Annotated in this window: 45 protein-coding genes (1 of these 45 running past the window's edge); 27 read left to right on the forward strand and 18 right to left on the reverse strand. The window is 67.9% G+C overall.

Annotated features, from left to right (window positions below):
• From EOJ32_RS16600 to EOJ32_RS16620, 5 genes are all read right to left on the reverse strand, one after another.
• Window positions 1-336, reverse strand: the beginning of a protein-coding gene (locus EOJ32_RS16600; RefSeq protein ID WP_127899502.1) for an oligosaccharide flippase family protein. 990 nt of this gene lie to the left of the window's left edge; the window shows 336 of its 1,326 coding nt (coding positions 1-336); its start codon is at window positions 334-336; its stop codon lies beyond the left edge, outside the window.
• 5 nt (window positions 337-341) lie between these two features.
• On the reverse strand, window positions 342-1,250 hold the full coding sequence (locus tag EOJ32_RS16605) for a T9SS C-terminal target domain-containing protein (RefSeq protein WP_127899503.1): 909 nt from the start codon (window positions 1,248-1,250) through the stop codon (window positions 342-344).
• Window positions 1,247-1,987 carry an SDR family NAD(P)-dependent oxidoreductase gene (locus tag EOJ32_RS16610; protein WP_127899504.1) on the reverse strand — a complete coding sequence of 247 codons (741 nt, stop codon included), beginning with the start codon at window positions 1,985-1,987 and terminating at the stop codon, window positions 1,247-1,249. The genes EOJ32_RS16605 and EOJ32_RS16610 overlap by 4 nt, the downstream gene beginning before the upstream one ends.
• Window positions 1,984-3,561, reverse strand: a complete 1,578-nt coding sequence (locus EOJ32_RS16615; RefSeq protein WP_127899505.1) for a GMC oxidoreductase — start codon at window positions 3,559-3,561, stop codon at window positions 1,984-1,986. The genes EOJ32_RS16610 and EOJ32_RS16615 overlap by 4 nt, the downstream gene beginning before the upstream one ends.
• Window positions 3,562-3,667: 106 nt before the next feature.
• Window positions 3,668-5,065, reverse strand: coding sequence for a hypothetical protein (locus tag EOJ32_RS16620; protein WP_127899506.1), 1,398 nt, complete (start codon window positions 5,063-5,065; stop codon window positions 3,668-3,670).
• Window positions 5,066-5,247: 182 nt separating this feature from the next.
• On the opposite strand from EOJ32_RS16620, the gene EOJ32_RS16625 reads away from it, so the two are divergent.
• Genes EOJ32_RS16625 through EOJ32_RS16635 form a run of 3 tightly spaced genes read left to right on the forward strand, consistent with a single transcriptional unit; the run spans window position 5,248 to window position 17,137 of the window.
• Window positions 5,248-11,574: an SDR family NAD(P)-dependent oxidoreductase gene (locus EOJ32_RS16625; RefSeq protein ID WP_371706176.1), complete on the forward strand. Its 6,327-nt coding sequence runs from the start codon at window positions 5,248-5,250 to the stop codon at window positions 11,572-11,574.
• Window positions 11,571-12,548 (forward strand): glycosyltransferase family 2 protein, encoded by a 978-nt coding sequence (locus EOJ32_RS16630; RefSeq protein WP_127899507.1) that lies wholly within the window; start codon window positions 11,571-11,573, stop codon window positions 12,546-12,548. Before EOJ32_RS16625 ends, EOJ32_RS16630 begins: the two co-directional genes overlap by 4 nt.
• Window positions 12,545-17,137 (forward strand): MupA/Atu3671 family FMN-dependent luciferase-like monooxygenase, encoded by a 4,593-nt coding sequence (locus EOJ32_RS16635; RefSeq protein ID WP_127899508.1) that lies wholly within the window; start codon window positions 12,545-12,547, stop codon window positions 17,135-17,137. Before EOJ32_RS16630 ends, EOJ32_RS16635 begins: the two co-directional genes overlap by 4 nt.
• 35 nt (window positions 17,138-17,172) lie before the next feature.
• Here EOJ32_RS16635 and EOJ32_RS16640 read toward each other — a convergent pair whose 3' ends face one another.
• On the reverse strand, window positions 17,173-18,168 hold the full coding sequence (locus EOJ32_RS16640; protein ID WP_127899509.1) for a glycosyltransferase family 2 protein: 996 nt from the start codon (window positions 18,166-18,168) through the stop codon (window positions 17,173-17,175).
• A 58-nt stretch (window positions 18,169-18,226) separates the two neighbouring features.
• On the opposite strand from EOJ32_RS16640, the gene EOJ32_RS16645 reads away from it, so the two are divergent.
• Window positions 18,227-18,910: a hypothetical protein gene (locus EOJ32_RS16645; protein WP_045983632.1), complete on the forward strand. Its 684-nt coding sequence runs from the start codon at window positions 18,227-18,229 to the stop codon at window positions 18,908-18,910.
• The gene (locus tag EOJ32_RS16650; protein WP_127899510.1) at window positions 18,911-20,350 is read left to right on the forward strand and encodes a hypothetical protein; all 1,440 of its coding nucleotides are present in this window, start codon (window positions 18,911-18,913) and stop codon (window positions 20,348-20,350) included. It abuts the gene before it with no gap.
• A 56-nt stretch (window positions 20,351-20,406) separates the two neighbouring features.
• On the opposite strand, the gene EOJ32_RS16655 is transcribed toward EOJ32_RS16650, so the two are convergent.
• On the reverse strand, window positions 20,407-21,603 hold the full coding sequence (locus tag EOJ32_RS16655) for a calcium-binding protein (RefSeq protein WP_164871483.1): 1,197 nt from the start codon (window positions 21,601-21,603) through the stop codon (window positions 20,407-20,409).
• Window positions 21,604-21,808: 205 nt separating this feature from the next.
• On the reverse strand, window positions 21,809-22,987 hold the full coding sequence (locus tag EOJ32_RS16660; RefSeq protein ID WP_127899512.1) for a glycosyltransferase family 4 protein: 1,179 nt from the start codon (window positions 22,985-22,987) through the stop codon (window positions 21,809-21,811).
• A gap of 177 nt (window positions 22,988-23,164) precedes the next feature.
• Here EOJ32_RS16660 and EOJ32_RS16665 point away from each other — a divergent pair, with 177 nt between their 5' ends.
• Complete coding sequence (locus EOJ32_RS16665; RefSeq protein WP_205963225.1) at window positions 23,165-24,433, forward strand: glycosyltransferase family 4 protein; 1,269 nt, start codon at window positions 23,165-23,167, stop codon at window positions 24,431-24,433.
• A gap of 57 nt (window positions 24,434-24,490) precedes the next feature.
• On the opposite strand, the gene EOJ32_RS16670 is transcribed toward EOJ32_RS16665, so the two are convergent.
• Window positions 24,491-25,171: a sugar transferase gene (locus tag EOJ32_RS16670; RefSeq protein WP_045983629.1), complete on the reverse strand. Its 681-nt coding sequence runs from the start codon at window positions 25,169-25,171 to the stop codon at window positions 24,491-24,493.
• Between the two features lie 409 nt (window positions 25,172-25,580).
• Entirely contained in the window at window positions 25,581-26,420 is an 840-nt protein-coding gene (locus tag EOJ32_RS16675; RefSeq protein ID WP_127899513.1) for a glycosyltransferase family 2 protein, read from the reverse strand.
• 122 nt (window positions 26,421-26,542) lie between these two features.
• On the opposite strand from EOJ32_RS16675, the gene EOJ32_RS16680 reads away from it, so the two are divergent.
• The 5 genes from EOJ32_RS16680 (at window position 26,543) to EOJ32_RS16700 (ending at window position 32,238) form a co-directional block, all read left to right on the forward strand.
• Window positions 26,543-27,226 (forward strand): 4'-phosphopantetheinyl transferase, encoded by a 684-nt coding sequence (locus tag EOJ32_RS16680; RefSeq protein WP_139085132.1) that lies wholly within the window; start codon window positions 26,543-26,545, stop codon window positions 27,224-27,226.
• A gap of 756 nt (window positions 27,227-27,982) precedes the next feature.
• On the forward strand, window positions 27,983-29,056 hold the full coding sequence (locus EOJ32_RS16685; protein ID WP_127899515.1) for a sensor histidine kinase: 1,074 nt from the start codon (window positions 27,983-27,985) through the stop codon (window positions 29,054-29,056).
• Between the two features lie 49 nt (window positions 29,057-29,105).
• Entirely contained in the window at window positions 29,106-30,692 is a 1,587-nt protein-coding gene (locus EOJ32_RS16690; protein WP_127899516.1) for an FAD-NAD(P)-binding protein, read from the forward strand.
• A 77-nt stretch (window positions 30,693-30,769) separates the two neighbouring features.
• Window positions 30,770-31,195 (forward strand): CopG family transcriptional regulator, encoded by a 426-nt coding sequence (locus EOJ32_RS16695; RefSeq protein ID WP_045999747.1) that lies wholly within the window; start codon window positions 30,770-30,772, stop codon window positions 31,193-31,195.
• The gene (locus tag EOJ32_RS16700; protein WP_127899517.1) at window positions 31,192-32,238 is read left to right on the forward strand and encodes a PHB depolymerase family esterase; all 1,047 of its coding nucleotides are present in this window, start codon (window positions 31,192-31,194) and stop codon (window positions 32,236-32,238) included. Before EOJ32_RS16695 ends, EOJ32_RS16700 begins: the two co-directional genes overlap by 4 nt.
• A gap of 40 nt (window positions 32,239-32,278) precedes the next feature.
• Here EOJ32_RS16700 and EOJ32_RS16705 read toward each other — a convergent pair whose 3' ends face one another.
• Together EOJ32_RS16705 and EOJ32_RS16710 are read right to left on the reverse strand one after the other, a co-directional pair.
• Window positions 32,279-32,944: a ferritin-like domain-containing protein gene (locus tag EOJ32_RS16705; protein WP_127899518.1), complete on the reverse strand. Its 666-nt coding sequence runs from the start codon at window positions 32,942-32,944 to the stop codon at window positions 32,279-32,281.
• 88 nt (window positions 32,945-33,032) lie between these two features.
• Complete coding sequence (locus EOJ32_RS16710) at window positions 33,033-33,623, reverse strand: phosphatase PAP2 family protein (RefSeq protein ID WP_127899519.1); 591 nt, start codon at window positions 33,621-33,623, stop codon at window positions 33,033-33,035.
• 207 nt (window positions 33,624-33,830) lie between these two features.
• On the opposite strand from EOJ32_RS16710, the gene EOJ32_RS16715 reads away from it, so the two are divergent.
• Entirely contained in the window at window positions 33,831-36,239 is a 2,409-nt protein-coding gene (locus EOJ32_RS16715; protein WP_127899520.1) for an AI-2E family transporter, read from the forward strand.
• On the opposite strand, the gene EOJ32_RS16720 is transcribed toward EOJ32_RS16715, so the two are convergent.
• Genes EOJ32_RS16720 through EOJ32_RS16735 form a run of 4 tightly spaced genes read right to left on the reverse strand, consistent with a single transcriptional unit; the run spans window position 36,221 to window position 41,511 of the window.
• Window positions 36,221-37,357 carry a glycosyltransferase gene (locus EOJ32_RS16720; RefSeq protein WP_240542560.1) on the reverse strand — a complete coding sequence of 379 codons (1,137 nt, stop codon included), beginning with the start codon at window positions 37,355-37,357 and terminating at the stop codon, window positions 36,221-36,223. The two genes, EOJ32_RS16715 and EOJ32_RS16720, sit on opposite strands and share 19 nt — an antisense overlap.
• Before the next feature lie 26 nt (window positions 37,358-37,383).
• Window positions 37,384-38,352 carry a glycosyltransferase family 2 protein gene (locus EOJ32_RS16725; RefSeq protein ID WP_127899521.1) on the reverse strand — a complete coding sequence of 323 codons (969 nt, stop codon included), beginning with the start codon at window positions 38,350-38,352 and terminating at the stop codon, window positions 37,384-37,386.
• A complete protein-coding gene (locus EOJ32_RS16730; protein WP_127899522.1) occupies window positions 38,349-39,509 on the reverse strand; it encodes a glycosyltransferase in 1,161 nt (386 codons plus the stop codon). The genes EOJ32_RS16725 and EOJ32_RS16730 overlap by 4 nt, the downstream gene beginning before the upstream one ends.
• Window positions 39,502-41,511, reverse strand: a complete 2,010-nt coding sequence (locus tag EOJ32_RS16735) for an HAD-IIB family hydrolase (RefSeq protein WP_127899523.1) — start codon at window positions 41,509-41,511, stop codon at window positions 39,502-39,504. Before EOJ32_RS16735 ends, EOJ32_RS16730 begins: the two co-directional genes overlap by 8 nt.
• Here EOJ32_RS16735 and EOJ32_RS16740 point away from each other — a divergent pair.
• The 14 genes from EOJ32_RS16740 to EOJ32_RS16800 all read left to right on the forward strand — a co-directional run bounded on the left by EOJ32_RS16740 (window position 41,510) and on the right by EOJ32_RS16800 (window position 54,133).
• Window positions 41,510-41,740: a hypothetical protein gene (locus EOJ32_RS16740; RefSeq protein WP_127899524.1), complete on the forward strand. Its 231-nt coding sequence runs from the start codon at window positions 41,510-41,512 to the stop codon at window positions 41,738-41,740. The genes EOJ32_RS16735 and EOJ32_RS16740 overlap by 2 nt on opposite strands.
• A 90-nt stretch (window positions 41,741-41,830) precedes the next feature.
• Window positions 41,831-42,076 carry a DUF2282 domain-containing protein gene (locus EOJ32_RS16745; protein ID WP_371706221.1) on the forward strand — a complete coding sequence of 82 codons (246 nt, stop codon included), beginning with the start codon at window positions 41,831-41,833 and terminating at the stop codon, window positions 42,074-42,076.
• 56 nt (window positions 42,077-42,132) lie between these two features.
• Entirely contained in the window at window positions 42,133-42,978 is an 846-nt protein-coding gene (locus EOJ32_RS16750) for a DUF692 domain-containing protein (RefSeq protein WP_127899526.1), read from the forward strand.
• Complete coding sequence (locus EOJ32_RS16755) at window positions 42,968-43,714, forward strand: DNA-binding domain-containing protein (protein ID WP_164871484.1); 747 nt, start codon at window positions 42,968-42,970, stop codon at window positions 43,712-43,714. The genes EOJ32_RS16750 and EOJ32_RS16755 overlap by 11 nt, the downstream gene beginning before the upstream one ends.
• On the forward strand, window positions 43,711-44,115 hold the full coding sequence (locus EOJ32_RS16760) for a DoxX family protein (RefSeq protein WP_127899528.1): 405 nt from the start codon (window positions 43,711-43,713) through the stop codon (window positions 44,113-44,115). The genes EOJ32_RS16755 and EOJ32_RS16760 overlap by 4 nt, the downstream gene beginning before the upstream one ends.
• A 77-nt stretch (window positions 44,116-44,192) precedes the next feature.
• Window positions 44,193-44,333 carry a hypothetical protein gene (locus EOJ32_RS20165; RefSeq protein WP_164871485.1) on the forward strand — a complete coding sequence of 47 codons (141 nt, stop codon included), beginning with the start codon at window positions 44,193-44,195 and terminating at the stop codon, window positions 44,331-44,333.
• A 25-nt stretch (window positions 44,334-44,358) separates the two neighbouring features.
• Complete coding sequence (locus EOJ32_RS16765) at window positions 44,359-44,736, forward strand: sigma factor-like helix-turn-helix DNA-binding protein (RefSeq protein WP_164871486.1); 378 nt, start codon at window positions 44,359-44,361, stop codon at window positions 44,734-44,736.
• Window positions 44,733-45,377 carry an NrsF family protein gene (locus EOJ32_RS16770; RefSeq protein WP_127899530.1) on the forward strand — a complete coding sequence of 215 codons (645 nt, stop codon included), beginning with the start codon at window positions 44,733-44,735 and terminating at the stop codon, window positions 45,375-45,377. The genes EOJ32_RS16765 and EOJ32_RS16770 overlap by 4 nt, the downstream gene beginning before the upstream one ends.
• Window positions 45,378-46,438: 1,061 nt before the next feature.
• Window positions 46,439-47,140, forward strand: a complete 702-nt coding sequence (locus EOJ32_RS16775; protein ID WP_198143093.1) for a FadR/GntR family transcriptional regulator — start codon at window positions 46,439-46,441, stop codon at window positions 47,138-47,140.
• A gap of 22 nt (window positions 47,141-47,162) precedes the next feature.
• On the forward strand, window positions 47,163-48,671 hold the full coding sequence (locus EOJ32_RS16780; protein WP_127899531.1) for an ABC transporter substrate-binding protein: 1,509 nt from the start codon (window positions 47,163-47,165) through the stop codon (window positions 48,669-48,671).
• 54 nt (window positions 48,672-48,725) lie between these two features.
• The gene (locus EOJ32_RS16785; RefSeq protein WP_045999735.1) at window positions 48,726-49,673 is read left to right on the forward strand and encodes an ABC transporter permease; all 948 of its coding nucleotides are present in this window, start codon (window positions 48,726-48,728) and stop codon (window positions 49,671-49,673) included.
• Window positions 49,670-50,530: an ABC transporter permease gene (locus EOJ32_RS16790; RefSeq protein ID WP_045999734.1), complete on the forward strand. Its 861-nt coding sequence runs from the start codon at window positions 49,670-49,672 to the stop codon at window positions 50,528-50,530. Before EOJ32_RS16785 ends, EOJ32_RS16790 begins: the two co-directional genes overlap by 4 nt.
• Before the next feature lie 17 nt (window positions 50,531-50,547).
• Complete coding sequence (locus EOJ32_RS16795; RefSeq protein WP_127899532.1) at window positions 50,548-52,329, forward strand: gamma-glutamyltransferase family protein; 1,782 nt, start codon at window positions 50,548-50,550, stop codon at window positions 52,327-52,329.
• Between the two features lies 1 nt (window position 52,330).
• A complete protein-coding gene (locus EOJ32_RS16800; RefSeq protein WP_208863732.1) occupies window positions 52,331-54,133 on the forward strand; it encodes an ABC transporter ATP-binding protein in 1,803 nt (600 codons plus the stop codon).
• Here the strand turns inward: EOJ32_RS16800 and EOJ32_RS16805 are convergent.
• Both EOJ32_RS16805 and EOJ32_RS16810 read right to left on the reverse strand, forming a co-directional pair.
• Complete coding sequence (locus EOJ32_RS16805; RefSeq protein WP_127899534.1) at window positions 54,130-54,696, reverse strand: pyridoxamine 5'-phosphate oxidase family protein; 567 nt, start codon at window positions 54,694-54,696, stop codon at window positions 54,130-54,132. The genes EOJ32_RS16800 and EOJ32_RS16805 overlap by 4 nt on opposite strands.
• Window positions 54,693-55,652, reverse strand: coding sequence for an acetamidase/formamidase family protein (locus EOJ32_RS16810; protein ID WP_127899535.1), 960 nt, complete (start codon window positions 55,650-55,652; stop codon window positions 54,693-54,695). The genes EOJ32_RS16805 and EOJ32_RS16810 overlap by 4 nt, the downstream gene beginning before the upstream one ends.
• A gap of 132 nt (window positions 55,653-55,784) precedes the next feature.
• Between EOJ32_RS16810 and EOJ32_RS16815 the strand changes: the two genes are divergently transcribed.
• Window positions 55,785-57,599 carry a methyl-accepting chemotaxis protein gene (locus tag EOJ32_RS16815; RefSeq protein ID WP_127899536.1) on the forward strand — a complete coding sequence of 605 codons (1,815 nt, stop codon included), beginning with the start codon at window positions 55,785-55,787 and terminating at the stop codon, window positions 57,597-57,599.
• The last annotated feature ends 72 nt before the right edge of the window (window positions 57,600-57,671 follow it).

Here is a 57,671-nt window from a genome sequence, read left to right on the forward strand (position 1 = left end):
CACCGCCAGGATGCAGCAGCCCAGCCACAGGATCACCCCACGGATGGCCTGCATTGTAAAGGCCGTGTCCAGAAAGGTTCGGTCGTCGCCCCGCCGGCTTTGCAGGATGGCCGGGGTGATCCCCACGTCCGAAAAGTTGTTCAGGCCCTGGATGATGACCATGATCAGGGTCATCAGGCCGAACACCTCGGGGAACAGGAGACGGGTCAGTACCAGGTTCGAGGCCAAGCGGATCGCCTGGATGCCCCCGAAGCTGATCATCGTCAGGGCCGAGCCGCGGAAGGCCCGTTGGGCAAGCCCCTGCCCCGTGAACAGCGATCCGATCATTGCGCGCATGGTCGTCAGTGCCGCCCGGTCTGCATGATGTCCCAGATTCTGTCGGCCGTATCCTCATACGCGGCGGCAAAGTCGGGATTAATCGTGTCGGGCAGCGCCAGTCCCGACGGCGGCCGTGCGCCATAGAGATCGGCGTAGGTGATCATCGCCGCCAGCAGATAGATCGTCTCGGTCCCGTGGGGGGACAGGTCGGAAAACAGCGCATCGGGCGCGATGGCCGACAGCGGCGCCTCGGACAGCAGGCGTGCCATCACGCGACCGACCGGCAGCAGGCTGATGTCGGCATCGGGACGCACCCCCGCAAGCCGCGCGACATAGTCGTCGTACCAGCGGGCATAGCCGTTCTGCGCGTGGCGGTAATACCGCTGCATCTCGGCCGGTTCGGGCGGGAAATCATCGGCAAAGGGATGCAGGTCGGCCCACCCTTCGTAGATCAGGATGCGCGGCGCATCGGTGTTCTGCACGACCCAGTCCAGGACGGTGACTGTTGCGCCATAAGGGGACTGGCGGTCGGGGTTGTCGCCCGGATAGCGCTTGTCCGCACGGCCGTATTGAATGAAATTCTCGGGGTTCAGGATGATCGTGTCGAACCGCGCCGAGGCAAAGGGCTGATCCGGATTCCAGGCGGGGGTGACCGCATCGAACGACCAGTTCGGAACCGGCGGCAGTTCCGCCGCGAATTCGCGCGGAAAGCCGAAGCGTCCGTCCAGCGCCAGATCGCGCCCGTCGTGCCGGGCCATCACGGCCAGCCAATGGGGGACGGTCGTCTCGTCCGTGTCGGTCAGGTGATGGATCAGGCTGTTGCCGAAGACGAACACACGGGCGCTGTCACGTTCGGGTACGGGTTCGGCTGTAACAGGCGCGGGCACGGACAGGCCAAGGGCGGCAAGGGCGGAATACAGGATGTGCTTCATGTCGTCTCTTTCAGGCTGGTCGGTTCCGGGGCCAGGACGATTGGTCTGGCGGCGGGTTTCAGCAACAGCAGGTCCAGGACACGGCGCCGCAGCGATCGGCCCGGCAGGATCTGGCGATCCCCCAGGACGGTCGCGCCGTGCAGGGCCGGATCATCGTTCAACGCCAACGCCGCGCCCAGTCCTGCGGCCTGATCGGGGCCATGTGCGGGATCAAGGTCTGGCACCCACTCGGTCGCGACGATGCCGGGCAGACGGCCGCCGACCTCGACCGACAGGGCCCGGGTCAGGATGTCTGCCCCGGCCTTTGCGACAGCGAACCCCAGGTTGCCGGGCAACGGGGGACGCGGCACCGGGCGGGCAATGTTGATGATGCGGCCGCGCCCCTGCGCGACCATGCCGGGCAGGAACGCGGCCGTCACGTTGATGCGCCCGCACAGGTTCACCTGCACCTGATGGCACACATCCTCGGCCCGGGCGGACAGGAAATCCTCGCGGCGATGGATCGCCGCGGCATGGATCAGAATGGTGACCGGACCAAGTTCGCCCTCGATCCTCTGCGCCAGGTCGCGCATGGCCTGGGCGTCGGTGACGTCGCCCTGCATCGTCTGGAACAGCCCCTCGGCCGGGCGCGGGTGGCGGGATACGCCCCGCACCGTCATCCCATGCGCCGCCAGGTGACGCGCAATGGCCTGACCCAAATCCGTGCTGCTGCCGGTGATGACGGCGACCCCGCTCATGGCGCGGCCTTCAGCCGCCGGGCCATCGCATCGGCCACCCGCAAGGCGTTCGCCACGATGGTCATGCCAGGGTTCACCCCGGTCGAACTGGGCATGAAGCTGGCATCGGCGACGAACAGGTTGTCCAGATCATGCGCCTTGCAATCGCTGTCCAGGACGCCCCGGCGCGGATCGTCCGAAAAGCGCAGGGTGCCGCAGGGATGCGCGATGTTCAGTTCGGGCGCATGGCTGAGCCACAGGGATCGGACCCCGCGCAGGCGCCGCTTGAGCAGTTTGCGGAACCGCAGGCGACGGGCCAGAAGCTCTCCGGACATGCGGTATTCGTAGATGATCGTGTCGGGCCGCGCGGGGTCGTGCCGGACGCGGTTGTTCTCGTCCGGCAGGTCCTCGATGATCCCGGCAAAGACGCGGGCATCTCCCAGAAGCTTGGCCGCGGTCAGCGCGGGCAGGCGCAGCAGCTCATGACCGATGCGCAGGTGTCTGAAGGGCGAGGCCTGATACCGCTGACGCAGCACGTAGAGGATGTTTCCGTAATCGGCGGGCAGGCCCAGGGACTGGAACAGCCCCATCCGATCGGGCCCGTCCCGGTACAGGTCACGCAGCGAAAAGGTCTTGAGCGGTCCGGGCGAGCTGACGGGCGCGTTTCGCGGGGGCCAGATGGCGATGCGTTCGTTGATGTGGAACATCAGGCCCCGACCCACCAGGCCGCTGGAATTGCCGCAGCCGTCGGGCCAGTACTGGGTGCTGGAGGCCAACAGCAGGCGCGGCGACGACAGGCTGCCCCCGGCAAGCACGAAGGCCCGCGCTGACAGCAGATGCTCGACTCCGTCGCGGCGGACGCGCAGGTGCGTGACCGTCCCGGCATCACCCTGCAGCGACAGGGCATCAGTGCCGTCCAGCACCGCGGCGCGCCCCGTGGCAAGGGCGGGCAGGACGCCCGCCGACCGACCGTCCATCTTGCAGTCGCGGGGGCACTTGCGGCCGATGCACTCGCGACATCCCTCCAGCTGGCGGATGCCAAGGTGCGCGCGATAGGGGTGCAGCCCTGCCCTCTCCAGCGCCTGGCCCAAGGCTTCGTCCCGCGCGGCCAGCGGGCGCGGGGCCGCCAGGGGCGCTGCCGGTTCGCCCAACGGGTCCTGGCTGCCGTTGACGGCCATCACGTCGCGCGCACGGTCGTACCAAGGCGCGAATTCATCATAGCCCACCGGCCAGCCGCCCGTCGGATGCGGCAGGTCGGGGACGGATTCCATGTCGTGGCGTTCGGGCTGTTCCATGGCTGCGGCATAGAAGACCGAGGTGCCGCCGACGCCCACACCCTGCGCGCCCCAGCCAACCGACGTGGCACCGTCCACCGTCGATTCCACCGGCACCGGCCAGCAGCCGAACATCTGCCGCGCGAACGGGTCGTCATAGCCGCATTCCTGGCCGTTCTCGGCCAGGCGGGGGCCGGTGGACCCCTTTTCGACGAACAGCACCGAAAGGCCCGCCTCGGCCAAGGCACGACCGCAGAGGCCACCGCCCAGGCCGGCGCCGACGATGATCACGTCCCAGGATCTGTTCAGAAGTTCGTCCACGTGCCCTCGATTGTCAGGGGTTTGAATGGCCGGGGGCCGGATGCCGCAGATGCGCCACGCGGTTCCGCGACCCGCATCGGGGCGACAGGGGAATGCGCGCGCCCGGTCATCCGATCACCGTCTTCATCGCCCGCCGCGCGGCGGGGGCCGGGGCGGCCTGTCTGGCTCCGACGGGCATGCCGCGGGCCGCCAGCCCCGCCAGGGCACCCGCGCTCATCCAGGTCAGAGGAGTGACGGTCGCATTGGGGATCAGGTCCACCAGGCTTGCCGCCATGATCAGGGCCAGGCCGGCGGTCCAGCGGTCGACCGGACCGGACCGCGTCGCCAGCCACAGCCGGATCACCGAACCGCACAGCAGGCCGAAGATCGACAGATAGCCAAGAATGCCGCTGATGGTCATCACCACCACCCAGTATCCGTCGCTGACGCTGGTGTACTCTCCCGAGATCGGATCGATCTCAAGGTTGCGGCCCCATCCGCCCCAGCCCGCCAGCGGCTTCTGCGAGGCGCGGTCCAGCAGCACCTGTTCGTTCATGAAACGGAACTCCAGCGACCGGCCCCGTTCGGCATCCATCGACAAGGCAAAGTCGCGAATCGCGTCGGTGGGCATCACACCCAGCCACAGCGCCAGCGGATAGGCCATCACCACCGCGGCCAGCGCCGCGGCGATGCCGACCTGCAGGCGGGGCGGCGTCATCAGCACCAGCGGCACCAGAAGCATTCCGTAGATGATCGATGCCGCGCTTTTGCACAGCACCAGAACCACCAGAAGATAGGCCAGGACGGCCATATTGCGGGTCCGCGCCTGCGCATTCCCGTCGCGCAACGCCACCGCGGCGCAGATGACAGCGGTCACGACCAGGATCGCGACCCACAGGCCGTGTTCCAGGAAGACCATCGGGCGGAAGCCGCCATAGCGGATAGTCTGGCTGAAATCATGCGCGAAAAAGCCGTAGATCCAGACGTTCAGCTGCGGGCTGACCCGAATCTCCAGCAGCATCGGCAGGGAATAGGCCAAGGTCGCCAGCGTCAGCGCCACCATCCAGGCCCGGATGCCGTCGGTTGACGACAGGACCAGATACCCCAGCAGGAAGGGCAGCAATGTCAGCACGGTGTTGATCGTGCCGTTGAGCGCGTCGAACAGACCCAGGCCGGGACGATAGGTGATCCCCTCGATCAGCGGTTCGGGATTGGTGGCCACCGTCAGGGTCGGGGTGACCATCGCCAGGACGGTCAGGATGACGACCCAGCCCTCCAGCCGGATCCAGGGCATCGGAAAGCGATCGCGCAGCATCACCGCACCCAGCATCGCGCACAGGGACGGGATCGCATGTTTGTCCAGGGTCGGCAGAATCGGCAGGTCGATCCCCACCACCGGCGGCAGCAGCAGGTATCCCAGCAGCGGCACCCAGATGAGCGCCTGTCGGGGCGTCAGCCGCGAGAACAGCATCGCCGCCACGGCCGGCCACGCTGCCAACATGATCAGCGACAGACTGTTGCCCATGTCTTCTCCCAGCTTGAACGTCACGCTTAAGGGGAACGATGACGTGAATCCACAGGAATTAGCGTAAATTCCCATGCAACATTCCGTCAGCTTTGATAATCATCCCATTGTAAGGTTTCAGTGGTGGATTGCGGACCGCGCTCAGCGCAGGGTTGTAATCCGGAAGAACAAGGAAGACGGGCTTGACCGATACGCCGATCAACATGCGTGACATCGCCATCGTGGGCTTTGGTGTCGATCTTCCCGGCGCGTCCGACCCCCGGCAGTACTGGCAGAACCTGCGCGACGGGGTCGAATCGATCATCCATCTGACGCCGGAGGAGCTGCGCGCGGCCGGAGAGACGGAATCACGGATCAGCCATCCCAATTACGTCCCCTTTGCCGCCCGGCTGGACGGGTTCGATCATTTCGATGCCGAGTTCTTCGGCCTCAGCCCCAAGGATGCCGCGGTGATGGACCCCCAGCACCGCAAGTTCCTGGAGACCTGCTGGCATGCGCTGGACCATGCCGGGCACCGGCCCGACAGCCTGGGCATGGTCGGGGTCTGGGCGGGCTGCGGGATGGGCAGCTACTTTTCCGTCAACATCTGCTCGAACCGCGACCTGGTCGAGGAAACGGGCATGTTCCTGCTGCGCCATACCGGCAACGACAAGGATTTCCTGTCCACCCGGGTCAGCCACATCTTCGACCTGCGCGGGCCAAGCGTATCCGTGCAGACGGCCTGTTCCACCTCGCTGGTGGCGGTCCATTCTGCATGCCAGGCGCTGCTGGCGGGCGATTGCGACGCGGCGCTTGCCGGCGGCGTCACGATCGAGCTGCCGCAGGGTCGGGGATATATCTACAAACCGAACGAAATCCTGTCGCCGGACGGTCATTGCCGCGCCTTCGATCACCGCAGCCAGGGCACCGTCTTCGGCAGCGGCGCGGCGGTCGTGCTGCTGCGCCGCCTGTCGGATGCGATCGCGGACGGCGACCACATCTGGGCGGTGATCCGGGGCAGCGCGATCAACAACGACGGTTCGGCCAAGGCCGGCTATCTGGCCCCCTCGGTCGAGGGGCAGGCGGCCGCCATGGCCGAGGCGCATCTGATCGCGGGCGTCGACCCCTCCACCATCGACTACGTCGAATGCCATGGAACGGGCACCAGCCTGGGCGACCCGATCGAGGTTGCGGCCCTGGCCGAGGCCTTTGCCCTGGGCCAGGGGGGCGGTCGGACCGGCATCGGCTCGGTCAAGACGAATATCGGCCATACCGACACCGCCGCCGGCACTGCCGGTCTGATCAAGGTCGCCCTGTCGCTGCATCACCGCGAAATCCCGCCCAGCCTGGGATACGAGGCGCCGAACCCGGTGATCGATTTTGATTCGACCCCCTTCCACGTCGTCGCCACTCGCGAGCCTTGGCCCGCGCACCCGGACCGCCCGGGCCGGGCGGCGGTGAACTCGCTTGGCGTGGGCGGCACAAACGCGCATGTCGTGGTCGAGGAGGCGCCCCCTGCCCCGCCCTCGGAACCCTCCGACTGGCCGGTCCAGCCGCTGATCGTGTCGGGTCGCACCCGCGCCGCGCTGGATGCCAACGCGGCGGCGCTGGCGGCGTGGCTGCGCGCCCACCCCGGCGCCAACCTGGCCGATGTGGGGTTCACCCTGCAACAGGGGCGCAAGCTGTTCGACAAGCGCCGCGTGCTGGTCGCCGCCGATGCGACCGAGGCGGCCGAGCTGCTGGAGACCGGCAACACCCGCCGGGTCTTCAACCACGACCGGATGACGGCGGCGCCCAAGCCCGCCTTCCTGTTCCCCGGCGGCGGCGCACAATCGATCCACATGGCGCGCGGCCTGTACGAGACCGAGCCGGTCTTCCGCGACTGGATGGACCGCGGCCTTGCCGTGCTGGAACGCCTGACCGACCGCGACCCCAGGGCGCTGTGGCTGCCCGAACCGGGCCAGGAACAGGCGGCGACCGAGGCGTTGAACCGCCCGTCGGTCCAGCTTCCGCTGATCATGATCGTCGAATACGCGCTGGCGCAGCTGTGGATCAGCTGGGGTGTCGTCCCGCAGGCGCTGGCCGGTCATTCGATGGGCGAGAACACCGCCGCCTGCCTGTCGGGGGTGATCGGGTTCGACGACTGCATCGCGCTGGTGGAACTGCGCGGACGCCTGTTCGACCGCATCGCGCCGGGGGGCATGCTCAGCGTGCCGCTGCCCGCGGCAGAGCTGATGGCCGAGGCGGGCGACGACCTGGATCTGGCCTGCGACAACGCCCCCGGCCTGTCGGTGGTGTCCGGCCCCCGCGACCGGATCGACGCGCTGCAGGCGACGCTGGTCGCGCGCGGCATCGACTGTCAGCGCGTGGCGATCGACATCGCCGCCCATTCGCGGATGCTGGAACCGATCCTGCCGGAATTCGAGGCCTTCCTGCGCAGCATCCCGCTGTCCGCGCCAAGCATCCCGATCTTGTCGAACCGCACCGGCACCTGGATGACGGACGCTCAGGCCACCGACCTGCGCTATTGGGTCGATCACCTGCGCCACCATGTCGATTTCGCGGGCTGCATCGCCACGCTGCGCGAGGATCCCGCGCGCCTGTTCGTCGAGGTCGGCCCCGGCCGCGCCATGTCTGCCCTAGCGCAGGCCAATGGCGCAGCACCCGACCGGGTGATCAGCACCCTGCGCCATCCCGACCACGCAATCGAGGATGACGCCTTCTTCCTGAACGCGTTCGCGCGGCTTTCGGCCACCGGGCTGGCGCTGGACTGGTCGCCGATCTGGGGCGAGGGTCGCCGCCGTGTGCCGCTGCCGGGCTATGTGTTCCAAAGCAAGCGTTACTTCATCGAACCGGCATCGTCCGACGCATCCTATGCCACGACCGACGACGCGCCGCTGGCCATCCCGGAATCGCAGGGCTGGGCATGGCGACCGTCCTGGCGGCTGTCGGCCCCAGACATCGAACTGGGCGCCGATGGCCGTCCGCAGGCCGCGGCAGAACGTTGGCTTATCCTGGCAGACGAGACCGGATTGGCGACCCGCGTGGGCACGCAGCTGCGCGATGCCGGGCACGAGGTGATCTGGCTGCGCCCGGGCGACTGTTTCGCGCAGACGGGGGAATCCGACTTCATCGTCGCGCCCGAGAATGGCGCATCGGATTTCGAACTGCTGATAGCCGCGCTGGTGGCGCAGAACCGGCTGCCGCAGCGGATCGTCAGCTTCTGGCTGGTGCCCGATGCCGGGCGGCAAGGCGCGCGGGCGGGCTTCAGCGCGTTCCATCGCCATCTGGAACAGGGCTTTAACACTGCGCTGCACCTGATCCGGGCTTTGGCGAACGAGGGCGGCGGGCAAGAGATCGACTTTGTCGCCATCACCTCGGACGCCGTGCGGGTGGGGGTCGAAAAGATCGAGGCCCCCGAAAAGGCCACCATTCTGGGCCCCCTGGCCGTCGGCATGCGCGAATTCCCGTGGCTGTCGGCGCGCAGCATCGACGTGCAGACGCGCGGCGATCAGACCGCACTGGCCCAACGCTTGGTCGAGGATCTGCTGGACCCTGCGCCCCCGGCCCGCGCTGCATGGCGCGACGGTCGCCGCTTGGCGCGCCATCTGGTGCCCGCCGCGCTGCCCGCGCCGGACGCCTCGCCGACATTCGGTCCGGGGCGGACGGTGCTGATCACCGGCGGCCTGGGCGGCATCGCCCTGACCCTGGCGCGCCACATCAGCGCGCAGGGCGCGGCGGTGGCGCTGCTGACGCGGCGGCCCCTGCCGCCCGAGGACGAATGGGACGCCCGCATCGCCGCCGATCCCGACCATCGTCAGGCCCGTCAGATGGCCGCCCTGCGCGACCTGCGCGCGGCCGGGGCGAGCATCGCGGTCGAGGCCGCGGACGTCACCGACGCCGAGGCGTTGTCGCGCGCCGTGGCCGCGCTGCGCGGCAGGCTGGGTCCGATCACCGACCTGATCCATGCCGCGGGCGTCGTCGACGATGCGCCGATGCTGGCCAAGTCCACCGCCGGGATCGAGGACGTGCTGGCCCCCAAGGTCCACGGCACGCGCAACCTGGCGATGGTGCTGGCGGCGCATCCGGTCCAGCGCACCGTGCTGTTCTCGTCGACCTCGACCGAGATCGCGGCTGCGGGACAGGTCGACTATGTCGCCGCCAACGAATATCTGAACGCCGTCGCGGGAGCCGGGATCGCGGCCTTTGGCCAGGTGGTGTCGCTGAACTGGGGGGTCTGGGCCGATATCGGCATGGCCGCCGACGCGCTGACGGGGCGCCGCGACGACCCCGCGCCGATGCCCGTCGATCAGCCCCTGCTGTCCACGCATGCGCGCCAGGGTGCGGTCGACCGCTTCGGCGGCAGGCTGTCGGCCTCTGACTGGATCATCGCCGAACACCGGACCCGCGACGGCGTGGCGCTGCTGCCCGGCACGGGGACCATCGAACTGGCGGCGCAGGCGCTGCAGGCGGCGGGTCGGCATGCACCTTGGGCCTTGCGCGACCTGACCTTCCTGGACCCGCTGACGGTCGAGGATGGCGGCACCCGCGATTTCCGCGTGACGCTGACCCAGGGACAGGAGACCACCGGCTTCCTGGTCGAGGCCGATTTCGGCCAGGGGCCCGTCGCCGTGGCCGAGGGCGCTATCACCGCCGCCGAACCTGCACGCGCACCGCTGGACATTCTGGCGCTGACGGCGGGCATGCGGGTCGACCGTGCGCCCGTGGGCCATGCCCTGGAATCCGCGCAGGAGGGTCAGATGGCCTTTGGTCCGCGGTGGCGCGTCCTGCAGGCGACCTGGATGGGCGACGGCCAGGGCTTGGCGCAGCTGCGCCTGCCCGATGCCGCCCTGGCCGATCTGGACCGTGGGTTCATCCTGCACCCGGCGCTGATGGATATTGCGACGGGCTGGGCGATGGACCTGATCCCCGGCTATGACCGGGCGCAGCTGTGGGTGCCGCTGTCCTATCGGGCGCTGACCATGCATGCGCCCCTGCCGGCCGCCGTCACCAGCCTTGTCAGGCTGGCCAACGCATCCGACGGCTATGCCAGCTTCGACGTGACGCTGACCGATGCGCAGGGCCGCGTTCTGGTCGAGGTCGAGGGGTTGACCCTGCGCCGCCTGGACGCCGCCCCCGCGGTGCGCCTGGCCGCGCGCGGTCCCGAGATGGCGCAGCCCACCCGCCCCGGACAAGAGCGTCTGGCGCGCATGGTCGCGCAGGGCATTCCCCCCGGCCGCGGGCCCGCGCTTCTGGAACAGGCGCTGCAGGCCGGGCTGCCGCAGATCGCCATCTCCAGCATGGACCTGCCGCAACTGATCGCGCAGGAGACCCGCAGCAGCCGCGCCCGCGCCGCCGGCGCCAGCACCAGCTTCGAGCGTCCGGACCTGGACAGCGACTATGTCGAACCGCGAACCGATCTGGAACGCAGCATCGCGGGGTTCTTCCGCGACCTGCTGGGCGTGCAGCAGGTGGGCGTCGATGACGGGTTCTTCGACCTTGGCGGCCATTCGCTGATCGCGGTGCGGCTGTTCGCGATGATCCGCAAGGCCTATGCGATCGACCTGCCGCTGGCGACGCTGTTCGAGGCCCCGAACGTCGCGGCCCTGGCCGCCCTGATCGAGGCGCGGATCGGTCCGCGCCCCGACAGCAGCCCCGGTCAGGTCGTGCCGCTGGCACAGGCGCAGACCGCCAGCTTCACCCATCTGGTGCCGATGAGCCAGGGCGCCGCGGGCGGGGGGACCCCGCTGTTCATCGTCGCGGGCATGTTCGGCAACGTGCTGAACCTGCGCGCGCTGGCGCAGCGCCTGTCACCCGACCGTCCGGTCTGGGGCCTGCAAGCGCGCGGCCTGTTCGGCGATGCCGCCCCGCATGCGACCTTGGCCGAGGCCGCAACCAGCTGCATCGAGGAGATCCGCCAGATCCAGCCGCAGGGCCCCTATCTGGTCGCGGGCTTTTCCGGCGGCGGCCTGACCGCGCTGGAGATCGCGCGTCAGCTGCAGGCCGACGGAGAGAGCGTGGCGCGCCTGGTCATGCTGGACACGCCCGTGCCCATGCGCCCGACCCTGACGCGCAAGGACCGCCTGATGATCCGGGCCGCCGAGATCCGCCGCGAGGGGCCGGGCTTCCTGTCGCGTTGGCTGCGGGAACGGCTGGCCTACGAACGGTCGCGTCGCCAGCAGCTGCCGCAGGCGGATTCCGCGGGCTTCCACAACGCCGCCATCCATGCCGCCTTCCTAGGCGCGCTGCCGCAGTTCGAGATGCGGGTCTGGGATGGTCCGGTGACCCTGTACCGGCCGCGGCTGGACCGGCAGTTCAAGGTGTCGGGCGGAATGCATGTCAGCACCGCGCGCGAATACGTCTTCGAGGACAACCTGTGGTCGCCCTGGATGCCGGAGCTGACCGTCGTCGAGGTACCCGGGGACCACGATTCGATGGTGCTGGAGCCCTGCGTCAGGGTGCTGGCCGACCGGATGCGCAAGGATCTGGCAGAGGGCGACAAGGCTGACCTCCGGAGGGCCGCGGAATGAGCGTGGGCGCCGTGCATGTGATCATCCTGAACTGGCGCAGCGCGCAGATGTCTCTGCGCTCGGCCGAGGCCGCCGTCATCGCGATGGAGGGGATCGAGGGCGTCATCTCGGTGATCGACAACGATTCCGGCGATGGCAGCTTCGAGGAGATGAGCCGGGAGGCCGCCGACCGCGGCTGGACCGCAGGCGGCCGCCTGCGGGTGCTGCAGTCGGGCCATAACGGCGGCTTCGGTGCGGGCAACAATGCCGCGCTGCGCGTGCCGACGGATCGACCCTGCGATCTGGTGCTGATCGTGAACTCGGATGCATTCCTGGAACCCGACACGATCGCGCGGATGCGGGCGCACATGCTGGCGCATCCGGCCATCGGCCTGCTGGGGTGCCGGGTCGTGGGCGAGCACGGCAACCACCACACCACGCATTTCCGCTTCCCGACCGCCGCCAGCGAGCTGGAGGACGCGGCCCGCACCGGGCCGATCTCACGCCTGCTGGCGCGCCATGTCGTCACCATGCCGATGCCGCCCGTCGCCGCGCCGGTGGACTGGGCCGCCGGTGCGGCGCTGATGATCCGCCGCGACGTCCTGGACGCGATCGGCGGCTTTGACGAGGCATATTTCCTCTATTTCGAGGAAACCGACCTGTGCCTGCGCGCCGCAAAGGCGGGCTGGCCCACGCATTACCTGCCGGATGCCCGCGTGATGCATATCGGGTCGGTCAGCACGGGCATGCGGGAATGGACCCTGCCGCCCGATTACTGGTTCGCCTCGCGCGAGCATTACTTCCGCAAGAACCACGGCCGCGCCTATGCCGTCGCGGCGGTGCTGGCCCATCTGGCCGGCCTGACCGTGCGGCGCCTGCGCGCGATCCGCCGCGAAGACCAGACCATGCCCAAGGGGCAGGCGCGCGCGCTGATCCGCCACGCGCTGGCTCCAAGCCGACCCCGACAGATTTTCCGACCCGGAGACAGACCGTGACCCAGCTTGATTTCGCATTGATCGGCAACGCCTCGCTTGCGCTGGAGGCGGCGCGGATCCTGACCGGGCGCGGCCATGTCCTGCGCTCGTTCACGGTCGAGGATCCGGCCCTGGCTGCGGCGGCGCGGGCGCAGGGCCTGCCGGTGGGTCCTGTGGCGGAATGCGATTATATCCTCAGCGTGGCGAACCTGACCGTCATTCCGGCGCAGACGCTGGCACTGGCGCGGCGGGGGGCGGTCAATTTCCATGACGGTCCGCTGCCCGAACGGGCCGGGCTGAACGCCCCGATCTGGGCGCTGCTGGAGGGGGCGCAAAGCCACGCGATCACTTGGCACCGCATCAGCGGCGGCGTGGACGAAGGTCCGGTCCTGCTGCGCGTGCCGGTCCAGATCGCACCCGATGACACCGCCCTGACCCTGAACGCCCGCTGCTGGGAAGCAGCGCTGAGCAGCCTGCCCCAGCTGATCGACATGCTGGAACGGGGCGACGATCAGGGCTCGGCTCAGCCCCATGCGCCGGTGAAACGCCACATGCGGATCGACCGCCCTGCGCATGCGGCGACGCTGGACCCGGCGCAGGATGCCGACAGCCAGGCGCGGCTGGTCCGTGCGCTGGACCACGGCCCCTACTGGAACCCGATGCTGCGCCCGCGCCTGCGGACCGGTCGTGGCATCCTGCTGGTGGGCGGGGCGGAACCCGCGCAGGGCAACCCGTCGGCCCAGCCCGGACAGGTGCTGGAGGTCCGCGACCACGATATTCTGGTCGCCATGGCACAGGGCGGCGCGCTGCGCCTGTCGGGCCTGCACGGCACGGACGGGCAGGCCGTGGCGCATGGGCTGTCCGTGGGCGACCGGCTGCCGACCGGCCCCGCCGATCCGGCCCTGGATGCGGCCATCCGCGACGCCGCCCGGGACGAGCCGTTCTGGCGCAAGCGCATGGCGCGTCTTGCCCCTGTGGTCGTTCCCGAAGCCGCGCTGTCGGACGCGCCCGCGGAATGGCAGGCCGACGGCCTGACGCTGCCCCGCCCGCTTCCCGCCGCGGCGGTCCTGGCCGCGCTGGTGGGCGCGCTGGTCCGGATGACGGGATCGTCGGCCTTCGACATCGGGCTGGCGCCGCATCTGCCGGACGGCGTGCGCGACCACATGCTGGGGTTCCGCCCGCTGCCCGTCGATGCCGATGGCGAGACGCTGCAGGCGCTGGCCGCAGCCCTTGACCGCGATCGCCGCGCGCTGCTGGACCGGGCGCCGGTGCTGGCCGACCTGATCGCCCGCGCGCCGGAACTGGGGCGTCCGGGGACACCCGGCCTGATCCTGGCCGCGGGACCGCAGGACGCGCCGACCGGCGCCGCGATCTGCGTGGCGCTCGAGGAGGGCGAGCAGTCGCGCGTGCAAGTCTGGTGGGACCGCACGCGCCTGTCGCAGGCCGCATGGCGCGCCATCGCCAACGTGGCCGAGGCGCTGGCCGCGGCCGATCCGTCCCTGCCGCTGGACAAGGCGCCGACCCTGCCGGCCCATGCCATGGCGACCGTGGCCCGCGACGACCGCGATGCGGGCCCGGACGCGCCTGCGACGATCCAGGACGCGTTCGCCGCACAGGTCGCCCGACGCCCCGATGCGGACGCGCTGATCTTTCGCGGAGAGAGGCTGAGCTATGCCCAGCTGGACCAGCGCGCGTCCCACCTGGCACGACAGTTGGCGGCGATGGGCGTCGGCCCCGGCGTGCCCGTGGGCCTGTTCGCCCCGCGCGGGCTGGGACTGGTCGTCGGTGCGCTGGCGATCCTGAAGGCGGGCGGCGCCTATGTGCCGCTGGATCCGGACTATCCGGCCGACCGGCTGCAGCATTACATCGCCGACAGCGGTGCGCCGGTGGTCTTGGCCGACCCGGCGATCCTGTCGCGCCTGCCAGCGCATCAGGCGCGCGTGCTGCCGCTGGACGCCAACGGACCGGAGGCGGACCCCCGTCCCGCATCGGGCCAGGACCTGGCCTATCTGATCTATACCTCCGGCTCGACCGGGACGCCCAAGGGGGTGATGGTCGAACACCGCAACGTGGTGAACTTCTTCGCCGGCATGGACCGGTCGCTAGATGCCCCCGAACCGGGCACCTGGCTGGCGGTCACCAGCCTGTCCTTCGACATTTCCGTGCTGGAGATCTTCTGGACGCTGACCCGTGGCTGGAAGGTCGTCATCGCAGGCGATCTTCTGGGGGGTGCCACGGCGGAGCCTGCCACCGGCAGCCGCAAGGGCATGCAGATGTCGCTGTACTACTGGGGCAATGACGACGGGGCGGGCCCCAAGAAATACGAACTGCTGCTGGAGGGCGCGAAATTCGCCGACCGCCACGGCTTCGTCGCCGTCTGGACGCCCGAGCGGCACTTCCACGCCTTCGGCGGCCCCTATCCGAACCCCTCGGTCACCGGGGCGGCGGTGGCGGCGGTCACGCAGAACATCGCGGTCCGCGCAGGGTCGTGCGTCGGCCCCCTCCACCACCCTGCCCGCATCGCCGAGGAATGGGCGGTCATCGACAACCTGACCAATGGGCGCTGCGGCATCGCCGTGGCCTCCGGCTGGCAGCCGGACGATTTCGTGCTGCGCCCGCAGAACACGCCGCCCGCCAACAAGCCCGCGATGCTGCAGACCATCGACCAAGTCCGCCGGCTGTGGCGCGGCGAGGCGGTCGAGTTTCCGCGCGCCGACGGCACCCCCTTTGCCGTCGTGTCCCAGCCCCGGCCGGTATCGGCGGAACTGCCCATCTGGGTGACCACCGCGGGCAACCCCGAGACCTGGCGCGAGGCCGGGCGGCTTGGCGCGAACGTGCTGACCCATCTTCTGGGTCAGAGCATGGACGACATCGCCGCCCGCATCCCGGAATATCACGCAGCCCTGCGTGAGGCGGGTCACGATCCGGCGGATTTCACCGTCACGCTGATGCTGCACAGTTATCTGGCCGACACGCGCGAGGCCGCGATGGAGACCGCGCGCGAGCCGATGAAGGAATACCTTCGCGCCGCCGCCGCGCTGGTCAAGCAATATGCCTGGGCCTTCCCGGCCTTCAAGAAGCCCGCGGGCGTCACCGACGCGATGTCCCTGGACCTGTCGAACCTGGACCCGGACGAGATGGAGGGCATCCTCGATTTCGCCTTCCTGCGCTATTTCAATGACAGCGGCCTGTTCGGGACCGTGGACGATGCCGAGGCGCGGATCGCGGCCCTGCGCAAGATCGGCGTGACCGAGATCGCCTGCCTGATCGACTATGGCATCGCCCCGTCGATGGTGCTGGACAGCCTGCGGCATCTGGCGGTGCTGCATGACCGCGTGAATCCGGTCACGACCGAGGTCGCCGATTACGGCATCGCGGCCCAGATCACGCGGCACAAGGTCACGCACCTGCAGGCCACCCCGTCGATGGCGCGCCTGCTGCTGGAGGACGCACCGTCGCGTGCCGCGATGGCGGGGCTGAAGACCATCGCCCTGGGCGGAGAGGCCCTGAGCCAGGGCCTGCTGGCCGATCTGCGACGGAACGGATCTGCGCGCGTCCTGAACATGTACGGCCCGACCGAAACGACGATCTGGTCGGCGGTCGCCGATCTGGGCACGCAGGCCGACGATGTCTGGTTGGGTGACCCCATCGCCGCCACCAGCCTGCACCTGCGCGACCCGCAGGGAGAGGCGGTCGCCGACGGCGTGGCGGGAGAATTGTGGATCGGCGGGGCGGGCGTCACCCGCGGCTACTGGAACCGTCAGGCGCAGACCGATGCGGCGTTTCCGCAGACCGACCAGGGACGTCTGTACCGGACCGGCGATCTGTGCAGTCGCGACAGCACCGGGCGCCTGCGGTTCCTGGGTCGCATCGACCAGCAGGTCAAGCTGCGCGGCTATCGCATCGAACTGGGAGAGATCGAGACCCGGTTGGCCCGCCTGCCCGGCGTCCGCGACGTGGCGGTCGTCGCCAAGGGCCAGGGTCCGGGCGATCGGCAACTGATCGGCTATGCCACCGGAGAAGGGCTGGACGGCGCGGCGCTGCGCGCGGCGCTGTCGCGCGAGCTGCCCGATTTCATGGTGCCGCTGCAGATCCATGTCCTGCCGGAGATGCCGCTGACCCCCAACCGCAAGATCGACCGCAAGGCGCTGGCGGCGGCCGATGCCGCGCCGCCCGCGGCCCGGGTCGCACCGCCGGCACCACCGCCCGTTGCGGCCGCCACGCCGGTCCCCGCCCCGGCGCCCGAGGTCAACGACCTGCAATCGCGGATCGGCCAGATCATGGCCCGCATCCTGGGCCTGCCCGAGGTTCGCGCGGATGACAACTTCTTCCAACTGGGTGGGCACTCGCTGCTGGCGGTGCAGCTGCACCGGACGATCCGGGACGAGCTGGCAGTAACGCGCAGTTCGATCACGGACATCTTCCGGTTCCCGGTGCTGCGTGATCTGGCCGCGCATCTGGGCGGAACACGGGCCACGCCCGCGACCCCTGCACCGGTGGCCGCTGCCCCCTCGCCCACGCCGGATGCGGTCCAGCCCGCCGCAGCGGGCGACATGATGGCCGCACGCCGCGCTCTGCGCGCGCGCATGCGACCCACGGGCCAAAACTGACACGGCATATGTCGGCCGGGGAACCGGCCGACGACCTACTTGTATTCGATCAGCGCGCCTCGGCGGTTGCGCAGCCGGTTCAGGTGGAACTGGGCCACGCCCATCGCCTCGGGGAACTTGCCCATCAGGGTATAGACCGCCCGCTTGCGTCCCAAGCGCCGCGACAGGCGTATCGCCTGCAACGGATAGACCAGCAGCAGCGCCAGCAACACCGGATGCACCAGCAGCGCGCCAAGAACCGCCACCACCGGCAGGATCAGGCCCCAGATCAGGGCGCGCCGGGTCTCGGCGGTCCAGTGTCGTTCGGGGGGCGCGCCATGCAGGGCCGCACCTTCCGCAAAGGCATGCCCCGCGCGCTTGCTGCGCCGCCACCACTGCCCGAACCGGGTGATGTCCGCGTCATGCAGCGTCATTTCCACCGGCAGCCGGCGAATGCGCCACCCGGCCGCCCGCAGACGGACGCACATCTCTGGCTCCTCTCCGGCGATCAGCGATTCGCGGAAACCCCCGACGGCGGCGATCGCATCATGGCGAATCAGCATGTCGCCGCCCACGGCGCGGGCGTCGCCGACCGGCGTGTCCCATTCCAGGTCGCACAGCCAGTTATAGACCGATCGTTCGGGATAAAGCTCCCTGCGCCGTCCGGCGACAACCGCCAGTTGGATATCTGCCTGCAGGGCCGGGACGGCGGCAGGCAGCCATTCCGGCTGCAGCATGCAATCGCCGTCGATGAACTGGACGAATTCGGTCTGGTCGGCGGCAATGGCTTTCAACCCTGCATTGCGGGCCCGCGCCGCGGTGAATGGCAGGCCCATATCCAGGTGCACGACCTGAACGCCCATCGCCTGCGCAAAATCCGCGCTGCCATCGGTCGATCCCGAATCGACATAGACAATCCGGGACAGCTGCTGCGACAAGGCGCGCAGACAGGCCTGAAGGCGCGCTCCCTCGTTCCGTCCGATGACGATCGCGGTGACGGGATAGTGCGGAAGGGAGCTGTCGGAATGTGCGGACAAGTCGATCTGCTTCATGCAATGTGCCCGATGATATGATACGAAACGGCGTCGAGACGGAAGAAAGAATTTGAGAATGGACGGTACCAGCGCCCGCAGGCACGACCATCTGAAGGCATGGTCGGCATTGCCCCAGATCGAGATGCCGCAAAAGGCCGCACTTCGCGCATTGATCGCGGACGATCACGGGTCGGAACGCAGCAGGTCCTACGACCTGCTGCGGACGCGGATGCTGCCCGAGGTGACCGAACGCGGCTGGACGCGCATCGGCGTCAGCCAGGCCAGTCCGGGCCCGGCATCGTCGCTGACCGCGCTGAACCTGGCCTTGTCCGAGGCACGCCGACCGGACCGCCACGTCCTGTTGATCGATCTGGACATCGCGCATCAACCGGTGCTGGCCCGGTTCGGCCAAGCCGGGGCGCCCGCCGGTCCGCTGTTTCGCGCCTGCACGGTGACGCCGCGGCTTGCCTTTGCCACCGTGCAGGCCGCGCCCGACCTGGCCGCGATCACGTTGCTGTCGCCGCAGTTCCAGCAGGCCCTGTCCGAGATGATCATGGGGATGGCCGCGGATGTCACCATCCTGCACCTGCCCCCTTGCCTGTCCGACGATGCCGGCCTGGCGGCGCTGCCGCTGGTCGACACGGTCTTGCTGACGATCGACGGACGCCGCGACACGGCGGCCGATCTGCGCCGCTGCGAGGCGCATGTCACCCGTCATTGCCCCGTGCTGGGGCTGTTTCTTCATAACGCCGAGGCTTGAATGGGACCGATTGTCGGAATACGCGAATTCATCGGGATGCTGTCGCGCCGGGGACCGGTGATGGCCGCGCTTCTGGTCGTTTGCGTGCTGGTCGCGCTGGCACAGGCGCTGGCGCTGCCCCGGGCGTTTGAATCGATCGCCGTGCTGCAGGTCCAGCCGACCGTCCTGACCGGCGGCGTCGACAGCGGCGACACCGCCACCCGCCTGCGCACCATCGAACAGCGGATCATGGCCCGCAACAACGTGCTGGACATGATCGACCGTTTCAACCTCTACGACGACACGCCGCTGAGCGAGGATGAAAAGGTCGCGCAGTTCCGCCAGGATGTGCGCGTCAACTTCGTCGCGGGCGTCACTGCCTCTGCCGGCGCGATGGAGGAGGTGTCCGCAATCCAGGTGACGGCGCAGACCGGCACCGCCGCCGGTTCCGCCAATCTGGCCAATGACATCGTCGACCAGATCCAGACCGGCAACCTGAGAGAGCGCGACCAGCGATTGAGCGAGCTGATCGGTACGCTGGAGACGCAGGACCGCCGCGCGCTTGAGGCGATTGCCGCGATCGAGGCCGACCTGGCGGCCTTCCGCACGGAAAACACTGACCGGATGCCTGAGAACCTGGAGTTTTTGGCCGCAGAGCAGACCCGCCTGGAAGGCCAGCGGACCGAACTGATCCGCTCCCTGCAGGCGTTGGAACGCGAGCGCCTGGCGCTGGAGGTGGGGACATCCGAACTGGGCCGCCAGGAACCGCTGGCCCAGCAGCTCCGCATCCTGGAGGTCGATCTGGCCCAAGCCCGGCGCACGCTGGCCCCGAACCACCCCGAAGTGCAGCGCTTGGAGGCGCAGATCGACGCCCTGCGCGAAGGCGATGGACAGCAGATGTCGGTGGGCCAAAGCCGCCAGATCGACCTGATCCGGCAGCAGGAGGAGTCGCTACAGCTGGAATTGGCAGCGATCGACCGCCGCCTGCCGATGATCGCCGCGAATGTCGCGGGCATTCCCGAGGTGTCGGAGACGATGGCGGACTATACCCGCCGGCTTGCCGCGCTGGAGGTACCGCGCATGGCCATTGCCGAACGCCTGTCGCAGGCGCGCCTGGACCAGAGCCTTGTGACCAGCGACTATGGTCAGCAGATGATCCTGCTGGAGAGTGCGACCGAGGCGGAATACCCGCTCAGTTCGGGCCGCAAGCGTCTGGCAATGCTGGGTGTCGTCCTGGGGTTGGGTCTGGCGCTGTTGTCCGGCTTCCTGCTGGAGGTGCGACGCCCTGTGCTGCGGACGCAGGCCATGGTGACGAAGTATCTGGGCGTGGCCCCGATCGCGTCTATCCCGTTCCGGCCGACGGCTCGGGAGCAGGTGGTTCAACGGACTCGAAATGCCGCCAGCTTCGTGATCCTGATCGCCGGTGTCGTGGTCGGGGTCATCCTGGTGCTGAACCGCTAGTGTTCTGCGCGCATCGGCCCGGATCGGGGCCGATGCGCGCAGATCGTGTCATGACGTCAGATGAAATCGAAGACGTCGTGCAGCAGGACAGAGTCGCCGCCGCCAAAGTTCAGCAGCGTGCCATCGCGGACCTCCGTCGCGGAATAGCGGCGACCGCCCAGATCCAGGACGTCACGACCCGTCTCGAACCCGTAGACGGTATCGGCATCGTCACCCGCGCGGAAGATCAGCACGTCACGATCGCCATCGCCGTTGTTGCCGTCGCCGATCCAGATGCTGTCATCGCCCTGACCGCCCCGGACCGTGTCCTTGCCCATCGATCCGTCCAGCGTGTCGTCACCGCTGCTGCCGGTCAGACGGTCATGGCCCCACCGGGTGTTGAAGTTCACGCCGTCGCCGCTGTCGGACACTCGCGCCCGCGATGCATCGATGACGTCATTGCCCGAATGGGTCCAGCCCAGTTCGAAATTGACGAAGCGCAGGCTGGCGTCACCGCCAATAGTGGTGCTGGCATTGCCCGAGAATGCGCCGTTCGACAGCACGCGGTCAACGGTGACGGTAACGCCTTCGATGCCGACATCCTCGTTATGGCCCCAGATGTCGCCGCGCTTGATCCAGATGTTGATCAGGTCGTCGCCTGCCCCGCCGTTGATCGTGTCATGGCCGGGGTTGTGATTGGCATCGCCATTGCCCCACCGGATGTTGTCCTGGCCCGCGCCACCGTTGATCCGGTCGTTGCCCGTGCTGGAATGGATGAAGTCGTTGCCGGCGCCGCCGTTGATCGTGTCGTTGCCCGACCCGCCGTCCAGCACGTCGTCATAGCGCGATCCGGCGATGCGGTCGTTCCCCGCCCCGGTGAAGATCGATACGCCATGGCCGGGCTTGCCGCCGCCGACGGTGTTCATGGATGCATTCGCCGCGGAGACGATGTCGTTGCCGGCAGTGCCATGGATGCGCTCTATGCCGGTGAACTCCACCCGTTCGCTCCCGATCCGGGCCACGCCGTCCTCGGTCGACCGAAGGGAGATGCGGGCACCTGCGCTGCCTTCCAGAAACAGCCTGTCGCCCCCGGGATTGCCGGGCGTATAGGGGTTGGCATCAAAGCGTTCGCTGCCGGTACCGCCGTGATAACGGTCATTGCCCATGCCCGGCCGCCAGTAGAACGTATCCAATCCTCCAAGACCCCAGACTTCGTCTGACTGCCCGCTGCCACGCATGGCGTCGTCGCCATTCGATCCTCTGATTGTCGGCATCCCTTGATCCCATTCATGTTGCCCGATGTACGGCAGCATTATGCGATCAAGATTAAGGCTTTATTATCCCCAACTGAAAAGGTTCCCTATCAGCAGCAAGATTTTGCAATTGCCGTATTACCTTGAGCGGATCCCCGCATTTGTGCAGGCGTATCACGTAATTTTTGGGGTTGGCAGCGATTTCCCGCTTGTCTTTCTGCCAATGCTACTTTTGCGCTTCTGCGATCCGACTCAGAAGCAACCGCGCGTTTGTTTGATGGTCGAACGAACCCAGGGCGGACTGGCGGGCCGCTTGGCCCATTGCGCCAGCAAATTCCGGGTCCGACTGCAGCCGGCGCAGCCGGTCGACGATGGCCGCAACATCGCCTTGCGGGACCAGAAATCCATCAACGCCGTCGCGAACCATGTCGCCCGTTCCGCCGATTCGCGAACAGATCACCGGCAGGCCGCAGGCCATCGCCTCCATCACCGTGACCGGGGCCGCTTCGCCCTGTCCGATGGATGACAGGGCCAGCGCGTCGACGCTGCGCAGCAGATCCAGCACACGCGATTCGTCCAGCGACCCCATCATCTGGACCTGGTCCTGCAGGCCGAGCCTGTCGATTTCGGCCAGGATCGCGTCCCGTTCAGGGCCGTCCCCTGCGATGCGATAGGCGATGGAAATGCCCTGCTGCCGCAGCTGGGCCATTGCCTGCAGGAAGAACCGGTGGCCCTTCATGTGGTTCAGACGGGCCACCGTTGCGACGGTGAAATCCTGCCCCGGCGCACGATGCGACGGGGTGAAGCGCGCACAATCGACGCCCATCCAGATCACCGGGTTCGGGGTCGCGGGGCTGACCTCTGCAATCTGCTGCGCCAAGGGCCGGGTCACCGCGGCGACAAAGCTGGCACGTGCCATCTTGGCGGCATGGTCCATGCCATAGACCGGCAGATCCCCATGCAGCGTCAGGCTGTAGGTCAGGTCGCCCAGGATCGCAGCCAGTGCACCCAGATGCGCGGCATTGGCGCAGGAATGAATATGCAGGTGCCGCACATCGTGGCGTCGCGCATCCTGGACCAGATCTGCCGCCGAGGGAAGCAGCGCCAGCAGACGCAGCCTGCCGGCGATCGACGTCTGCGACAGGCCCGCCAGATAGGCCACCGCACGCGCGGTACGGACCGGATGCGCCAGCAGACGCTGCACCGCACCGATGCGGGGTGGAAACAGGTAGGTCGTGCGCGCCGCGGCCTGTTCGGCAAAGGCATGGGGGCACGACCCCGCGGGCGGGCGGCGCGTCGAATACAGGCGGACGGGCGTGCCAGCATCCTCGATCGCGCCGATCTCTCTCCAGAAGAACGCATGGGTCTGCGACGGAAATTCGGGAACAACATAGCCCAGTGCCAAGATCGCGTCTCCCTGCTGCCCGCGCGAAGCCCGTTGCCGCTATCCACAGCGCGGGACTGTAAAAATCGGTGCAATCTTTCGATCAGGCCGATGGCCTAGACCGTCCGAGTCGGCTAGTGTTTCCCTGTTGTCGGCCATCGCCCCGGCGCGTTCAAGATCTAGCGAAGAGGCCTCTGGATGTCCCTGTCTCGACCACGGGTCCTGGTGATCGCCGAAGCGGCCAACCCGGAATGGGTCTCGGTCCCGCTGGTCGGCTGGTCGCTGGCCGCGGCGCTGCATCGCCAGACCGACGTGCATATCGTCACCCAGATCCGCAATCGCGACGCTTTCCTGCGCGCCGGCATGGTCGAAGGTCGCGACTTTACCGCCATCGACAGCGAGGCGGTCGCTGCCCCCATGTACCGCGCCGCCGAGGTTCTGCGCATGGGCAAGGGTCGCGGCTGGACTACTGTCACCGCCATCGCCGCCCTGAGCTATCCCTATTTCGAACGCCTTGTCTGGAAGCGTTTCGGAGATGACATCCGTGCCAAGCGGTTCGACATCGTGCATCGCGTCACGCCGCTGTCGCCCACCACGGCCTCAACCCTGGCGCCCAAGGTGGCGGCGGCAGGTGTGCCCTTCGTGCTGGGGCCGCTGAACGGCGGCGTGCCCTGGCCCAGGGGCTTCGATGCGGAACGCCGGCGCGAACGCGAATGGCTTTCCTATGTCCGCGGCATCTACAAGCTGAACCCGCAGCTGCGCCGCACCCATGCGGCCGCGGCACTGATCATTGCCGGATCGCGCCACACCGCCAGCGAGATCCCCGAGCGCTTTCAGGACAAGGTCGTATGGCTGCCCGAAAACGCCATTGATCCCAGGCGCTTCAACCTGATCGCGCCACAGGACACGACGTTGCCCCTGCGCGCCTGCTTTGTCGGTCGGCTGGTGCCGTACAAGGGGCCGCACATCCTGCTGGACGCGATCGCACCCTTTGCGCGTTCAGGTCAGATGGTGCTGGATATCATCGGAGAGGGGCCGATGCTGCCCGAACTGACGGCGCAGGCCGACAGCCTCGGCATTGCCGACACGGTGACATTCCACGGCCACCTTCCCCACCAGCACGTGCAGCAGATCCTGGCCGCCGCAAACCTGCTGACTTTCCCCTCGATCCGCGAATTCGGTGGCGGGGTGGTGCTGGAGGCGATGGCCCTGGGCGTCGTCCCGATGGTCGTCGACTATGCCGGACCCGGAGAGCTGGTGACGGCCGAGACGGGTTTCGCCATCCCCCTCGGGACCCGCCAGCAGATCGCGGCGCGGATGGAACAGGCGCTGGCGGACGTGTTGCACGACCCGACGCGGCTGACCACGATGGCCGCGGCCGCCCGGCGGATGGTGCAGGATCACTATACCTGGGATGCCAAGGCCGCGCAGATTATCGCGATGTACCGGGATGTGCTGAAACCCTGACGAAAGCGCCCACCATCCGGGGGGATGGTGGACCTTCTTGTCACGACGAGGCGGAGATCAGCACCCGGTGCAGCGGGCAACGACCTGGAAGGTGCGGATGATTGTGGACACGTCCAGCGCCAGGCTGATTTCCCGAGAATAGCGTTCGTCGAACACCGCACGGGTCGCAAAGGTCGATCCGTTGCGGACCGAGACCTGCCACAGGCCGGTCAGGCCGGGGCGGTGCGCCGCGTAGTAGACGCCCGGGTACAGGACGCGCTGTTCGGGCATCATCGGACGGGGACCGACCAGGCTCATGTGGCCCAGGATCACGTTGATCAACTGCGGCAGCTCGTCCAGCGAGCTCTTGCGCAGGAACGCACCGATCTTGGTGACGCGCGGATCGTTGCGCAGCTTCTGATCGGCATCCCACTCTGCGCGGGCGGCGGGGTTCGCCGCCAGATGGGCCTCCAGCAGCTGATCTGCCTGGGGCTTCATGGTGCGGAACTTGTACAGGCGGAACGATCTCCACCCGCGGCCAAGACGGTTCTGCGTGTAGATCGGCGACCCGCCGTCCAGCATGACTGCCAGCGCGACCAAGACCATGACCGGGATCAGGAACGGCAGCGCAAGCAGGATCAAGGACAGGTCAAGCAGACGCTTGCCACCGTTATCATACACTTTAGGAAGTTCGATCCCGGCGACCGGGTTGGTGGCCTGCGAGGAGCCGAGCTCGTGGCCGTCATTCGACTGTAGCATCTGCGTATCTCCGCACTCGTGACAAAGAAATCGATAAACTTTTAACTAAAGGTCCCGGCGAACCGTCGCGAAGGCCCATGGGCCGCTTCTATCCAACGCACCAATATAGATACAAGTTGTACAAAAAGATGGTCCGTCGCTGCGGTTTCACCTTTTGATTTAAGGGCCGGTGCGATTTTGCACGCTAAGGTTGTGAATCACGGGTGTTTTCACCCGCATGACAGCATTTGACGCCCAAGTTTTCACGGGTTCCGTTAAAACGGCCCGAATGTTGTCCAAAAAGTCAAATTCTGGATCAATTCAATTTGATCTATTAACCAACATATAAGATCGGCCTTGGGGCACACTCCCTGCGGGTGTGCTCAGGCGGCCATCGCATTCCTGCAACCGGAAGATGCGCAGGGCCGCGTTAGCGGCCGCGATCCCAACCCTGCGATGGGCGGCCAAGGCGGACCGCGACGGTGACCGTCGCGTAAACTGCGAACCCGACCGGATCGGTCAGGCCGAGCCGCAGCATACGACCCAGGGACGGGCGGTCGCCCGATGCGTTCTGCTGCAAGTCGGGATAGCGCTCCGCCAGCTGCGCGGTCCCCGCATCCTGGCGCCGGCGAACGCGGATCAGGCGGCGAAACCCTTCCGTGATGGGCCAAGCGTACGGAACCTCGACCCGCGTCCGTTCGGCCGGGGAAAAGTTCAGCCGTGCGAACCCGTCGTCAGCGATCACAGGCGGAAACTGGTCCCACCGCGCGCGCCCTTCTGCGTTCATTGCGAACAGGCCAGCCCCCGTCACGCCGGTGACCACGAAAGGAAGCTTTTGCCAAAACCCCGCATAGGCCCGCGACAGCAGGTTCCGGGCCGGCGGCACGGTCAGCCTGGCCCCCGCATAGCGCGCAACCGGCCCCGACAGGGCGGTATGCAGCGCCTCGATCATGCCCGGTCCGATCACCACATCGGCATCCAGATAGATGCGCATTCCACCGGTCGCCGCGGCGTCGCCCATGTTCAGTGCGGCGATCTTGTTCCCGATGGCGGTTTCCAGCACCAGGACCTGCCAGCCCGCCGTCGTCAGGGCGGGCGCGGCATCGCGGGCCAGTTGTGCAGTGGCATCTGTACAGCCATTCGCGATCACGACGATCTGATGCGACACGCCGGGCACAAGACGTTGCGCACACAGCCCGCGCAGACAGGCGCCGATCCCGGCTTCCTCCTGATGGGCGGGCAGGATGACGCTGATACCATCATTATCCATCGCAGTGATCCCTACCCATGCCCCGTGCCTTCGCCTTATCGCCCGTGGGTTGCGCTCTGGCAATGCCGACGATGCGGCCGTATCCTATTGCCGCGAACCCCGCCGCGGGCTTAGATCGGACCATGAAGATGGAGGAAAAGACCAGTGTCGCGCAGGCGATCCGGGCGATGCTGCCGCAGCGCGTCGGACTGGCCGTGTGCGATATCGACGTCCCGCAGCCGCCTCTCTGGCCGGAAGAGGCGGCGGCGGTACGGCGCGCGGTCCCCTCGCGCATCCGCGAATTCACTGCGGGCCGCGCGGCCGCACGGCTGGCCATGACCGATATCGGCCTGATACCTGGCGCCGTCACCACGACCGCGGCGCGGGCCCCGGCCTGGCCGCCGGGCCTGTCGGGCAGCATCACCCACACAGCGCGGATCGCCGCGGCCGTCGTGTCGCGGCAAGCGGATTGGCCGGCGATCGGCCTGGATCTGGAGCGGGCGGAGCCGATGTCGGACGACATGGCGGAACTGATCCGCCACCCGTTGGACAGTGTTGATCCAGTGCTTTCCGAACCACTGGCAGCGACACTGCTGTTCAGTGCCAAGGAAGCTGCGTTCAAGGCCCAGTTTCCACTGACCGGGTTGTGGATCGACTATTGCCAGGCGCCGCTGACCATCACGGCCGACGGTTTCACCCTCAGCGTGCAAGGCGTCCCCTTGAGCGGCGGCTGGCGACGTGCAGGCGAACTGTTCGCAACAACGGTCCTGATAGGGAGGGAGCATGCCGACGCATTGAGGCTAGGCGAAGGCATTTGGAGTGTCTGACGCGCAGTCTGAAACTCCAATATTGTTCTATGACATTGAGGGGAAACAGTGATCCAGCAGGGCGATCTGCTAATAAACAATATCTGTAATTTTATCGCATTTTTGTTGACAATTGATGAAAACACATCTTCAGACTATTAGAATTGAAGTTTCTAAATTGCCAAAAACTCTTTGCATGCTGTTCACTTCATCGAGGAAGCCACGCCACGCAATTTCAAACCGCTATTGTATCGCGCTAAGGACTAATTTGTTTTACGACGCTTGGGCGCCTGGATACCGTTACGTCCACTGACATCGCGGCCAACCAAAAAATCGGCTTTTAGTCTCGTCGATGCTGTCGATTTGTGATGATCGGGTCTGGCCCGCGCAGTCGGGCCGTAAGATCTTACGCGTCTGCGAAGGCTGGCCTTTTGGGTTGACCAAGCCGTGGCGGCTGGCGCTCCTCAATCCCGGCAGCGTCGAGATGATATGACGGATTACCCTTTGAATACTTTACCTTAAAAGATTTCGGAGAAATCGCTCTGCTCATGAGAAATGCCGCCAAGCACCCCCCTATGGCGGATCTGATCGACACGTTAACCCCATGCCGTTGAACCGCGGCCTCGCCGCGCTGACCATCCTTACAGCGGCTGCCGTACCGACAATCCAAAAGGTCCGTCAAACATCAGTCATTTCTGCCATTTTCCACCGCATTATTCTTGCTAAGGTGCGGATGCTCCGGCATTGGCCAACCGCGGGGACAAGACGGGAGATGACGTGACGAACGCTGCAGCGCCTGACCGCCGGACGCTGTCCGACAAGCTGATGCAGGGGCTGGGCGCGGCGCTTCTGGCCCGCAGGTCTCTGCGCCATCAGGTGGTGTTCGCCCTGTCGGCGATCGTGCTGTCGACTGCGCTGCGCTTTGCGTTGAACGATGCGCTGCCGCCCGGATTTCCGTTCCTGACCTTCTTTCCCGCCGTCATGCTGACGCTGGTTTTCTCGTCGCTGCGGTCCGGATTGGCCGTGGGCGTGGCCTGCGGGGTCATCGCGTGGTATTTCTTCATCGAACCGGTGCGCAGCCTGGCCATCACGCCGGGAGCTATCGTTGCGCTGCTGCTCTATGCGCTGATCATTGCCACGGACGTGGTGTTCATCACCGCCGCCGGTCGGGCCCTGGAACAGCGCATGGCCGCCGAACAACGCGCCAACGCGTTGGCGACATCACGCAGCCTGATGTTCTCTGAACTGCAGCACCGGATCTCGAACAACCTGTCCACGGTCGCGGCGCTGCTGCGCCTGCAGTCCCAGCTGGTCGCGGACGAGACCGCGCGCCAGGCGCTGGTCGCGTCGCAGACCCGCATCCGGTCGATATCGCTGTTGCAGCGGCGGCTGCATTCACCGGACCTGCAAACGCTGGACGCGGCCGAATACCTGCGCGAGGTGCTGCATGACGTGGTGGAGGTCACGGGCGCAGGCGACGTCGATCTGGACTTCAGCGCCGACAGCCTGCCGCTGCCGCATGACACGGCCGTCCCTTTGGGTCTGATTGCCAGCGAACTGGTGATGAACGCCATCGAACACGGCGCCCCCGAAGGCCGCAACACGGAGATCACCGTCAGGCTGACCGTCGACGCGGCCACCCCTGACGGACGCATCCCCGCGACGCTGCGCATCGTGGACCACGGCCCTGGCCTGCCCGAAGGCTTCGATCTGGAGACGTCGGACAGCCTGGGGCTGATCGTCGCACGCCAGTTCGCGACGGCGCTGAACGGCCAACTGACGCTGGCGAAAGGCAAGGACGGCGGCACGGTGGCGCGGCTGGACTTCCTGATCGACCCGACCAGCATTTGATGCCGGAACGGACGCCCACGGGCGGCGTTTCGAACCCATGGACACACATATGACCGCCAGGACCATCGCGATCGTCGGCACCGGCCCGACCGGCATCTATACGCTGCTGCACCTTCTGGACACTGGCCTGCCGCTGGCGGTCACGCTGTACGAAAAGGGACCGCGTGCCGGGGTCGGCATGCCCTATTCACCCGAGATGTCGAACCGCGCGATGCTGGCCAACATTGCCAGCATCGAGATACCGCCGATTGCGACCACCTATCTGGACTGGCTGCAGGATCAGCCGGATGCGCGGCTGAGATCCTACGGCCTGGACCCCCAGGACGTGGACGAGCGTCAGTTCACGCCGCGCCTGCTGTTGGGCGAATATTTCCGCGATCAGCTGATGGCGCTGGTCGATCGGGCGCGGTCACGGGGCCACCGGATCGACATCCGCGAGGCGACCGAGGTTCTGGACATCCAGTCCGACGAAGCGGGCCTGAGCGTGATGACCGCGGACGGGCGCGACGGGCCCTTCGACCGCGTGATCGTCGCCACAGGCCACGCCTTCCCCGATGAGGACGAGGCCACCCGCAGCTATTTTCCCAGTCCCTGGTCCGGACTGATCGAGGCCGACATTCCTGCTGTGCGGGTCGGCATCATGGGCACCTCTCTCAGTTCGATCGACGCGGCGATGGCGGTGGTGAACCAGCACGGTCGTTTCCGCCGCAAGGGTGATGACCTGCGCTTTGATCTGGACCCGGCATCGGCAGATCTGCGGATCGTGATGATGTCGCGGTCGGGCGTCCTGCCCGAGGCCGACTTCTATTGCCCCATCCCCTATGAACCCCTGACCATCGCCACCGCCCCGGCGCTGGCCGCCTGCCTGTCGACCCCGGCGCCCTTGGATGCGGCCTTCGATCTGGTCCGGGCCGAGATCATGCAGGCCGACCCGGCCTTTGCGCTGAAGATCGGGTTGGGCGGGTTGGATGTGGACAGCTTTGCCGATGCCTATTTCGCCGCGCGCGAGGCCGCCGATCCGTTCAAATGGGCCCGCGCCAATCTGGACGAGGTCGAACACAACAAGGCGCACAAGATCACCGTCGCCTGGCGCTATGCCCTGCTGCGCATGCATGAACAGGTCGAGGAGATCGTGCCGGACCTGTCCGACGACGACCGCGACCGGTTCGACAGGAGTCTGAAGAAGGTGTTTGTCGACAACTATGCCGCAGTCCCGTCGGAATCGATCCGGCGCGTGCTGGCGCTGCGCGATGCCGGCATCTTGTCGATCATGCCCTTGGGCGAGGATTACGACCTGACCCGCGATGGCGCAGAGACCGTCATCGTCCATGACGACCGCACCGAACGCTTTGCCGTGTTTATCGATGCAAGGGGACAAAAGCCCCTCAGCACCGAAGACCTGCCCTTCCCGACCTTGCGGCGCGCGCTGCTGGATGCGGGTCACGAAATTCCCGATGTCGCGCAGGATTACAGCCTGCTGGGCGCAGGTCCGTTCAGTGGCAGGCTGTGTTTGGCGGCGATCCCCTACCTGATGCACGACCGCCCGTTCGTTCAGGGGATCACGGCTTGTGCCGACATCGCAGAGGCCATCGCGCGGGGCATGGCAACCGGACGCCGTCGCAGGCTGGTGTCGTAGGAACTGACTGACAAAGATCAGGTCGCAATCCTTCTCTTGGACATCCATATGGATGGTATAAGGAAGGGATAGCAATCATGGCGACCGCCTCTCCGGCCCGGACGGCCGATACCGAAAAGATCACCATCAATCTGGGCTTCGTCGATCTGGGACGGATCGACCTGCTGGTGCGCGAAGGCTTCTATGCCAGTCGCAGCGACCTGATCCGCACCGCGATCCGGGCGCAGCTTGACCGACACGACGCCTCGGTGGCCCCGGCCATCGTGCGCGACGATTTCGTGATGGGTCTTCGCGATCTGTCCCGGGCCGAACTGGAGGCCCTGCAGGCCGCGAACCAGATGCTGGACCTGCGGGTGATCGGGCTTGCCCGCTTTGCCCGCGACATTCCCCCGGACCTGATCACCGCCACGATCCGCTCGATCGAGGTTCTGGGCACCATCCAGGCGGATGCCGGAGTCAAGGCGGCGCTGGACGCCTGCCGAACGAACAAGGGAACACGATGATGACCGAACAGATGCCGATGAACATGGCCCGCATCACCGAATTGATGCGGTCGGGCGATCTGGCGCAAGCCACGCAGATGATCCAGTCGGGATTGGGCGGGGGCGCGATGCCGCGCATGTCGGCTGGCGGCCTGTCGATGCCGCAGATGCCCCGGATGCCGGCGGGCTTTCCCGCAGGTGCGGCCATGCGCGACAGCACGCCGATGGACATCCCCCAGGGTGCCAGCTGGACCACACACCAGCATCAGGCGGCAGGGCAGTCGCGCGACTATCGCCTGTACCTGCCCGCGTCGCTGGAGGGGCGCCCGGCTGCAGGGCTGTTGCTGCTGCTGCACGGCTGCACACAGGACCCGGATGATTTCGCCCGCGGTACCGGCATCATGGCGGCGGCAGAGCGCCATCGGATGATCGTCGTGGCCCCCGCACAGACGTCACAGGCCAACATGAACCGCTGCTGGAACTGGTTCGAGGCCCGTCATGCCGCCCGCGACGGCGGAGAGGCCGCCTTTCTGGTCGATCTGACCCGCAGCGTCGCCCACGACCACACCGTGGCCCCCGACCGGCGCTTTGCCGCAGGGCTGTCGGCCGGCGGGGCGATGGCGGTGATCCTGGGCGCGGTCTTTGCCGACGATTTCGGTGCCGTGGCCTGTCATTCGGGCCTTCCCAACGGCGCGGCTACGGACATGGCGGGCGCGTTCCAAGCGATGTCGCAGGGCGGATCCGATCGAGGTGAGGGCGTGGGCTGCCGGCTGTTCGTCGTGCATGGCGCGACCGACAAGACCGTGTCGCCGCGCAATGCCGATGCCGTAGTGGCGCAGGCGCTGCGGCGGCAACCCGGCCTGACCCGACGCGCGGCGGATGCACGGCTGAATGACCGTGCCGTGCATATCGGCCGATACCGCGATGACGCGGGCACGTTGCGGATTGAGACATGGCGGGTTCAGGGACTGGGTCACGCCTGGTCCGGTGGTCAACCTACCGGCAGCCACACCGCTCCGGGACCCTTGGCCACTGATGCGATGATGGCGTTCTTTCTGGCGTGACGAAAACGGCCCCCGGATCACCGGGGGCCATCCTATGTGGTCAGGCGTCGTGGTCGTCGTATTCGGCGGCCGCGTCGTTCACCGAATCCTCGGCCAGTTCGGTCAGCTTGGTGTCGGCCGCGCTTTCCTGAGCCAGGATCCCCTCCAGGTGGGTCTTCGCCTCATCCATCCCCAAGGCCTCGGCAAAGGCGCGCATCGAGCCGTAACGCGTGATCTCGTAATGCTCGACCGCCTGACAGCTGAAGATGATCGCGGCGTCGGCGGCAACGCTGTCACCGAAATCCTCCAAAAGGCTTTCGCCCTCTTCCAGGATGCCGTCGATGGCGTCGCATTTCACGGCCTTGGCACGCTTGCCCAACAGCTCGAAAATCGCCTCCAAGGTTTCGATCTGGCCAGCGGTCTCCTCGCGATGCGCGGTCAGGGCGGCGATCAGGTCGGGATGGTCTGCCGCCTTGATCATCTTGGGCAGCGTCTTGTAGATCTTCTTCTCGGCGTAATACATGTCCGCCAAGGCGTGTTCGAACAGATCCGCAAGGCCCTTGTCCGTCGCCGCGGGCTTGGCGGCCTTGGCCTTTGATTTGGCAGCCACGGCCTGCGACCGCTTGGTGCGGGCCTCGGCGGTGGGTTTCGCAGTCTTCTGCCCTGCTGCGCGGGCGGATTTCTTGGTTGCGGTCTTGGTCTTGGTGTCGTCGGAGGCGGTCGCCATGATGTCTCTCCCTGGCCCGGCAGGATCGCGGGGCCGTATGCTGTCGATGAAACGGGCTGTCGTGACGCCACGTTCCGTTGACATAAGTTCAGTCGCGCGCGGCCCTGTCCCACAGCCGGCGCACAACCAGCGCCGAGACCAGCCCCAGAACCGCACCGGCCACGACATCGCCGGGATAGTGCTTGCCCCGTGGCACCTGGATTCCCGCGATCATCGCCGCGACCCCCAGGGCGGGCACGGCCATGTGCGGCAGATCGCGCGCGACGACGACGGCCACCGCCACCGCACCCGCCGTGTGCCCCGAAGGAAAGGACGTCTCGTGCCCGTCCCGGCTTTCGCCCGGCTCGCAGCGATAGTCCTGCCGCTTGATCATCTCGACCGGGCGGGTGCGGCGAAAGCGGTTCTTGATCACCCGCTTGACCGAATTGGCCAGGACATGCGCCGCCATCATCCGCAGGCCGGTGCGCGCGACATGATCCTGCCCGGACAACGCGCCGCCCAGGATCACGCTGCCGCAAACCAGGGACAGGGGCACCTGGTCGGCCACCTCGCTCAGCGTGCCGACGGCCATGACGACCGGATGGTGGCGGTGGCGCGCGGCTTGGGCGGCGGCCTCCTTGTCGGCCTGTTCCAGCGGGCCCGCATCATCGGCGCCGGGGGTGCGGATCGTGGTGTTCATCGGGAAAAACTCTCGTCTGTTCGGGACCGGCCCACCCTTGGGCCGGTCGGCAGCGCAACGGCGCGTGACGCGCCCGGTTCCGGTATCATATGATGCGCGCGGCCGGCCGGATGGCCGTCGGCGGGCATCCGCCCGTAGCGACGGAACCGGGGCCTTCGTGCCGTGTTGACCAGCGCCCCCGTGCAGGGGGCATGTCGGGGGACCATCATGACACTGAACATTTCGGGGCCGCGTCAGGCCCCGCACGACCTGCTGGGGCCGGACGCCAATGCCGCGGTCGCCGCGCCCGACGGTCGGGTCGACATCGTGCGCATGGCCGCGTGGCTGGTCGTGGGCACGGTCATCATCGGCCTGCTGTATTACGGACAGGAGGTGCTGATCCCGCTGGCGATCGCCTTCCTGATCAGCTTTGCCCTGGGACCGCTGGTCAAGGTTCTGGTCCGTCGCGGCATTCCGCAGGTGGCGGCGGTGTCGGTGGTCATGCTGACGGTCATCGCGATGCTGCTGGGGTTGGGCCTGCTGATCACGTCGCAGGTCAGCGTGCTCAGCGCCGAACTGCCCGCCTATCAGTCCACGATCCGCGCCAAGATCCAGGGGCTGGGCCAGCAGATGGAGGGGCCGGGTCTGTTCGACGGCGTGTTCCAGACCATCGCCACCGTCCAGGAACAGCTGGCCACCGCCCTGCAGGATGCCCCCGGCGCCGTGGCCGACCCGCTGGCCGTGACGGTCGTGGGCGACGGTCCGTCCCCCTTTGCCACCGCCAGCGCCTGGCTGGCCCCCGCCCTGGCGCCGCTGGCGACCCTGGGCATCGTGGTCGTCTTCGTGTTCCTTGTCCTTCTGGACCGGGGCGATCTGCGCGACCGTCTGATCCGCCTGCTGGGCGGCAACCTGCACCGCTCGACCGACGCGCTGGAGGAGGCGGGCAAGCGGATCTCGAAATACCTGCTGATGCAGCTGGTGGTGAACGTCACTTATGGCATTCCGATGGCGCTTGGCCTGTGGGCCATCGGCGTTCCGGGCTGGATCCTATGGGGCACGCTGGCTGCGATCATGCGGTTCATTCCCTATGTCGGGCCGATGCTGTCGGCGATCTTTCCGCTGGCCCTGGCCTTCGCCGTCGATCCCGGATGGCAGATGGTGCTGATGGCGCTGGCGCTGATCGTGTTCCTGGAACTGGTCAGCAACAACATCGTCGAGCCGATGCTGTACGGCACCTCGACCGGCCTGTCGGCGCTGTCGCTGATCGCGGCCGCGACCTTCTGGACGGCGCTGTGGGGGCCGCTTGGCCTGATTCTGTCGACGCCCCTGACGGTCTGCCTGCTGGTCGTGGGCCGCAACCTGCCGCAGCTGGCCTTCTTCGACACGCTGCTGGGGTCGACCCCGGCGCTGGACCTGCCCACGCGCATCTATCAGCGTTTGATCGCCAACGATCCCGACGAGGCCTATGAAATCTCGTCCGATGCCATCCGCACGACCGGGATCGCCGCGTTCTACAACACGACGGGGATGGAGGTTCTGCGCCAAGCCAGCGACGATTACCACGCCAATGCACGGGTCGAGCATCGGCTGCGCGTGGTCGACGGCATGGACCAGCTGCTGGAAGACCTGCGCGAGGATCACCCGGCCACCCCCACCGGCACCCCGCGCGTCGCCTGCATCGGCGGCAAGTGGCAGGTCGATGCCATTTCGGCCGAGATGCTGGTTCACGCCCTGGCGCTAGCCGACATTCCTGCGGTCCAGCGCGCGACCGGCACGGTCACCGCGCGCTATGTCGACGGTCTGGACCTGGAGGGGATCGACACCGTCTGCATCGGCTATTTCAGCCGCGATCCGGACGCGGCGGTGCGCGGTTTCGTCCGGCGTCTGCGCCGTCGCTGGCCCGACCTTCGGATCGTCTTGGCCCTGTGGAACGCCCCCGAGGATCAGGCGGGCCCCGACCGGGCCGAGGCGCTTGGCGTCGATCAGATCGTGCTGTCCATGGACGAGGCCGTCCAGTGGCTGACCCCGGCCCACGCACACCGCGCCGCGATGCAGGCCCCCCCGCCCCCCGCGGACGAGGCCGCGCGTCTGGACGCCCTTGCCCAGACCGCGGTCCTGGACGGACGCGCGCGCGAGGATCTGGACGATCTGGCGAAACGTGCGGCGGACGTGTTCGATGTCAGCCTAGCCTTCATCTCCGCGATCGATGCCGATGCGGAATACATCGTCGGGCAAAGCGCGGACCTGCCCGGCCGCCGCACGGAGACCGAGCCGCGCATGAACTGGATGCCGCGGGCCGAGGCGATGTGCAATCACGTCATCGCCGCCGACGACACGCTGGTCGTGCCCGACACCGACCGCGACGTGCGGTTTTCGGACAACCCGGCGGTGCGCCAGTGGCAGGGACGGTTCTATGTCGGAACGCCGCTGCGCACGGCCGACGGCCACGTGCTGGGCGCCCTGTGCCTGATGGACCGCGAACCGCGCCAGATCGAGGATGCGGAACTGGACCTGCTGGACAAGATCGCCGCCGATGTCGTGGCTGTGATGACCGATCAGGATGCCGTTCCGACCGAACCGCGGCGCGAGGAACCGCCCGCCCCCCGCGGCGTCCTGGGTCAGCGCATCCCGGACTGAAGCGCCGGTTCGGCCCCGCGCCCCGCCAGCGACAGCGGCAGTTCGATGGGCAGAAAGTTGACCGGTGGCGCGGGATCGTGCCGCCGGTCGATCGCCTCGACATACAGCGCCTGCAGCGTGTCGATCATGCGGTCCAACCCAAAGTGGCCGGCCACATGGCGGCGCGGCACGTCACGAGGGATCTGCATCGCCTCGATCAGCGCGCGGTCCAGCCCGGCCCCATCGGGGGCGGCGAACCGCCCGGCCGGGCCCAGCACCTCATGGACCGCGCCCATCGCGACGGCGGCCACGGGCGTTCCGCAGGCCATCGCCTCGATCGCGGTCAGGCCGAAGGGCTCGTCCCATTGCGGCGTGAACAGCAGGGCCGATGCACGACCGTATTCCGCGGCCAGATCCGGTCCCGCCAGGTGCCCGCCAAAGCGAATGTCCCCCAACAGTTGCGGCCGGACCTGCGCGTCGAAGTAATCGCCATCCTCAATGCTGCCAAAGATCGTCAGGGCGACGCCCGCGCGGCGCGCGGCGGCGATCGCCAGATGGGGTGCCTTGTTCGGCGTGATGCGTCCCGCCCAGACCGCCTGCCCATTACCCTGCGGCGAATAGGGCCATTGCGCCAGATCGATGCCGTTCGGCACCACCCGCGCCGATGCGGGCGGGCCTTCGGGGAAATAGGCCGCCAGATGCCTGCGCGAACATCCTGTCGTCACATGCCACGGGGCCACGCTGTCGCGCACGGCCCAACGCAGCGCGTCAAAGGGCGGCACGTGCAGCGAGGTGACCATCGGCACACGCGTCGCCCGCGCAAAGCGCGGCGGAAACCGATGAAGCGTGTTATTGTGGATGACGTCGAAATCCATGTCCGCCAGCGTGGCCAGGCTGGCGGCATGGTGACTGTCCAGATGGGCGTTCAGCGGTTCGGTGCCGTGATATTGGTGCCACGGATAATCACGGTCGTAATGCTGCGCCATCAGGGGCAGCAACGGCACGTCCACCCGGCTGTCGCCCGCCGCGACCAGGGTCACGTCATGCCCCCGCGCCCGCAGGGCGTTGACAAGGTGGTGGGCATGACCCTCCATGCCGCCCATGAACGGGGCCGCGATGGGGTGACGGCAATGTGCCATCACCGCGATCCGCAACGGGCGGCCGGTCATTCGGCGGCGGGCATCAACAGGGCGCTTTGTTCGCGTGCGACACGTTCGGACGACATGCGGTCGTCTTCGGCAAGCCTGTGCAGGTGGTCGATGACACGACGGGAATTGGCATAGGGCATGTGCCCCTGCTGTTCGCACAGGGCGAATTCCGTCGGGCCGGGTTCGCGCAGCAGCTGCAACCCCTCGGGCGCGTTGCGGATCAGGCCCATCAGCTGGAACGCGTACAGCCAATGTTCCATCGTGCGGTGACCCCATTTGCGGGCAAAGACCTCGGTGTTGCGCAGGACAGAGTGCAGGTGATGAACCGGGGGCATGCAATGCGGATGGTACTGATGATAGACGCGGCCCCCCGCGATCCACCAGATCGGGGCGCCGCCGTCCGACCACGCGCGGCCGAAATCGGTATCCTCGCCGCCATATCCGGAAAAGCTTTCGTCGAAACGCGGGCCGTCCAACCAATCCTGGCGCCACATCGCAAAGTTCAGCGACCAGAAGCATCGGTAGTCGGCACAGGCCGCCACCCCGGAGGCCGGGGGGCCCTGGCGGTCGGAATGCTTGACGGCGATGTCGGCGAAGCGGTCGAAATCCAGCCCCCCGTCGGTGCCGCCTAGGGGCAGGTACATCACCTCGCCCATGAACAGGCCGCGACGGTCCGCCATGCGGTCCAGATAGCCGCTGATGAAATCGGGCGCCGGGATGCAGTCGACATCGACAAAGACCAGCAGGTCGCCCGTCGCCGCATCGGCCACCGCATTGCGGGCCGCCGACAGCGGCATTTCGGGCGCCGTCACGCGGATCTGGCGGATGGGAAAGTCGGTCCGGGGCAGGTCGGTATAGTCGGCGTCCTGCATCACGCCGATGATCAGTTCCGACGGCTTGTGATGCTGGGCCTGAAAGCCCGCGACGACATTGCGCAAATGCGCCTCGCGGCCCGCAGCGATGGTCAGGGCGGAAACGTGGATCATGCAGGGGCTCCTTCGGGGATGCGTGTCGGGGGGGCGGCGGACCACAGGTCGCGCGCTAGGGTTTCCAGCCATCGGGCCGTGTCGGCCGCGGGATCGGGAGTGACCAGGCGCGCCTGTGCCGCGGGGTCGTGACCATCCATCGCCCGTGCGACTGCCGCGCGCCAGGCGTGTGCGCTGGACGGCAGATGCGGCAGGTGCAGCGCGACGCCCGCGCGGGCCAGGGCCTCGGCCTTCAGGCGCTGTTCGTCGAAATAGCGCCATTCCGGCACCACGATCCACGGCCGCCCGGCGGCCAGAACCTGCGCGCAGGTGGTGTTGCCCGTCGAAGAGATCACCAGATCCGCCGCCGCCACGTGGGTCGCCGGGTCGTCGACCCAGCCCCGGTGGGTCAGGTTGCCGCCCTGCGTCGCGTGCCAGTCGGGCTGGGTCGCGCCGATGGTCATCCAGTGCCAGTCGGGAAAGGCCCGCGCGGCCACGCCCATTGGCGCCTGTGCAAAACCGGTGCCGCCCGCACCCGACACCAACAGCGCCATGGGGCGGTCGGGGTCCAGCCCCAAGGCCCGCCGGGCCGCCGCCCGGTCGGGGGGCGTGATCGCGGGAATGCCCAGGCCGGGGGCATAATGGATGCGGTCTGCAAGTGGCTGCCAATCCGGCTGCGCCAAGGCGGCAGAGAACGGCGCCAGAAGGCCCACGGCCCCTGAATAGGCGGCTTGGTGTCCCTGATCGCCGCGGTCGCCATGCTGCAGGATCTTCACATGGGGGACCGAACAGATGCGCGACAGCTGTGCGATCTCGGCGCTGACATCGCAGATCATCAGTGCGGGATCATCGGTGGCGAACCAGCCAGCGATCCGGCCCATCGCCTGACGGATGCCCGGCCAGCCCAGAGGCGCGCAGTGCAGCGTGTCGGGCGTGGGCACGTGGTCCATGTCGCATTCGGCGCCGGTCCGTTCGAACAGTGATGGGATGGTGACGATGCGCGCCTGTGTCGTCAGCGGCGGAAAGATGTCGTCCCGGGCGCAGAAGATCGTGACGGGCCGGTCGGTGGGAAGCGCATTGACGATGGCCGCGCAGCGTTCCGCGTGGCCCCGTCCCTGGTGGTGGACGAAATAGCCGAAGGGACGCTTTGCCGTATCGTCAGGGACCAGATCACGCATGCTGCGCCAGCCCAAGCTGCGCCAGACCGTCGATGACCCCCGCGGCGTGGTGATAGCGGCTTTGATAGATGCCCCGGCCGCGCAGGTGGGCCAGTTCGGCATAGGCATTCGACGGCAGGATCGACGCCCCACTGGCTGCCAGCATGTCGGCATCGTTGCCGCTGTCGCCTGCGGCGATGCAGTGGCGCAGGTCAAGGCCCCGGCGCGTGGCCTCGAACCGCAGGGCGGCGGCCTTGCCGGCCGCCTGCGGCAGCACGTCGATGAACTCTCCGTGCGAGGCGATGACGCGTGCTGCCAACCCGGCGCGCGCCAGATCGCGTTCGATCCCCGCGGCCTGCGCGGCGGTACCCAGCAGCGACAGCTTCCACCGCCGCTGTTCATAGCCTGCCTGCCAGACGGGGGTGCGGGCCTGCAGCACGGCCTGCACCGCATCGCGGTCCCAGTCCGCATCCAGCAGCGCGGCATAGTCGGTGCAGGGGTGCAGGCGGTCGCCCGCGCCCCACCGCCAGATCTCGGACCCGACCGAGGTGATGAACAGGTCGGGCCGCGGCAGGGCCCAATCGGCCAGCACCCGGCGCGCCTGCGACACGGACCGCCCGGTGGCGACGGCGAACAGCAACCCGTCGTCGCGCTGCGCGTGCCAATCGACGAACCGTGCGGCGGCCACCGGGCAGCCGGTCAGCGTGCCGTCGATGTCGCTGGCCAGAATGCGGCGCACCGCGCGACGTGGCAGGGGGGCGGCGCGCTGCAGGTTCCGGCAGATCGCCACCGACCGTCGCGCCCAGTCCCGCCAGTCAAAGGCCTCCAGCGCGCGGGCCTGCGCGCGGATCGCGCCCTGCGGGTCGTCCATCATGCGCAGGCAGGCTGCGGCGACCTGCGCCGCGTCGCCGGGATCGACCAGCGCGCCGTGGCCCAGCTGTGCCACGATGTCCACGGGGCCGCCGTTCCGGGTCGCAACCACAGGAACGCCAGCCTGCGCCGCCTCGACCAGGGTCAATCCAAAGGGTTCGTGCAGCGCCGGGTTCACGAAGACGCCTCCCTGCGCTGCCCGCGCGTACAGCGCCCGCAGCTGACCCGCATCATGGCGCGGCGGCAGGGCGACCTTGCCCCACAGGCCATGGCGGTCGATCCGGTCGAACAGTCCGCGCAGCACCTGCGCCTGTTCGGCGGGCCCGCCATCGATGCCGTCGCGCAGCCCGGCCAGGATCACCAGGTTGGCGCGGTCCTGCAGCTCGGGCGATGCGGCATAGGCATCGACCAGCCCGGCCAGGTTCTTCTTGGCCACGGGACGGGCCACCGCCAGAACGATGGGACGATCCGGCCTGCGCAGGAACGGCGCCAGCAGCGCATCGGCCGCCGCGGTGCCCGCATACGGCAGCAGCGTCACGCCGGGAGACACGCAATGGCTGCGCCCCTCGGCCGCCTTGCCATAGGGGCGCAGCTGGCGCTCGGCCTCGTCGCGCGAGGACACGATGATCGCGGCGGCACCCTCGACGGCCGACCGCTCGGCCGCGATCCGGTCGCGCAGATCGGGACGGCGGGCGGCGGCAGGGTCCTTTTGCAGGGCCAGCGAATGGGGGGTATAGATCCAGGGAATGCCGAACCGCTTCTGCGCCGTCCGGGCCAGGCGCGCGGCGTCGGCGAAATGTGCGTGAATCACGTCGGGCTTCTGCGACATCCCGCCAAGCATCGCGCAGAACGCCTCGGCCAGGGCGGGCAGCTCCGCCTCCAGGGCCTCCTTGGCCAGATAGGCGCGATTGGCGGTCGACAGGCGCAGGATGCGGCAGCCGGGCGCGACATCCTCCACCGCCTGCGCGTGGATGGGATCCATGCCGTCGAACGCACGGGTGACGATGTCGACCGATGCCACCTGCGGCAGCGCCGCCTGTGCCATGGCAGCACCCAGGACATAGGCGATGTGGCCGCCGGTATCCTCGGTCACGCCATAGCGCACGGGGGCAGCCTTCAGGCAGCCGCCCAAGGCAAGGTGAAGAATGTGCATGATTGCACCTTTCGGCAAACTGACTGCAGACCGTGCAATGCGGCCATTGCACAGCGAACAACGTCACGCCGCCGCGGGTTCACCGGAAAGCGACCAAGTAAAGAAAGATGAACTCTCCCCTTCCCGGCGGTGCCTTGCCGATGGGCAGCATGTCGGTGCGAAAAAAGCACCGTGGCGCTGTAACGCGCGCCCCATCCGCCGCGATCTGATCTGCATGAAGGCGGGCTGACGCGCCTTCGACATCAGAACGGAGATGATCATGACCGCATTCACGACCCGCCTTTCGCTTGGCGCCTCGCTGGCCTGTGCGCTTGGTGCGATGGCCGCCACCCCCGTCATGGCGCAGGAGATGGAGAAATGCTTCGGCGTCGCCCTGGCCGGGCAGAACGACTGCGCCGCGGGGCCGGGCACGACCTGCGCCGGCACCTCGACCGTCGAATATCAGGGGAACGCCTGGACGCTGGTCCCCGCCGGCACCTGCACCACGATGGAGCTGCCCGCGCAGGCCGACGGCACCGCCCGCATGGGCATGCTGGAGGAACAGATGCGCGACCTGCCCGCCTGATCCGATACGGACCGCGCGGGGATCGTCCCGCGCGGCCATTCCCAAAGGGTGATGCCATGTCCCGCCTTCCCGCCACCCCCGGCGTCGGTTTCAAGCCCCAGCATTTCGCGGCGATCCGCCAGGACGCCCGCCCGGTCGGCTTCTTCGAGGTCCATGCCGAGAACTATCTGGGCGCGGGCGGCCTGCCCCACGCGCAGCTGACCGCGCTGCGTGCCGATTTCCCGCTGTCGCTGCACGGTGTGGGCCTGTCGATCGGCAGCCCGCATGGGCTGGACCGGGATCACCTGGCGCGGCTGCGCGCGCTGTGCGACCGGTATCAGCCGGACAGCTTTTCCGAACACCTGGCATGGTCCAGCCACGGGGCCGAATACCTGAACGACCTGCTGCCCCTGCCCTATACGCCCCAGACCCTGGCGCTGATCATCGATCATGTCGACCAGGTCCAGACCGCGCTGGCGCGTCCCATCCTGCTGGAGAACCCCGCCACCTACCTGCTGTTCCAGCAGTCCGAGATCCCCGAAACCCAGTTCCTGCAGGCCATCGCCCAGGCCACCGGCTGCGGGCTGCTGCTGGACGTCAACAACCTCTATGTCTCGGCGGTGAACCATCGGCGCGATCCCTGGGCATGGCTGGACGCCTTTCCTCTGGACCTGGTGCAGGAGATCCACCTGGGCGGCCACGCGACCGAGGACCTGCCCTCGGGCCCGCTGCTGATCGACGATCACGGCAGTGCCGTCGCCGACCCGGTCTGGGCGCTTTATGCTGAGGTCATCGCGCGCCAGGGCCCGCTGCCGACGCTGGTCGAATGGGACAACGACCTGCCCGACTGGCCGATCCTCGCGGCCGAGGCCGCGCGGGCCGACGCCATCCTGCGCCATGCGGGGCTGGCCCATGCCGTCTGAGCACGCCCATTTCACCACGGCCTTCGACGTCGCGCTGCGCGGCGGGCCGCTGCCCCCCGGCGTGACCGGCCCCGAGGCCGAGCGCCGTTTCGCCGTCTATCGCAACAATGTGGCGGTAGGCCTGTCCGCCGCGCTGGCACAGCGTTTTCCCGTCATCCGCCGGCTGGTTGGGGCCGACTATTTCGCCGCGCTGGCCGCAAGCTTCGTCGCGGCCGACCGCCCCCGGTCGCCGGTGATGGCCGAATGGGGCGCGGGGTTCGCGGCCTTTCTGGCCGATTTCCCGCCGCTGGCCGGCTGGCCCTGGATGGCCGACGTCGCGCGGATCGAACATGCTCGTGGGCTGGCCTTTCACGCGGCCGACGCCGTCCCGGTCCGCCCGGACCGCCTGACCCGCGCCGACCCGGACTTGCTGAGGCTGGGCCTGCACCCGTCGGTCATCGTGCTGCCGCTGCACCATGCGGGCGTCGCGGTCTGGGCGATGAACCAGCCCGGCGCCACCCCCGGCCCTGTCCCCGCGGGACCCCAGATCGCGCTGATCCTGCGCGATCCGTCCTGGGGCGTTCCGGTCACCGCGATCAGCCCCGCCGACGCCGCGATGATCGCGGCCCTGACTGCGGGAACGCTGACGCAGGCCGCCCGGGCCGCCCGGGCGGTGCAGGCTGACCACGACCCTCAACCGCTGCTGCTGCACCTGATGCGGTCCGGCAGCCTGACCGACCAGGAGACCGTGCCATGACCCCCATCCTGACCGACCTTGCCGGGCTGGCCCTGCGCGTGTTTCCGGCGGCGGTCTTCTGGCAGTCGGGCCGCACCAAGGTCGACGGCCTGTCCATCAAGGACGGCACCTGGTTCCTGTTCGAACACGAATACGCCCTGCCCGTGATCCCGTCGGACTGGGCAGCGGTGGCCGCGACCCTGGCCGAACACCTGCTGCCGGTGCTGCTGATCCTGGGGCTGATGACGCGGCTGTCGGCGCTGGCGCTTCTGGCGATGACGGCGACGATCCAGATCTTCGTCTATCCCTCGGCCTGGATGACGCACGGGCTGTGGGCCGCCGCCTTCCTGGCGCTGATCGCGCATGGACCGGGGCGGTGGTCGCTGGACCACGTCCTGCAGACCCGCCGGGTGCCGGCATGATCGCCGTTCCCGCCATCGTGCCTTGCGGGGTGGGCATCCCTGCGGCTAGCCTGAGGACAGGCGCGCGGAGGCGGGGCATGCAGCAGGACGGCACCGAATGGGCGGCACTTCTGGCGGCGGCGCAGGCCGGCGACAGCCGCGCCATGGCCCGGTTCCTGACCCAGGTCACGCCGCTGATCCGCGCCGTGGTGCGAGCCCGCGGGCAGCCTGCCCCGTGACCTGCACGAGGATGTCGTCCAGGAGGTGCTGCTGGCCATTCACCTGAAACGCGACAGCTGGCAGCCGGACACGCCCCTGCGTCCCTGGCTGTACGCGGTCACCCGCTACAAGGTGATCGACGCGTTCCGCAGGCGGGGCAGCCGCGTCCACCTGCCCATCCACGACTTTGCCGAGATCATGGCCGACAGCCGCACCGACGACCCCACCGCCGCCCGCGACCTGGGGGTGCTGCTGGCGCGCATCGACGCGCGGTCCGCAGGCATCGTCCGCGCCATAGGCATCGAGGGGGACAGTGCCGACGACGTCGCTGCCCGCCTTGGCATGACCGACAGCGCGGTCCGGGTCGCCCTGCACCGCGCCATGAAGAAGCTGTCCGCCATCGGACTGGGAACACGCGAATGACACAACCCTCCTCGACCGAGGCGCTGATTGCGCGACTGGCGGCCGAACCCCTGCCCTCGACCCGGTTCTCTCCGGCGCGGATGATCGCCACGATGGCCGGGACGGCGCTGCTGGGCCTTGCGCTGCAGATGGCGCTGTCCGGGCCGCGCCCCGATCTGGCTGCGTCACTGGCCGCGCCGGTAACCCTGGCCAAGCCGCTGCTGCCGCTGATGGTGCTGATGCTGGCCTGGCCCATGGCGGTGCGGCTGGCACGGCCCGGCGCGCGTATCGGGCTGTGGCCGCTGGCGGTCCCCGCCGCCTTGGCGATGGCCCTGGCGATCTGGGCACTGGTCGCGACGCCCGTCGACCGGCTGGCCCATGACTGGCTGGGCCATTCGGCCGATACCTGCGTGCCTGCGGTGCTGGCCCTGTCGGCGGCGCCCCTGTTTGCAGGCGTGCGGCTGATGCGTCGCGGCGCCAGCACGCATCCCGTCCTGGCCGGCGCGCTGATCGGACTTGCGGCAGGCGCCGGTGCGGCGACCGGCTATGCCCTGTCCTGCACCGAAGATTCGCCGCTGTTCTATGTGTTCTGGTACGGCGCGGCGATCGTGCTGGCATCCGTGGCCGGGGCCGTGGCGGGTCACAAGCTGCTGCGCTGGTGATCCAGGTTATCCACAATTTCCGGGGACAGTTCCGGGGGTAACCGTAAAAAATCGCTTTGTTGCAGGACCTTGACCGCTGCACCTGTCACGCCACCAAGTAGCGGCACAGTGGTACCAACCTACGCCGGTGCCCTGAGGAATCTCCGTTTGCACCCAACGCTACGCGCCGATGCTGCCCACCAATCCCCGCGTTCATGGTGGCAAGTCCGAAGGTGAGAGTGCCGCAGCAGGATGGCCAATAACGGTGGCGCCGCGGGTTTGCATGACCATCGTCTTTGAGGGAGTGAGATCGGTGACACCCGGCATCCGATGGTTGCCTAGTGGACTGCACGGGTTCGTCGCGGGCCGCGGGCCGTCGAGATGCATGTTTGAACCGTTTGGCGAACCGACTGCGGCGGCCACGCACCGTCCCGCTGATGAAGAAGCACTGCACCAGACAGTCCTTCGCGATGCGCTGCGATAGTCGCCCAGCAGGCAGGCGCTGCTGCCATACTTCCTGCGTGACCTCTGACGCAAATAAATCGCTTGGCCGCCGGAGATCGACGCGATGGGTCGGTCGGACGATGCCAGTAGGGCATTTGCATCCGCGAGGACGTGCGAGATCATCCAGCACATGACCCCTGCATGCCGAACATTCAGGGTCAACGTCTTGGTTAACGTGATGGCGCGGGAACAAGTCACAACGACGCCACGCTCTATCCTTGGGGAGAGGCCCATCGCACCTGATTCCCGGACGTCCAGCCTTCCAGACAGGCAGGTCGGCGAATTCGCCTCATCATAAGGTTGCATTTTAACCGAATGCTTAAACTTCGGGCAGTCGACGTCATTGATGGGGCACGGGCAAACCATTGCACTGTAATGGTTCGCATTTCTGAGCCACCGAACAAAGGCGCGGGGACAGGTATCCGCTGTGCAGCCGCTCAATCACAGTCGATCACGCGTCATCGCGCTTGCGTGACGGCAGATTTGTGACAGCATGAACCAATAACGGATTGGTTCGCTTCATGGACATGCCTGATCTTCCTTTTGCCGATGACGGTCCCGCCAGGGGTCAGGGAAACATGACCTCTGCCTATGCGCTGGAACAGCTGCGCGCTTGGGTGGACGATCCGGGTCATCCGAACGGCACCCGCCTGCCGACCGAACGGCAGCTGTCCGAGCAGATGGGCATCGGCCGCCGCGCGATCCGCCGCGCGCTGGAGGTGCTGGAGGCCGAGGGCCGCATCACCCGCCGCCAGGGCGCCGGAACCTTCGTCGGTGGTCAGATCGACAGCGCCGCCCCCGCGACTGACTTTTTCGAGATCATGGAGGTGCGCCTGCGCCTGGAGCCGCAACTGGCGGCCCTTGCCGCGCTGCGCGCCAAGCCGGTGCAGATCGCCCGCATGCACGAATTGTCGGACCGCATCGCGCAATGCGTCGACGCCGACGAAGGAGAGCTGTGGGACGGCACCCTGCACCGCCAGATCGCCGAGGCCGCCGGCAATGCGCTGTTCCTGTCGCTGTTCGACGTGGTCAACCGCATCCGCCAGGACCCCGCCTGGCAGGCGGTGCGCGAACGCGCGCGGGGTGGCCTGGCCGGTCACGCGCTGCCCGTGGCCCAGCACCGCGCCATCGTCGACGCCATTGCTGCCCGCGACCCGCAGGCGGCCGCCGAACAGATGCGCCTGCATCTGCTGATGCTTCAGGAAAAGCTGATCCGCCTTGGATCGGCCGACCTCCCCGCAACCGATACCGGAAGGCCGGACCAACCGGCCCATGCTTGACCCCCATCAGGAAGGACATCCCATGACCCGCCATCTGCTGACCGCCACCGCGCTTGCCGCCCTGCTGACCGCCCTGCCCGCCGCCGCACAGGAGATGCGCATCGGCCTGGGCGACGACGCGGACATCCTGGACCCCGACCAGTCGCGCACCTTCGTGGGCCGCATCGTCTATGCGGGCCTGTGCGACAAGCTGGTCGACCTGGACGCCGACGCACAGATCATCCCGATGCTGGCGACGGACTGGACCTATTCCGACGACGGGCTGCAGCTGGTCATGAACCTGCGCGACGACGTGGTATTCCACGACGGAACGGCGTTCGATGCCGATGCGGTGGTGGCCAACATCACCCGGTCGATGACCCTGCCGGAATCGCGGCGCAAGTCCGAGCTGTCCTCGGTCGCCTCGGTCGAGGCGACGGGACCGCTGCAGGTGACCTTCACGCTGACCGCGCCGGACGCGTCGCTGATCGCGCAGCTGTCGGACCGGGCGGGAATGATGATCTCTCCGACCGCGGCCGAGGCGGCCGGCGCTGATTTCGGCCAGAACCCGGTCTGTTCGGGTCCGTTCAAGTTCGTCGAACGCATCCAGCAGGACCGCATCGTGCTGGAGAAGTTCGCGGATTACTATGACGCGGACCGCATCAAGATCGAACGCGTCACCTATCGCCCGATTCCCGACACCACCGTGCGCCTGGCCAACCTGCAGTCTGGAGAGCTGGACATGGTCGAACGGATCGCCGCCACCGACGTGGGCACCGTCAACCAGACCGACGGGTTGAGCCTGCAGGAGGTCGTGGGCCTGGGCTACATGGCGATCTATGCCAACATCGGCAACGGCGACCGCGCCCTGACCCCGATAGGAGAGGACGCGCGCGTCCGCCAGGCCTTCTCGCTGGCCATCGACCGCGAGGCGCTGAACCAGGTCGTGTTCGACGGCACGGCGCGCGCGGGCAACCAGCCCTTCCCGCCGACCTCGCAATGGTACAACCAGGATCTGCCCGTCCCCGCCCGCGACGTCGAGGCCGCCAAGGCCCTGCTGGCCGAGGCCGGACAGGAGCGCGTCGCGGTCGAGATCCAGCATGCCAACAATCCCGTCGTCACCCAGATGATGCAGGTCGTCCAGGCGATGGTGGCCGAGGCGGGCTTTGACGTCACCCTGCGCGCGACCGAATTCGCGACGCTTCTGTCGGAGCAGACGGCGGGCAACTTCCAGCTGTCGCGGTCGGACTGGTCGGGGCGTCCCGACCCGGACGGCAACCTGCACCAGTTCGTCACCTGCGAGGGCGGGATCAACGACCCGAAATACTGCAACCCCGAGGTCGACCGCTTGCTTAATGAGGCGCGCGCCGTCACCGACCCCGCCGCCCGCAAGGCGCTGTACGACGAGGCCGGCGTGATCCTGAACCAGGACCTGCCTGTGATCTATCTGGGCCACCAGACCTACATCTTTGCGCTGGACGACAAGGTCCAGGGCTTCAAGGCGCTGCCCGACGGGATGATCCGCCTGCAGGACGTCACCCTGGCCGAGTGACCATGACCGGGGGCGCGCCAGCCGCGCCCCCGCACCGATGGTGAAAGGACCCCCATGCTGATCTATATCGCCAAGCGGCTGATGGTCGCCCTGCCGACGCTGCTGATCGTGTCGATGCTGGTCTTCGGGCTGCAGATGCTGCTGCCGGGCGATCCCGTCCTGGCCATGGCCGGAGAGGAGCGCGACCCCGAGACCCTGGCCCGCATCCGCGAACAGCTGCACCTGGACGACCCCGTGCCGGTCCAGTACCTGCGCTGGCTGGGGGGCGTGGTGACGGGCGATCTGGGCACCTCGCTGCGGACCGGGGAACCCGTGTCGCAGCTGATCGTGCAGAAGCTGCCGGTGACCATCCAGCTGGCGGTCATGTCGATGATCTTCGCGATGCTGATCGGCATTCCCGCAGGCATCATCGCGGCGGTGCGCAAGGGCAGCGTGACCGACTGGCTGGCCAATTTCGTGGCGTTGTCGGGTCTGTCCATCCCGAACTTCTGGCTGGGGATCATGCTGATCCTGCTGGTCTCGGTCAATCTGGGCTGGCTGCCGGCATCGGGATATGAATCGATCTTCGTCGATCCGGTCCGCTCGCTGCAGACGATGATCATGCCGGCCTTCGTGCTGGGTACGGGGCTGGCCGCGACGCTGATGCGCCACACCCGGTCATCCATGCTGGGCGTGCTGTCGGCGGACTATATCCGCACGGCGCGGGCCAAGGGCCTGACCGGCCGCCAGGTGGTGCTGAAGCACAGCTTCAGGAACGCGCTTTTGCCGGTCATCACGCTGACCGCGCTGCTGTTCGGCGAATTGCTGGCGGGCGCGGTGCTGACCGAACAGATCTTCACCATTCCGGGTTTCGGCAAGCTGATCGTCGATGCGGTGTTCAACCGCGACTATGCCGTGGTGCAGGGGGTCGTGCTGTGCACCGCCGTCGGTTTCCTGCTGATGAACCTGGTCGCGGACGTGCTGTCCGTGATGCTGAACCCCCGGATGAGGGCCGCCCTATGACCGCCATCGACATGCCCGCCCCCCGCGCCAAAAGCCGCTTCTGGCGCAAGTTCCGGCGCAACCGCGCGGCCTTGGTCGGTGGCATCATCGTGGCCTTCTTCGTCCTTCTGGCCTTGGCCGCGCCGATCCTGCCCATCGCCGACCCGCTGGCCACCAGCTGGACCGCGATCCGGCTGCCGCCCTCGGCCGAATACTGGCTGGGCTCGGACGAGATCGGTCGCGACATCCTGTCCCGGATGATCTGGGGCGCGCAGGCGTCGCTGATGGCGGGGGTGATCTCTGTGGCGATCGCCGTCGTCACCGGCGTGCCTATCGGGCTGATCGCGGGCTATTTCGGCGGTTGGACCGACACGATCATCTCTCGCTTCACCGATGCGCTCTTGGCGATGCCCTTCCTGATCATGGCGATCGCGCTGGCCGCCTTCCTGGGGCCCAGCCTGACCAATGCCATGATCGCCATCGGCCTGTCGGCCATGCCGATCTTCATCCGCCTGACCCGCGCCCAGGTCATGTCCGTCAAGACCGAGGATTACGTCGAGGGCGCCCGCGCCATCGGCCTGGGTCACATGGCGATCATGGGCCGCTACATCCTGCCGAACATTGTGCCGCCGATCATCGTGCAGGCCACGCTGACCATCGCCACCGCCATCATCGCCGAGGCGTCGCTGTCCTTCCTGGGCCTGGGCCAGCAGGCCCCCGCGCCAAGCTGGGGGTCGATGCTGAACGTGGCCAAGAACTTCCTGACGCAGGCGCCCTGGATGGCCTGGTGGCCGGGGGCCGCGATCTTTCTGGTCGTCATCGGCTTCAACCTGATCGGCGACGGGCTGCGCGATGCGCTGGACCCGCGCGAACACTGACATTGCAAGGAGTCGTCATGACCCAATTCACCACCCGCCCCGAGATCACCGGCACCTTCGGCGTCGTCACCTCGACCCATTGGATCGCGACCGCCGTGGGCATGGCGATTTTGGAAAAGGGCGGCAACGCCTTCGACGCCGCCGTCGCGACGGGCTTTGTCCTCCAGATCGTCGAGCCGCATCTGAACGGCCCAGCGGGCGACCTACCCGCGATCATCCATTCGGCCAAGACCGGCAAGACCCAGGTGATCTGCGCCCAGGGCCCTGCCCCGGCCCGCGCCACCATCGAGCATTACCGCGCCGAGGGGATCGACCTGATCCCCGGCAACGGGCTGCTGGCCACCGTCATCCCCGGCGCCTTCGACGGCTGGATGCTGATGCTGCAGGAACACGGCACGATGACCGTCTCCGAGGTCCTGGCCCCCGCCATCCACTATGCCCGCCACGGCCATCCGATGCTGCCCCGCGTGGCCGACAGCATCGCCGGTCTGGCCGATTTCTTCGCCGCCGAATGGCCCACATCGCACGCGACCTGGCTGCCCGGCGGGCAGGCCCCGCAGGCGGGCGCGCTGTTCAAGAACGACGCGCTGGCAGACACTTACAGCCGCATTGTCGAAGCCTCGGAGGGTGCGCCCACGCGCGAGGCGGGCGTGCAGGCCGCGCGCGACGCCTTCTATCGCGGCTTCGTGGCCGAGGCGATCGACCGGTTCTGCCGCACGACCGAAGTGATGGACGGCAGCGGGGCGAAACATCGCGGCGTCCTCAGCGCCGACGACATGGCAGGCTATGCCGCCACGAGCGAGGAGCCGACCTGGGCCGACTATCACGGCTGGTCCATCGCCAAGACCGGGCCCTGGGGTCAGGGGCCGGTGCTGCTGCAGGGGCTGAAGATCCTGGAGGGCATCGACATCGCCGCGATGGACCCGAACGGTCCCGATTTCGTCCATACCGTGATCGAGACGATGAAGCTGTCCTATGCCGACCGCGAGGTCTATTACGGCGACCCCCTGATGCACGACGTGCCGATGGAGACGCTGCTGTCGGACGCCTACGCCGCCGACCGCCGCGCCCTGATCGGCGACCGCGCGTCGCTGGACCTGCGCCCCGGCACCGTGCCGGGGTTCGAGGATCAGCGCGCCCGCACCCTGTCGCTGCTGGACGGCCTGGGCAAGGGCGCGGTCTATGAGCCGACCATGGCGCACCTGTCGGAAAAGCGCGGCGATACCGTGCATATCGACGTGATCGACCGGTGGGGCAACATGGTGTCCACCACGCCCTCGGGCGGCTGGCTGCAGTCGTCGCCGATCATCCCTGATCTGGGCTTCTGCCTGAACAGCCGGGCGCAGATGTTCTGGCTGCAGCCCGGCCTGCCCACGTCGCTGGCGCCGGGGCGGCGGCCGCGCACCACGCTGACGCCGTCGCTGGCGCTGCGCGACGGGGTGCCGCATCTGTCCTTCGGCACGCCCGGCGGCGATCAGCAGGACCAGTGGCAGCTGGTCTTCTTCCTGCGCCATGTCCATTTCGAGCCGAACCTGCAGGCGGCCGTCGACGCGCCGCTGTTCCATTCGACGCATTTCCCGGCCTCGTTCCACCCGCGCACCGCGGCACCGGGCGGAATGCTGATCGAGGATCGCGTGGGCCAGGCCACCATCGACGAACTGCGCCGTCGCGGCCATGACGTGACCGTCACCGGCCCTTGGGACATCGGCCGCCTGACCGCGGCCAGCCGCGATGCGCAGGGCCTTCTGCGCGCGGCCGCGACGCCGCGGCTGATGCAGGCCTATGCGGCGGGGCGGTAGGATGACGGATCCTATCCTAAGCCTGCGCGGCCTGTCCGTCTCCTTCCCCACCGATGACGGGATGAAGGAGGTCGTGCGCAACATCAGCTTCGACGTGGCACCCGGAGAGACCGTGGCCATCGTCGGCGAAAGCGGATCGGGCAAAAGCGTCACGTCGCTGGCGATCATGGGCCTGCTGGACAAGCGCGCGCGCGTCACCGGACAGGTCCTCTTGGGCGGGCGCGACCTGACGCGCCTGTCCGAACAGGAGATGCGCCGGGTCCGCGGCAACGACATCGCGATGATCTTTCAGGAACCGATGTCCTCGCTGAACCCGGTCTTTCCGGTGGGCGACCAGATCGCGGAGTTGCTGATCCGCCATGGCCAGGTGCCCCGCGACCAGGTCGGGGCCGAGGTGCTGCGCCTGATGGACCGCGTGCGCATCCCCAATGCGGCGGCGCGCATCAGGGACTATCCGCATCAGTTTTCCGGCGGCATGCGCCAGCGGGTGATGATCGCGATGGCCCTGGCCGCGCGCCCGCGCCTGCTGATCGCCGATGAGCCGACGACGGCGCTGGACGTGACCATCCAGGGCCAGATCCTGGACCTGATCAAGGAGATCCAGGAGGAGCAGGGCATGGCCGTCCTGTTCATCACCCATGACATGGGCGTGGTCGCCGAGATCGCCGACCGCACCGTGGTCATGTTCCGCGGCGATCACGTCGAGACCGGCACTACCGCGGGCCTGTTCCAGGATGCGGGCCACCCCTATACCCGCGCGCTGCTGGCCGCGGTGCCGCGGCTTGGGCAGATGGCGGGCCAGCGCTGGCCGCTGCGCTTTCCCAAGGTCGACATGGCCAGCGGCGCGATCGCGGCCCAGCCCGCGGTGGTCGACACCGTGGACCGCAGCGCGACACCGGTCCTGTCGGTCCGGAACCTGGTGACGCGCTTTGCCGCGGGGTCGGACCTTCTTGGCCGCCCGACGGGCAAGGTCCACGCGGTCGAGGATCTGAGCTTCGATCTATGGCAGGGAGAGACGCTGTCGCTGGTGGGCGAATCCGGCTGCGGGAAATCGACCACGGGTCGGTCGATCCTGCGGCTGGTGCAACCGGAATCGGGGCAGGTGACGCTGGACGGGTTCGATGTGCTCAAGGCCGGCCCGGCCGATCTGCGCCGAATGCGTCGGTCGGGGCAGATGATCTTTCAGGACCCGTTCTCCAGCCTGAACCCGCGCATGACGGTGGGCCAGACCGTGGCAGAGCCGATCCTGGCGCACAAGCTGGCCGGCCGGGCCGAGGCGCGCGACCGCGCCGCCGAACTGCTGGCCCAGGTCGGCCTGGACGGGTCCATGCTGGACCGCTATCCGCACGAATTCAGCGGCGGGCAGCGCCAGCGCGTGGCGATCGCGCGCGTTCTAGGCCTGAACCCCAAGGTGATCGTGGCCGATGAGAGCGTGTCCGCGCTGGACGTGTCGATCAAGGCGCAGGTCTGCAACCTGCTGATGGACCTGCAGGAGCGTCTGAGCATCGCCTATCTGTTCATCAGCCACGACATGGCGGTGGTCGAACGCGTCAGCCACCGCGTCGCGGTGATGTATCTGGGCGAGATCGTCGAGATCGGCCCGCGCGAGGCGATCTTTGCCGACCCGCAGCATCCCTACACGAAGAAGCTGATCGCCGCCGTGCCGGTCCCGGACCCCGCGCGCCGGGGCCTGCGCCGCGCTATGCAGGTCGATGAGCTGAAAAGCCCCGTCCGTCCGATGGGGTTCGAACCGCCCAAGCGCGACTGGCGCCAGGTGTCGGATCGCCATTTCGTGATGGTCTAGGGCGCCAGCCACTGTCCGCGCCAGCTCGTCTCGCGCGTGTATCGCGCGCGGCGGTGCTGCGGGCCCAGATGCACCGCGTCGATGGCCAGCACCGTCAGGCGCACCAACGCGAAACAGGCGGCGTCTGGACGTTTCGCATAGGCCAGCGCATCGTCGATGGGCGTGCCGGGCGGCGGCTGAGAGCCATAGCTCTGTCGCGACGGGTCGGGCACGCGCGCCCAGTCCTGCGCGACCGCCGCGCCCGTCAGGATGGCGGCACGCGCCTCGATCCGGGTCTGCAGATGCGCGCCAGCGTCCCAGACATGCAGTGCCGCCATCGGGTTGACGCGCAGATCACCCACCTTCGCGGACAGAAGGTCGGTGTGAACCTCCAGCACGGCTTCGTCGGGGTCGGCCCCGCGCAGCACGACCGTGCGCGCCTGCGGCATGCCGCCCGGCGTGACGGTGGCCAGCACCGGGTGGCGGGCGGGCGCATGGCGGTCGGCCACGCCGCGGTGCAACCGCAGCCAGACCTGGTCGTGCAGGCTGTCCAGCCCCGCGGCCCAGGGATGCAGGTCGGTCATTCGAAGACCGAGCGCGGGAAATAGAACGACACGACCCAGTTCGGCATGTCGACGATCTCCGAGATCCGCAGATCGCCGCAGGTGGACACCAGCATGTAGGCCTCGACCGCGGGCATGCCGTGGCGCGCGCACAGCAGATCGACCATCTGTTCGACCGCCTGCCGCGCGCCGGTCATCAGGTCGGGGCCGATGCCGGTCGTGACCTCGTACCCCTTGGCGTCCAGGTGCGGCGTGACCGGTCCTGGCGTGGTGAACCGCGGCATCGCCAGGTTCGCGCCCTTGACCAGGTCCAGCGTCAGCGTGACGTCCATCGGGCTTTCGATGGCGGTGCCGCAGACCTCTCCGTCGCCCTGCGCGGCATGGGTGTCGCCCACCGAGAACAACGCGCCCGTCACCTCGACCGGCAGATACAGTTCGGCCCCGCGCGACAGGTCGCGGATGTCCAGATTGCCGCCCGTGCGCCGCGGCGGGACGATGGAATGGGCACCCGGCTCTGCCAAGGCCACGCCGATTGTCCCGGCAAAGGGCTTCAGCCCGACCCGGCCGTGACTGCCCCAAAGCGCCGGCGCCAGCGTCGCCGCATCATAGCGCCACAGCGTAAGGGCGGGGTCGGGGAACTGGTCCGCCAGCAGACCGAACCCCGGAATGTTCGCGGTCCAGCCCCAACTCTGCCCGTCCTGCGCCTGCGGGGCGAAATCGACCAGCGTGATCTTCAGCGCGTCACCGGGTTCGGCCCCGTCGACATGGATCGGCCCGTTGACCGGGTTGATGCGCCCGAAATCCAGCGTGGCGATGTCGTCCGCGGTGCTGGACAGGTTCAGCTGCCCGCCCGACGCCTCCATGCAGGCAAAGTGGATCGTCGATCCCGGCGCCACGGTCTGGACCGGGGCGATCGCGTTGTCCCAGCCCAGGTGATGCTGCGCCGCATGGATGGTATAGTTGCACTGTCTGCACATCGTCTGGTCCCCCGTGTCGGTCTGCCGCCACTGTCGGCGTAATTCGCACGACGTGCAATTCCCTGCCGGCGTCAACGATCCGTTCATGTGTCGCCGCTATGTCTTGTCGGATCATACCGGGAAGGCCGCTGCATGACCTTTGGAATCTCACGTAAACTGACCCTGCTGACCGGGGTTGCCGTCGCGCTCAGCATCCTTGCGATGTCGCTGCAGCTGTCCTCGCTGCACCACCTTCTGTGGAAGGACCGCAAGGAGCTGATCGCGACCCAGGTCGAAAGCACGGTCAGCATGCTGACCCATTTCGCAGCCCAGGCCCAGTCCGGCGCGATGACCCTGGACGAGGCCCAGCACCGCGCCAAGGAGGCCGCCCGCGCCATCCGCTATGGCGACGACGACTATGTCTTCATCTACGACCCCCAGGGTCTGCGGGTCATGCATCCCGATACCGAACGCGAGGGCACGAATGCCTGGGAGGCCACCGATGCCAACGGCAAGCTGCACATCCGCGAGATGATCGTGACCGCGCGCGCGGGGGGTGGTTTCACCGAGTATTTCGTCGCGCGTCTGTCGGGGGGCGATCCGCTGCCCAAGCTGTCCTATTCCACGCTGTTCGCGCCCTGGGGCTGGACGGTCGGCGCGGGTCTTTACGTTGACGACATCACCGCCGACTTCATGGCCGAGATGCGGCGCAGCGGGCTGTGGTCGGGGCTGCTGCTTCTGGCGCTTATCGCCTGCGCCATCCCGCTGTCGCGCAGCATCAGCAAGCCCATCAAGGCGCTGACCGCGATGATGGGGCGCCTGGCCCAGGGCCAGACCGACGACACCGTCCCCGGCGCCGCCCGCAGGGACGAGATCGGCGCCATGGCCCGCGCGGTCGAGACGTTCCGCGCCGCCACCATCGACCGCGACCGCCTGGCGCGCGACGCCGATGCCGTGAACGCGCGGCAGGCCGAAATGGTCGAACAGACCAACCTGCGCGCCGCCCAGCTGCAGCATTTCGTGGGGGCGATCAGCACCGGCTTCGACCGGCTAAGCCGAGGCGATCTGACGGTGCGCATCACCGATCCGGTCGCGCCCGAGTTCGATGCCGTCAAGGATCAGTTCAACACCTCGCTCGGTCAGCTGGACGAGGCCCTGGGGCTGGTGGTCGACGGCGTGGCCGTCATCCGCGGCGGCCTGGCCGAGATCAGCGCCGCCGCCCATGACCTGGCCCATCGCACCGAACAGCAGGCTGCCAACCTAGAGGAGACCGTGGCCGCCCTGAACGAGGTGTCGCGCGGCGTCGATCAGGCGGCCGAGGGCGTGTCCACCGCCCAGACCAGCGCCGAGACTGCGCAGCGCAACGCGCAAGGCGGCGGAGAGATCGTCCAGAAGGCCGTGGGTGCCGTGGGCGAGATCGAGGAATCGACCCGCCAGATCGGCACCATCATCACCGTCATCGACGAGATCGCGTTCCAGACCAACCTGCTGGCGTTGAACGCGGGTATCGAGGCCGCGCGCGCCGGAGAGGCCGGGCGTGGTTTTGCCGTCGTCGCCCACGAGGTCCGCGCCCTGGCCCACAAGACCGCCGAGGCCGCGCATCAGATCAAGGACCTGATCGGCGCCTCGACCGTCCATGTCCGCGAGGGGGCGGGCCTGGTGCGCAGCTCGGGCGCATCGCTGGTCACGATCGTCGAGGAGGTGTCGGCGGTGCGCACGATCATCACCATGATCGCCTCCAGCGCGCGCGAACAGTCGCAAAGCCTGCGCGCGCTGTCGGCGGGGGCCGACCAGATGGACAAGGTCACCCAGCAGAACGCCGCCATGGTCGAGGAGACGACCGCCGCCGCCCGCGCGCTTGAGGAGCAGACCGATCAGCTGGCAAGCAAGGCGCGCCAGTTCCGCACCACGCCTCAGCAGGCCCTGCGTCCCGCAGCCGTCGAACCCCGACGTACCGCAGGCTGGTAGGGCATCTCCGCCGGGGTTGCGACACCATCAGCGTTTGACGCCCCGGCAGGGGTCGCTAAGGTGCGGCTTCGA

The organism is Paracoccus sp. Arc7-R13, from assembly GCF_004010775.1.
In the GTDB taxonomy this organism is placed as follows: Bacteria; Pseudomonadota; Alphaproteobacteria; order Rhodobacterales; family Rhodobacteraceae; genus Paracoccus; species Paracoccus marcusii.

Bases quoted from the DNA above. Each gene is read 5' to 3' on its own strand.
- EOJ32_RS16605 (WP_127899503.1), bottom strand. From the start codon at position 1,250: ATGAAGCACATCCTGTATTCCGCCCTTGCCGCCCTTGGCCTGTCCGTG.
- EOJ32_RS16610 (WP_127899504.1), bottom strand. From the start codon at position 1,987: ATGAGCGGGGTCGCCGTCATCACCGGCAGCAGCACGGATTTGGGTCAG.
- EOJ32_RS16620 (WP_127899506.1), bottom strand. From the start codon at position 5,065: ATGGGCAACAGTCTGTCGCTGATCATGTTGGCAGCGTGGCCGGCCGTG.
- EOJ32_RS16630 (WP_127899507.1), top strand. From the start codon at position 11,571: ATGAGCGTGGGCGCCGTGCATGTGATCATCCTGAACTGGCGCAGCGCG.
- EOJ32_RS16640 (WP_127899509.1), bottom strand. From the start codon at position 18,168: ATGAAGCAGATCGACTTGTCCGCACATTCCGACAGCTCCCTTCCGCAC.
- EOJ32_RS16645 (WP_045983632.1), top strand. From the start codon at position 18,227: ATGGACGGTACCAGCGCCCGCAGGCACGACCATCTGAAGGCATGGTCG.
- EOJ32_RS16650 (WP_127899510.1), top strand. From the start codon at position 18,911: ATGGGACCGATTGTCGGAATACGCGAATTCATCGGGATGCTGTCGCGC.
- EOJ32_RS16655 (WP_164871483.1), bottom strand. From the start codon at position 21,603: ATGCCGACAATCAGAGGATCGAATGGCGACGACGCCATGCGTGGCAGC.
- EOJ32_RS16665 (WP_205963225.1), top strand. From the start codon at position 23,165: ATGTCCCTGTCTCGACCACGGGTCCTGGTGATCGCCGAAGCGGCCAAC.
- EOJ32_RS16670 (WP_045983629.1), bottom strand. From the start codon at position 25,171: ATGCTACAGTCGAATGACGGCCACGAGCTCGGCTCCTCGCAGGCCACC.
- EOJ32_RS16675 (WP_127899513.1), bottom strand. From the start codon at position 26,420: ATGGATAATGATGGTATCAGCGTCATCCTGCCCGCCCATCAGGAGGAA.
- EOJ32_RS16680 (WP_139085132.1), top strand. From the start codon at position 26,543: ATGAAGATGGAGGAAAAGACCAGTGTCGCGCAGGCGATCCGGGCGATG.
- EOJ32_RS16690 (WP_127899516.1), top strand. From the start codon at position 29,106: ATGACCGCCAGGACCATCGCGATCGTCGGCACCGGCCCGACCGGCATC.
- EOJ32_RS16695 (WP_045999747.1), top strand. From the start codon at position 30,770: ATGGCGACCGCCTCTCCGGCCCGGACGGCCGATACCGAAAAGATCACC.
- EOJ32_RS16700 (WP_127899517.1), top strand. From the start codon at position 31,192: ATGATGACCGAACAGATGCCGATGAACATGGCCCGCATCACCGAATTG.
- EOJ32_RS16705 (WP_127899518.1), bottom strand. From the start codon at position 32,944: ATGGCGACCGCCTCCGACGACACCAAGACCAAGACCGCAACCAAGAAA.
- EOJ32_RS16710 (WP_127899519.1), bottom strand. From the start codon at position 33,623: ATGAACACCACGATCCGCACCCCCGGCGCCGATGATGCGGGCCCGCTG.
- EOJ32_RS16715 (WP_127899520.1), top strand. From the start codon at position 33,831: ATGACACTGAACATTTCGGGGCCGCGTCAGGCCCCGCACGACCTGCTG.
- EOJ32_RS16720 (WP_240542560.1), bottom strand. From the start codon at position 37,357: ATGGCACATTGCCGTCACCCCATCGCGGCCCCGTTCATGGGCGGCATG.
- EOJ32_RS16725 (WP_127899521.1), bottom strand. From the start codon at position 38,352: ATGATCCACGTTTCCGCCCTGACCATCGCTGCGGGCCGCGAGGCGCAT.
- EOJ32_RS16730 (WP_127899522.1), bottom strand. From the start codon at position 39,509: ATGCGTGATCTGGTCCCTGACGATACGGCAAAGCGTCCCTTCGGCTAT.
- EOJ32_RS16740 (WP_127899524.1), top strand. From the start codon at position 41,510: ATGATTGCACCTTTCGGCAAACTGACTGCAGACCGTGCAATGCGGCCA.
- EOJ32_RS16735 (WP_127899523.1), bottom strand. From the start codon at position 41,511: ATGCACATTCTTCACCTTGCCTTGGGCGGCTGCCTGAAGGCTGCCCCC.
- EOJ32_RS16745 (WP_371706221.1), top strand. From the start codon at position 41,831: ATGGCCGCCACCCCCGTCATGGCGCAGGAGATGGAGAAATGCTTCGGC.
- EOJ32_RS16750 (WP_127899526.1), top strand. From the start codon at position 42,133: ATGTCCCGCCTTCCCGCCACCCCCGGCGTCGGTTTCAAGCCCCAGCAT.
- EOJ32_RS16755 (WP_164871484.1), top strand. From the start codon at position 42,968: ATGCCGTCTGAGCACGCCCATTTCACCACGGCCTTCGACGTCGCGCTG.
- EOJ32_RS16760 (WP_127899528.1), top strand. From the start codon at position 43,711: ATGACCCCCATCCTGACCGACCTTGCCGGGCTGGCCCTGCGCGTGTTT.
- EOJ32_RS20165 (WP_164871485.1), top strand. From the start codon at position 44,193: ATGCAGCAGGACGGCACCGAATGGGCGGCACTTCTGGCGGCGGCGCAG.
- EOJ32_RS16770 (WP_127899530.1), top strand. From the start codon at position 44,733: ATGACACAACCCTCCTCGACCGAGGCGCTGATTGCGCGACTGGCGGCC.
- EOJ32_RS16775 (WP_198143093.1), top strand. From the start codon at position 46,439: ATGACCTCTGCCTATGCGCTGGAACAGCTGCGCGCTTGGGTGGACGAT.
- EOJ32_RS16780 (WP_127899531.1), top strand. From the start codon at position 47,163: ATGACCCGCCATCTGCTGACCGCCACCGCGCTTGCCGCCCTGCTGACC.
- EOJ32_RS16785 (WP_045999735.1), top strand. From the start codon at position 48,726: ATGCTGATCTATATCGCCAAGCGGCTGATGGTCGCCCTGCCGACGCTG.
- EOJ32_RS16790 (WP_045999734.1), top strand. From the start codon at position 49,670: ATGACCGCCATCGACATGCCCGCCCCCCGCGCCAAAAGCCGCTTCTGG.
- EOJ32_RS16795 (WP_127899532.1), top strand. From the start codon at position 50,548: ATGACCCAATTCACCACCCGCCCCGAGATCACCGGCACCTTCGGCGTC.
- EOJ32_RS16800 (WP_208863732.1), top strand. From the start codon at position 52,331: ATGACGGATCCTATCCTAAGCCTGCGCGGCCTGTCCGTCTCCTTCCCC.
- EOJ32_RS16805 (WP_127899534.1), bottom strand. From the start codon at position 54,696: ATGACCGACCTGCATCCCTGGGCCGCGGGGCTGGACAGCCTGCACGAC.
- EOJ32_RS16810 (WP_127899535.1), bottom strand. From the start codon at position 55,652: ATGTGCAGACAGTGCAACTATACCATCCATGCGGCGCAGCATCACCTG.
- EOJ32_RS16815 (WP_127899536.1), top strand. From the start codon at position 55,785: ATGACCTTTGGAATCTCACGTAAACTGACCCTGCTGACCGGGGTTGCC.